General features: G+C 63.1%; 47 protein-coding genes and 2 tRNA genes. 26 read left to right on the forward strand and 23 right to left on the reverse strand.

Features of this window, described 5'->3' with window-relative positions:
* The first annotated feature begins 134 nt into the window (after positions 1-134).
* On the forward strand, positions 135-881 hold the full coding sequence (locus tag ACWGXF_RS20630; protein WP_202789124.1) for a 16S rRNA pseudouridine(516) synthase: 747 nt from the start codon (positions 135-137) through the stop codon (positions 879-881).
* A gap of 65 nt (positions 882-946) precedes the next feature.
* Here the strand turns inward: ACWGXF_RS20630 and ACWGXF_RS20635 are convergent, their stop codons facing one another.
* From ACWGXF_RS20635 to ACWGXF_RS20655, 5 genes are all read right to left on the reverse strand, one after another.
* On the reverse strand, positions 947-1,759 hold the full coding sequence (locus tag ACWGXF_RS20635) for a DNA/RNA non-specific endonuclease (protein WP_256631312.1): 813 nt from the start codon (positions 1,757-1,759) through the stop codon (positions 947-949).
* 287 nt (positions 1,760-2,046) lie between these two features.
* Complete coding sequence (locus ACWGXF_RS20640) at positions 2,047-2,814, reverse strand: hypothetical protein (RefSeq protein WP_256629950.1); 768 nt, start codon at positions 2,812-2,814, stop codon at positions 2,047-2,049.
* Positions 2,815-2,826: 12 nt separating this feature from the next.
* Positions 2,827-3,267: an RNA-binding S4 domain-containing protein gene (locus tag ACWGXF_RS20645; RefSeq protein WP_034362959.1), complete on the reverse strand. Its 441-nt coding sequence runs from the start codon at positions 3,265-3,267 to the stop codon at positions 2,827-2,829.
* A gap of 32 nt (positions 3,268-3,299) precedes the next feature.
* On the reverse strand, positions 3,300-4,775 hold the full coding sequence (locus tag ACWGXF_RS20650) for a sensor histidine kinase (RefSeq protein WP_256629951.1): 1,476 nt from the start codon (positions 4,773-4,775) through the stop codon (positions 3,300-3,302).
* A complete protein-coding gene (locus ACWGXF_RS20655; RefSeq protein WP_003068809.1) occupies positions 4,772-5,473 on the reverse strand; it encodes a response regulator in 702 nt (233 codons plus the stop codon). Before ACWGXF_RS20655 ends, ACWGXF_RS20650 begins: the two co-directional genes overlap by 4 nt.
* 135 nt (positions 5,474-5,608) lie before the next feature.
* Between ACWGXF_RS20655 and ACWGXF_RS20660 the strand changes: the two genes are divergently transcribed.
* The 14 genes from ACWGXF_RS20660 (at position 5,609) to ACWGXF_RS20725 (ending at position 23,356) form a co-directional block, all read left to right on the forward strand.
* Positions 5,609-6,574: a Bug family tripartite tricarboxylate transporter substrate binding protein gene (locus ACWGXF_RS20660; protein ID WP_003068811.1), complete on the forward strand. Its 966-nt coding sequence runs from the start codon at positions 5,609-5,611 to the stop codon at positions 6,572-6,574.
* 225 nt (positions 6,575-6,799) lie between these two features.
* Positions 6,800-7,393: a tripartite tricarboxylate transporter TctB family protein gene (locus ACWGXF_RS20665; RefSeq protein ID WP_003068813.1), complete on the forward strand. Its 594-nt coding sequence runs from the start codon at positions 6,800-6,802 to the stop codon at positions 7,391-7,393.
* Positions 7,393-8,910, forward strand: a complete 1,518-nt coding sequence (locus ACWGXF_RS20670; protein ID WP_012837420.1) for a tripartite tricarboxylate transporter permease — start codon at positions 7,393-7,395, stop codon at positions 8,908-8,910. Before ACWGXF_RS20665 ends, ACWGXF_RS20670 begins: the two co-directional genes overlap by 1 nt.
* A 188-nt stretch (positions 8,911-9,098) precedes the next feature.
* Positions 9,099-10,613: a sigma-54 interaction domain-containing protein gene (locus tag ACWGXF_RS20675; RefSeq protein ID WP_306164050.1), complete on the forward strand. Its 1,515-nt coding sequence runs from the start codon at positions 9,099-9,101 to the stop codon at positions 10,611-10,613.
* An 85-nt stretch (positions 10,614-10,698) separates the two neighbouring features.
* Complete coding sequence (locus tag ACWGXF_RS20680) at positions 10,699-12,687, forward strand: acetoacetate--CoA ligase (RefSeq protein ID WP_256629952.1); 1,989 nt, start codon at positions 10,699-10,701, stop codon at positions 12,685-12,687.
* Between the two features lie 47 nt (positions 12,688-12,734).
* Complete coding sequence (locus ACWGXF_RS20685; protein WP_034357944.1) at positions 12,735-13,616, forward strand: amidohydrolase family protein; 882 nt, start codon at positions 12,735-12,737, stop codon at positions 13,614-13,616.
* A gap of 257 nt (positions 13,617-13,873) precedes the next feature.
* Entirely contained in the window at positions 13,874-15,061 is a 1,188-nt protein-coding gene (locus tag ACWGXF_RS20690) for a substrate-binding domain-containing protein (protein ID WP_012837424.1), read from the forward strand.
* 208 nt (positions 15,062-15,269) lie between these two features.
* On the forward strand, positions 15,270-16,100 hold the full coding sequence (locus tag ACWGXF_RS20695; RefSeq protein WP_256629953.1) for an ABC transporter ATP-binding protein: 831 nt from the start codon (positions 15,270-15,272) through the stop codon (positions 16,098-16,100).
* On the forward strand, positions 16,097-16,822 hold the full coding sequence (locus tag ACWGXF_RS20700) for an ABC transporter ATP-binding protein (RefSeq protein ID WP_256629954.1): 726 nt from the start codon (positions 16,097-16,099) through the stop codon (positions 16,820-16,822). Before ACWGXF_RS20695 ends, ACWGXF_RS20700 begins: the two co-directional genes overlap by 4 nt.
* Positions 16,823-16,898: 76 nt before the next feature.
* Positions 16,899-17,882, forward strand: a complete 984-nt coding sequence (locus ACWGXF_RS20705) for a branched-chain amino acid ABC transporter permease (protein ID WP_256629955.1) — start codon at positions 16,899-16,901, stop codon at positions 17,880-17,882.
* Between the two features lie 157 nt (positions 17,883-18,039).
* Positions 18,040-19,110 (forward strand): branched-chain amino acid ABC transporter permease, encoded by a 1,071-nt coding sequence (locus tag ACWGXF_RS20710; RefSeq protein ID WP_452102436.1) that lies wholly within the window; start codon positions 18,040-18,042, stop codon positions 19,108-19,110.
* A gap of 57 nt (positions 19,111-19,167) precedes the next feature.
* Positions 19,168-21,315, forward strand: a complete 2,148-nt coding sequence (locus ACWGXF_RS20715) for a D-(-)-3-hydroxybutyrate oligomer hydrolase (protein ID WP_452102437.1) — start codon at positions 19,168-19,170, stop codon at positions 21,313-21,315.
* Between the two features lie 92 nt (positions 21,316-21,407).
* Complete coding sequence (locus ACWGXF_RS20720) at positions 21,408-22,322, forward strand: alpha/beta fold hydrolase (protein ID WP_452102438.1); 915 nt, start codon at positions 21,408-21,410, stop codon at positions 22,320-22,322.
* 83 nt (positions 22,323-22,405) lie between these two features.
* Positions 22,406-23,356 (forward strand): VTT domain-containing protein, encoded by a 951-nt coding sequence (locus ACWGXF_RS20725; RefSeq protein ID WP_003068843.1) that lies wholly within the window; start codon positions 22,406-22,408, stop codon positions 23,354-23,356.
* 61 nt (positions 23,357-23,417) lie between these two features.
* Here the strand turns inward: ACWGXF_RS20725 and ACWGXF_RS20730 are convergent, their stop codons facing one another.
* The 14 genes from ACWGXF_RS20730 to hemH all read right to left on the reverse strand — a co-directional run bounded on the left by ACWGXF_RS20730 (position 23,418) and on the right by hemH (position 36,965).
* Positions 23,418-23,591: a hypothetical protein gene (locus ACWGXF_RS20730; protein WP_012837430.1), complete on the reverse strand. Its 174-nt coding sequence runs from the start codon at positions 23,589-23,591 to the stop codon at positions 23,418-23,420.
* 13 nt (positions 23,592-23,604) lie between these two features.
* Positions 23,605-24,702, reverse strand: a complete 1,098-nt coding sequence (locus ACWGXF_RS20735; protein WP_039050519.1) for a YeeE/YedE thiosulfate transporter family protein — start codon at positions 24,700-24,702, stop codon at positions 23,605-23,607.
* A gap of 155 nt (positions 24,703-24,857) precedes the next feature.
* Entirely contained in the window at positions 24,858-25,814 is a 957-nt protein-coding gene (locus ACWGXF_RS20740; RefSeq protein ID WP_202789113.1) for a sulfurtransferase, read from the reverse strand.
* A gap of 215 nt (positions 25,815-26,029) precedes the next feature.
* A complete protein-coding gene (locus ACWGXF_RS20745) occupies positions 26,030-26,566 on the reverse strand; it encodes a (2Fe-2S)-binding protein (protein ID WP_452102439.1) in 537 nt (178 codons plus the stop codon).
* The gene (locus ACWGXF_RS20750) at positions 26,563-28,845 is read right to left on the reverse strand and encodes a xanthine dehydrogenase family protein molybdopterin-binding subunit (RefSeq protein ID WP_452102440.1); all 2,283 of its coding nucleotides are present in this window, start codon (positions 28,843-28,845) and stop codon (positions 26,563-26,565) included. The genes ACWGXF_RS20745 and ACWGXF_RS20750 overlap by 4 nt, the downstream gene beginning before the upstream one ends.
* Positions 28,846-28,851: 6 nt before the next feature.
* Complete coding sequence (locus ACWGXF_RS20755) at positions 28,852-29,649, reverse strand: FAD binding domain-containing protein (protein WP_054075713.1); 798 nt, start codon at positions 29,647-29,649, stop codon at positions 28,852-28,854.
* Positions 29,650-29,673: 24 nt separating this feature from the next.
* The gene (locus tag ACWGXF_RS20760; protein ID WP_054075714.1) at positions 29,674-30,186 is read right to left on the reverse strand and encodes a nucleoside deaminase; all 513 of its coding nucleotides are present in this window, start codon (positions 30,184-30,186) and stop codon (positions 29,674-29,676) included.
* Between the two features lie 20 nt (positions 30,187-30,206).
* Positions 30,207-30,968: an ABC transporter permease gene (locus tag ACWGXF_RS20765; RefSeq protein ID WP_034357975.1), complete on the reverse strand. Its 762-nt coding sequence runs from the start codon at positions 30,966-30,968 to the stop codon at positions 30,207-30,209.
* Between the two features lie 30 nt (positions 30,969-30,998).
* Positions 30,999-31,778 (reverse strand): ABC transporter ATP-binding protein, encoded by a 780-nt coding sequence (locus ACWGXF_RS20770; RefSeq protein ID WP_003078463.1) that lies wholly within the window; start codon positions 31,776-31,778, stop codon positions 30,999-31,001.
* Positions 31,779-31,846: 68 nt separating this feature from the next.
* Complete coding sequence (locus ACWGXF_RS20775) at positions 31,847-32,845, reverse strand: ABC transporter substrate-binding protein (RefSeq protein WP_012837437.1); 999 nt, start codon at positions 32,843-32,845, stop codon at positions 31,847-31,849.
* Positions 32,846-32,885: 40 nt separating this feature from the next.
* Positions 32,886-33,686 carry an alpha/beta fold hydrolase gene (locus ACWGXF_RS20780; protein WP_452102441.1) on the reverse strand — a complete coding sequence of 267 codons (801 nt, stop codon included), beginning with the start codon at positions 33,684-33,686 and terminating at the stop codon, positions 32,886-32,888.
* 11 nt (positions 33,687-33,697) lie between these two features.
* Complete coding sequence (locus ACWGXF_RS20785; protein WP_452102442.1) at positions 33,698-34,651, reverse strand: isopenicillin N synthase family dioxygenase; 954 nt, start codon at positions 34,649-34,651, stop codon at positions 33,698-33,700.
* A gap of 193 nt (positions 34,652-34,844) precedes the next feature.
* Positions 34,845-35,822, reverse strand: a complete 978-nt coding sequence (locus tag ACWGXF_RS20790; RefSeq protein WP_039050526.1) for a LysR family transcriptional regulator — start codon at positions 35,820-35,822, stop codon at positions 34,845-34,847.
* A 45-nt stretch (positions 35,823-35,867) separates the two neighbouring features.
* Positions 35,868-36,965, reverse strand: a complete 1,098-nt coding sequence (hemH, locus tag ACWGXF_RS20795) for a ferrochelatase (protein WP_427772719.1) — start codon at positions 36,963-36,965, stop codon at positions 35,868-35,870.
* A 73-nt stretch (positions 36,966-37,038) separates the two neighbouring features.
* Here hemH and ACWGXF_RS20800 point away from each other — a divergent pair, with 73 nt between their 5' ends.
* Genes ACWGXF_RS20800 through ACWGXF_RS20810 form a run of 3 tightly spaced genes read left to right on the forward strand, consistent with a single transcriptional unit; the run spans position 37,039 to position 38,942 of the window.
* Positions 37,039-37,788, forward strand: a complete 750-nt coding sequence (locus tag ACWGXF_RS20800; RefSeq protein ID WP_452102443.1) for an HAD family hydrolase — start codon at positions 37,039-37,041, stop codon at positions 37,786-37,788.
* Positions 37,789-37,833: 45 nt separating this feature from the next.
* Complete coding sequence (locus ACWGXF_RS20805; RefSeq protein WP_452102444.1) at positions 37,834-38,679, forward strand: DUF2189 domain-containing protein; 846 nt, start codon at positions 37,834-37,836, stop codon at positions 38,677-38,679.
* Positions 38,680-38,726: 47 nt separating this feature from the next.
* Positions 38,727-38,942, forward strand: a complete 216-nt coding sequence (locus ACWGXF_RS20810) for a DUF2788 domain-containing protein (protein ID WP_003068886.1) — start codon at positions 38,727-38,729, stop codon at positions 38,940-38,942.
* 111 nt (positions 38,943-39,053) lie between these two features.
* On the opposite strand, the gene ACWGXF_RS20815 is transcribed toward ACWGXF_RS20810, so the two are convergent.
* From ACWGXF_RS20815 to hpnC, 4 genes are all read right to left on the reverse strand, one after another.
* A complete protein-coding gene (locus ACWGXF_RS20815; protein WP_427772724.1) occupies positions 39,054-40,076 on the reverse strand; it encodes a Bug family tripartite tricarboxylate transporter substrate binding protein in 1,023 nt (340 codons plus the stop codon).
* A gap of 150 nt (positions 40,077-40,226) precedes the next feature.
* Positions 40,227-41,573 (reverse strand): hydroxysqualene dehydroxylase HpnE, encoded by a 1,347-nt coding sequence (gene hpnE, locus ACWGXF_RS20820; protein ID WP_452102445.1) that lies wholly within the window; start codon positions 41,571-41,573, stop codon positions 40,227-40,229.
* Positions 41,574-41,580: 7 nt separating this feature from the next.
* Entirely contained in the window at positions 41,581-42,420 is an 840-nt protein-coding gene (hpnD, locus tag ACWGXF_RS20825; RefSeq protein ID WP_452102446.1) for a presqualene diphosphate synthase HpnD, read from the reverse strand.
* Positions 42,421-42,553: 133 nt separating this feature from the next.
* Positions 42,554-43,435, reverse strand: a complete 882-nt coding sequence (gene hpnC / locus ACWGXF_RS20830) for a squalene synthase HpnC (protein ID WP_256631314.1) — start codon at positions 43,433-43,435, stop codon at positions 42,554-42,556.
* A 191-nt stretch (positions 43,436-43,626) separates the two neighbouring features.
* On the opposite strand from hpnC, the gene ACWGXF_RS20835 reads away from it, so the two are divergent.
* The 8 genes from ACWGXF_RS20835 to ACWGXF_RS20870 all read left to right on the forward strand — a co-directional run bounded on the left by ACWGXF_RS20835 (position 43,627) and on the right by ACWGXF_RS20870 (position 54,816).
* Positions 43,627-44,865, forward strand: coding sequence for an efflux RND transporter periplasmic adaptor subunit (locus tag ACWGXF_RS20835; protein WP_256629968.1), 1,239 nt, complete (start codon positions 43,627-43,629; stop codon positions 44,863-44,865).
* Complete coding sequence (locus ACWGXF_RS20840) at positions 44,862-48,071, forward strand: efflux RND transporter permease subunit (protein ID WP_452102447.1); 3,210 nt, start codon at positions 44,862-44,864, stop codon at positions 48,069-48,071. The genes ACWGXF_RS20835 and ACWGXF_RS20840 overlap by 4 nt, the downstream gene beginning before the upstream one ends.
* Positions 48,072-48,156: 85 nt before the next feature.
* Positions 48,157-48,243, forward strand: a tRNA-Leu gene (locus ACWGXF_RS20845).
* 329 nt (positions 48,244-48,572) lie between these two features.
* On the forward strand, positions 48,573-49,883 hold the full coding sequence (gene tig, locus ACWGXF_RS20850; protein WP_003068908.1) for a trigger factor: 1,311 nt from the start codon (positions 48,573-48,575) through the stop codon (positions 49,881-49,883).
* Between the two features lie 133 nt (positions 49,884-50,016).
* Positions 50,017-50,625 carry an ATP-dependent Clp endopeptidase proteolytic subunit ClpP gene (gene clpP / locus ACWGXF_RS20855; protein ID WP_003068910.1) on the forward strand — a complete coding sequence of 203 codons (609 nt, stop codon included), beginning with the start codon at positions 50,017-50,019 and terminating at the stop codon, positions 50,623-50,625.
* Positions 50,626-50,801: 176 nt separating this feature from the next.
* Positions 50,802-52,064: an ATP-dependent Clp protease ATP-binding subunit ClpX gene (gene clpX / locus ACWGXF_RS20860; RefSeq protein WP_012837449.1), complete on the forward strand. Its 1,263-nt coding sequence runs from the start codon at positions 50,802-50,804 to the stop codon at positions 52,062-52,064.
* 155 nt (positions 52,065-52,219) lie between these two features.
* Entirely contained in the window at positions 52,220-54,634 is a 2,415-nt protein-coding gene (lon, locus tag ACWGXF_RS20865; RefSeq protein WP_034360129.1) for an endopeptidase La, read from the forward strand.
* Positions 54,635-54,743: 109 nt separating this feature from the next.
* Positions 54,744-54,816, forward strand: a tRNA-Gly gene (locus ACWGXF_RS20870).
* Positions 54,817-54,818 lie beyond the last annotated feature (2 nt).

Consider the following 54,818-nt stretch of genomic DNA (forward strand, 5'->3'; position numbering starts at 1 on the left):
TTCCCGTGTGAAAGTAGGTCATCGTCAGGCTCTTACAGTGAAAACCCCGTAGTCGAAAGATTACGGGGTTTTTTATTTGATCAATCGGTATTCTTGATATTGCTTGCGCAGTAGTGGACATGGAAAGGATGAGCATGCAGCTGCAGGACATGTTGTATTCACAGGGCTTTGGCATTCGCCGTGTCTGCTCCGGCTTGGTGCAGCAAGGCTGGGTGGAGCTGTGGAACCCGCAGACTTCTGACTGGGAGAAGGTCCTGGATTCCACCCAGCAGGTGGATCCCGAAGGTCTGCGTTTCAGGGTGCAAGGCGTGGAGTGGGAGTATCACGAGCTGGGTTATGTGCTGCTGAACAAGCCAGCCGGCACCGAATGCTCGCAAAAGCCATCGGCCTATCCCAGCATCTATACCTTGCTACCGGCTCCGCTGCGTCAGCGACCCAACAAAGGGGCGGTGCAAGGTGTTCAGGCGGTGGGTCGTCTGGACCAGGATACGACGGGCATGCTGCTGCTCAGCGATGATGGCCAGTTCATCCATCGCATGTCGTCGCCCAAAAAGCATGTCTCCAAAGTTTATCGAGTGACTTGCAAGCATCCGGTGGATGCCAAGCAGATACAGCGGCTGCTGGATGGTGTCGTACTCGATGATGATCCCAAGCCCGTCAAGGCAGCGGCCTGCGAGCAGGTTGACAGCCATGTGCTGGATCTGACGCTGACCGAGGGCAAGTATCACCAGGTCAAGCGCATGATTGCGGCTGTGAGCAACCGGGTCGAAGGTCTGCATCGCAGAAGAATCGGCGGCATGGAGTTGCCCGCAGAGCTGGAGCCTGGCCAATGGCGCTGGCTTACGGCGGATGAGCTGGAATTGTTCAAGCCGGGCAAGTAAGACAAAGCAAGATAAAAAGCCTGCTGGCTTGCGCCAGCAGGCTTTTTGATTGGCGACACGGGAAATCAGTGCCGCTGCGCAGGGAGCATGGACGCCTGCTGGAGCTGGCCCGAAGTTTGCAGCGCAGCGCCGGGCAGGAATTCGATGCCGGTGCGGCGCACCAGCTCCGCATAGCTGATGGGCTCGGTGACGCGGGCTGCGTCATCATTGGCCTGCCAGTGCGCCCAGGTACGCTGGCTCTGAGCGTCGTAAACCAGCTTGTAGAGAAAGCTGGGCACACGCACCTGGTTGTGGCCGACGGAGGCTGCGCCGGCCTCAAAGACCGGGCCGGTGATGATGTAGACATCGCCCTGAGCCCGCTGCGCATAGCTGCGCGTGTCTTTTTCGATGCGAGCCCAGGGGCCGCCGTTCTGCTTGATGGACTGGGGCACCATATTGGCCAGCGAGAAGCTCTGGGCCATGGCCTGTGCGGTTGGCATGTCGCCAGCGGGAGCCATGTGGCCGCGTGAGTAGCCGGAGCGCTTGTAGTCGTCCAGCTCGGCGCGTTCATCGCGGGGCAGGCGGGCATCGCTGTAGAACTTGTTGGTGCGCTTTTCGTCGGCATCGGCGACCAGGGCCTTGTTCAGACGTTGAGCAACGAAGACGGGCGTCTTGCTCTGGCCGCTGTGCAGCACGGCAAACGCGTCATAGCACAGCGCACGCAGCTTGGGCTGATCGCTGAGCACGGGGGGCTTGCCATTGGCAAAGAACTGCGGGCATTGCTCAAAGCCCTGGGTGCTGCGCGTGGGATTCTTGACCTGGATGAGCGATGCTGGGCCGACCGCTGCCGAGGGTGCAGGCATCCGGGCGGAGCAGGCCACGCTGCCGATGGCCAGCATTGCGATGCCGGCATGGCGCAGCCATAGCGGGACTCGTGAGGAGAAAGAGGAAAGCGGTGCTGAAAAAGCGAAAGACATGCGCGAAAAAGGCCGAGGGAGATGAAAAGAGTGCCAGCAGCCCAGGCGCAAGAGCGAGTCTGGCCGTCATCGAGGATGATTGATTGCTACTTGAATAAGAGCTGCTTGCGCAAGCTTTGAAAGCTTTTCAAGGTAAAAGTTTCCTGAAAAGCTTTCTAATAAAGCGTTGAGTGCTCATATTTTATGAAGGCTGGATGTCCTGTCCCTGCTTACGTCGCCAAGCTTCGGATCCCTGAGGGCGTTCCATGCATGAGCAGGATCTGAAGTGCGGCTCGGGTCTGCAGATGCAGCTGCTTGAGCGCCTCATCTTTCTGGGGCGGCAAAATGTACTGGCCCTGTGCGTTCTTCGCATAGGGCTTGCCCAGAATGTCGGCCATATCGATCTGATAGTAGCTGCGGTCGCCGTACGGGCGCTTGCCGTCGATATAGGGCAAGGGCCAGATCGCCTGGCCGTCCTCCTCCTCGGCCAAGACATAAGGCAGGTCATCGGTACCGACTTCACGCCACAGGGCGGCATGCAGCAGCGTCAGGTGTTCGGGGCGAAAGTCGAAGCTGCTGTCTGGCGCCTGACCCGAGAAGTCGGGCGGCAAGGCATAGCGACCGGGCGCCAAGGTGGCGGTGGCCACAAACTGCGGCAGCCAAAGGCAGACCTCGGCCAGGAGCCGGGTGGCCACAGCAGGATCGTGACTGCGCAGCACTTGCTGGGCCGTGTCGAGGGTGGACAGATCGCCGCCAAAGGGCTGCACGGGATCGAAGCCGGGTGCCCCAGACTCTACGGGCATCCACTGCACCCGCAGCAGGCGCATCAGCTGCAGATGCTGGGCGCTCAGCGGCGGCAGCGCCTGGCTGAAGACCGTCTGGATCACGGCTCGACGTTCGGTACTGCCCTGACGCTTGCGCAGCCACGACCAGCTCAAGGCGCCGGTTGCCGCAACTGCCAGGGTGGAGAGTGTGGAGATCAGCAGCCTGCGCTTCATGGGCGAAGGTTTTCAGTCATCGATGGAAGCGCTCCAGCGGTCGCCCCAGCCGCTGCGGTCCTGACGCACGCGATCGATTTCGCGGCGGTCGCGCTTGGTGGGGCGGCCGGTGTGCTGGGCCGCCAGTGCTTCGGCGGGCTCGGGTGCCAGACGGCGCTGCTCGGCCAGCTGTTCGCGCTGGGCAATGCTTTGTGCTGTTTCCTCGTATAGCTGTTGGGCCACGGGTGCCGGGCCGCGCATGCCGCTCAGCCCGCGCACTATGACTTCCCTGGGAATATTGCCCTGGCGCAGGTGGATGTGGTCGCCCGGGCGGATTTCACGCGAGGCCTTGGCATTGGCGTTGTTGACCGTGACCCGGCCTTTGCCAATCTCCTCCACAGCCAGGCTGCGGGTCTTGTAGAACCGCGCGCACCATAGCCATTTGTCCAGACGCATGGATTCAGTTTCACTCATATCGGTATTTTGCGGCGTGAAGGGATGGCGATTCAAGTCAGAGCAGTATCCATGTCCTGGGCATCGCCATTGTGCAGGGGCAGCTGAATCAGCGCCTGCAGGCCACGCACGCGGCCGAGTCCGTCGTGCAGGTTGCGCAGCTCGATCTGGCCGTCCAGGGTCTGCACGATTTCCTGGCAGATGGCCAGGCCCAGGCCGGAGCCGCTGCGCGTATTGCCCGCCGAAAAGGGCTGGAACAGCCGCTGGGCCAATTCATCGTCGATGCCGCTGCCGCTGTCTTCGATACTCAGCTGCGCCATGCCATCGTGCGCGCGCACATCGACCTGCAGACTCCCGTGCCTGGGGGTGTGGCGTATGGCGTTGTGCAGCAGGTTGCGGGTCAGCTCGCGCAGCATCCATTCATGGGCGGCCACGCAGCAGGCCTGGGTTTCGATGCCGAAATCCATGTCGTGATCGGCAATCAGCGGTGACAGCTCCAGCGCCACGTCGCGCACGATATCGTCGAGCTGGGCGAGCATGGAGCTGTTCTGGTTGCTGTCTTCCTGGCGCAGCTGCTCGACCTTGGCCAGGGCCAGCATCTGATTGGCGACGCGGGTGGCGCGGTCCACCGTGTCGTCAATCTCGGCAAAGGCCTGGGCCGGTGGAATATCGCCGCGCTTGGCAGACTGGACCTGAACCTTGAGCACGGCCAGCGGCGTGCGTAGCTGGTGCGAGGCGTCGCGCACAAAGCGCTTCTGATTGCTCAGCAGGCCTTGCAGGCGCTGCATGGTCTGGTTGGTGGCTTCCAGCAGGGGCTGGACTTCGCGCGGGACCTCGGGCGCAGCCAGCGGACTCAGATCCCCCTGGGCACGGCCCTGCAGGTCCTGGCTGAGCTGGCGTATGGGCTGGGTGGCGCGCTGTACCACGATGATGACGATCAGCGCGACGACCAGCACCAGCAGGGCCTGACGAATCAGAGTGTCACGCAGAATCTGCAAGGCCAGGGATTCGCGCAGCTCCAGGGTTTCGGCCACCTGGATCACGGCCATGCCGCGTCCGTCGGCACTGGCAACCGGCTGCAGCAGCACGGCCACGCGCACGGGGTGGCCGCGAAACTCGTCGTCATAGAAGTCCACCAGCGCCGCATAGGGCGGGCGCTGTGGAATCCTGCCGTTCCAGACAGGCAGTTCCTCGAAGCCGGAGATCAACTGTCCGTCCAGCGTGGAGACGCGGTAGAACATGCGGCTTTGGTTGTCAGCCTCGAAAATTTCCAGTGCCGAATAGGGAACGATGGCACGCAACTGTGCCTGATCGTCGTATCCCGTGACGCCAATTTGCTCGCTGATGCTTTTGGCCGAGGCCAGCAGGGTTCTGTCGTAAGCCGTGTGCAGCGATGCCAGGGTTTGCTGATAGAGGCTCCAGGCGTTGAGGGCAATCAGCGCCAGCACAGGCAGCAAGATGCCGGTGAGCAGCAGGCGCCGCAGCGACCAGGCTGTCTTGGGCTGCGCTTTGGCCGCAGCGGCTGTCATGCCGCGGCCTCGGCCTTGACCAGATAGCCCAGTCCGCGCAGCGTGACCAGTTGCACGCCGGTGCCGCCCAGCTTTTTGCGCAGCCGGTAGGCCACGACTTCCACGGCCTCGTATTGCACATCGACCTCGCCGGGGAAGACCAGACTGAACAGCCGTTCCTTGGTGACCGCATGGCCGGGGCGGGCCAGCAACGCATGCATCATGGACAGCTCGCGCGGGGTCAGCTCCAGAACCTTGTCGTCGAGATAAATGGCGCCGCTTTCCTTTTCATAGCGCAATGCGCCCAGGGTGATAACTTCAGAGGCCGATCTGGGGGTGAAGCTATCCTGGCTGCGGCGCAGCAGGGCGCGCAGGCGTGCTTCCAGTTCGTCGAGGTCAAAGGGCTTGGCCAGATAGTCGTCGGCACCGGCGTTCAGCCCCATGACGCGGTCGCCCACGGTGCCACGTGCCGTCAGTATCAGCACCGGTGTGCGCAGGCCCAGGGCCCGGGCGCGCTCCAGCACCTGCAGGCCGTCGAGGCCGGGCAGACTCAGGTCCAGCACCACGGCATCGGGTTCGCGGGTCTGCCAGTGAGCAAGGGCACTGGGGCCGTCGGCCGCCACATCCACATGCAGCCCGCGGCGCATCAGGGTGCGCTGCAGCGTGGTGCGCATGGCGGAATCATCTTCAACAAGCAGTAATTGCATGCAGCCGAACATAGCACTGTGCTGCGAATGCGAAGACAAGTCGTGAAACTACCGGGCTTGCTTAAGGGATAGCCCTAGGTGATTGGACAGCCGTTTGACAGGCAGGCTGTCCATGATTGCATTCACCAACTACATAAGGAGTACATCATGCGTCGTGATACGTTTCTGAAGTCTCTGGCAGCCCTGGCGGCGGCCGGTGCTTTGCCCCTGTCGGCCCAGGCAGCGGCAGCCATCAAGATGATGCTGCCCGCCAACCCTGGTGGCGGCTGGGACACGACAGGCCGTGCCCTGGGCAAGGCCTTGCAGGACGCAGGTGTGGCTTCTTCCGTCACTTATGACAACAAGGGCGGCGCTGCCGGCGCCATCGGTCTGGCCCAGTTCGTCAACGGCAGCAAGGGCGATCCCAATGCCATGATGGTCATGGGCGCCGTGATGCTGGGCGGCATCATTACCGGCAAGCCTCCTGTCAACCTGAGCCAGGCCACGCCTTTGGCACGCCTGACCAGCGAGTACAACGTGTTTGTGCTGCCCGCCAATTCGCCCTACAAGAACATGGCGGAAGTGGTGGCCCAGCTCAAGAAGGACCCTGGCTCCATCAAGTGGGGCGGTGGCTCGCGCGGCTCCACCGAACACATTGCTGCTGCCATGATCGCCCGTGAAGTGGGTGTGGACCCCGCCAAGATCAACTACGTGGCTTTCCGTGGGGGCGGTGAGGCCATCTCCGCCATTCTGGGCGGCAACGTCACCGTGGGCGGCAGCGGCTTCAGCGAGTTTGCCGAGTACATCGCGACCGGCAAGATGAAGCCCATCGGCGTGACTTCGGCTCAACGCCTCAAGGGTGCGGCGTCCAGCATTCCCACGCTCAAGGAGCAGGGCATCAACGTGGAAATCGGCAACTGGCGCGGTGTGTATGGCGCTCCCGGCATCTCCAAGGCCCAGCGCGACGAGCTGGTCGCCCAGATCGAAAAAGCTACCAAGAGCAAGGCCTGGGCCGAAGCGCTGCAAAAGAATGACTGGACACCTGCCTGGCTGAGCGGCGATGCCTTTGGCAAGTTCGTCGACGACGAGTTCGCCAGCCTGCGCGCCACCATGGCCAAGTCCGGCATGATCTGATGATCTCCAGGCCGCTGCGTTCTGCAGCGGCCTTTTCAGGACATGGCACAGGGCTGGCGACTTCAGCCCTGATCGCGTTGTGTCCTGCAGTTTTCCCCCGCACTGATTGATGGCCTGCCCCTGACGGCGCAAGCCAGGGTTTGTGCAACCCCATGATGCCGTGAGAGCTGCTGGCAAGTTTGCTCTGACGGGTTCCGAAAACCATTGAAATCAAACACATTCATCATGTCTGATTCATTCCAAGATCTGGCCCGGGCAGCGGAGGCCGCACAGGTTTCGGCCTATGCAGACCCCGATGAGCCGCAAAGCCCCAATGTACCGTCCAAAAGAGCACAAACCATTGTCGGTTCGGGCGTGCTGCTGGTCGCTGTCGGCCTGGCTGTCGGCGCACTGCAGATTCCTTCCGATTCGGGCTATGGTGGCGTCGGCCCCAACTTTCTGCCCTGGCTGTGCGCCATCGTGCTGGCCGTTTGCGGTGCGTTGCTGATCTGGGAAGCTCGGAGCGGCGGCTTTCGCCATGCGGCGGATCCTGGCGGCCATGCCAAGGCCGATATATTGTCTTTTGTCTGGGTTTCTGCAGGCCTGCTGATCAATGCGGCTTTGATTGGAACCGTCGGCTTTATCTTCAGCTGCACGATTTGCTATGTCTTGGCCGTGCAAGGCCTGCGCCGCGCCGCGCATCAGCCTCAGGCCTCTGAAATCGGTACCTGGGTGAAGGATGTGATCACTGGCTTGCTGATTTCAGCGCCCGTTTTCTGGATGTTTACTCAGTTCCTGGCAATCAATCTGCCTGGCTTGACTCAGACGGGGTGGCTGTAATGGATATCTTCAATGCTTTGATGGCAGGCTTTGCCACCGCCATCACGCCCGTCAATCTGTTGTGGGCTCTGGTGGGCTGTGCCCTGGGTACGGCTGTGGGCGTGCTGCCCGGTATCGGCCCGGCCGTGGCAGTGGCCATGCTGCTGCCCATCACCGCCAAGGTGGATGTGACGGCTTCCATGATCTTTTTTGCCGGCATCTACTACGGTGCCATGTATGGCGGCTCGACCACCTCGATTCTGCTGAACACGCCCGGCGAAACGGCGTCCATGGTCACGGCCATGGAGGGCAACAAGATGGCCAAGAGCGGCCGAGCGGGCGCGGCGCTGGCAACCGCCGCCATCGGCTCGTTTGTCGCGGGGACCTTTGCCACCGTGGTGGTGACCCTGTTTGCTCCCTATGTCGCCGACTTCGCCGTGAAGCTGGGCCCGCCCGAGTACTTCATGCTGATGGTGCTGGCCTTCACCACCGTGAGCGCCGTGCTGGGCCAAAGCTCGCTGCGCGGCATGACGGCGCTGTTTGTCGGCCTGGCTGCAGGCTGCATCGGCATGGATCAGATCTCCGGTGCCGCGCGCTATACCGGCGGCAAGATGGAACTGCTGGACGGCATCGACATCGTGCTGGTGGCAGTGGGTCTGTTTGCCGTGGCTGAAGTGCTGTATGCCGCCATGTATGAAGGCAAGGTCGAGGAGTCGCAGAACAAGCTGACCCGTGTGCACATGACCAAGCGTGACTGGAAGCGTTCCTGGCCCGCCTGGATGCGCGGCACGCTGCTGGGTACACCGTTTGGCTGCATTCCCGCTGGCGGCACCGAGATCCCGACCTTTCTGAGCTACGCGACAGAGAAGAAGCTGGCCAAGGGCGAAGACAAGGCCGAGTTCGGCGGCAAGGGCGCCATCGAAGGCGTGGCCGGTCCGGAAGCTGCCAACAATGCCACCGTGACCGCAGCCCTGATTCCGCTGCTGACGCTGGGCATTCCTACCAGCAACACCACGGCCGTGCTGCTGGGCGCCTTCCAGAACTACGGCATCAACCCCGGCCCCCAGCTGTTCACCAGCTCGGCGGCCCTGGTCTGGGCGCTGATTGCCTCGCTGTACATCGGCAACGTGATGCTGCTGGTGCTCAACCTGCCCATGGTGGGTCTGTGGGTCAAGCTGCTGAAGATTCCGCGTCCCCAGCTGTATGCCGGCATCTTGATCTTTGCAACGGTCGGTGCCTACGGCATGCGCCAGAGCGCGTTCGATCTGTTCCTGCTCTACGGCATTGGCTTGCTCGGTGTGATCATGCGCCGCTTCGACTTCCCCACCGCCCCCGTGGTGGTAGGCATGATCCTCGGCCCCTTGGCGGAAGCGCAGATGCGCAATGCCGTGTCGATCGGCGAAGGCAGCTGGTGGATCTTCCTGCAGCGCCCCATGTCGCTGACGCTGATCATCATCGTGCTGGCCGTACTGATCATTCCCCGCGTGCTCAAGCGCCTGTCGGAGGCCAAGCATGCCCGGGAGGCAAGCGCCGCCTGAGTCCCGTTTCCTAGCCTGCTGCGGGAGCTGTACGCATGGAGCCCGTTGCATTCATATCCCCTGTTCGGTGAGCTGGACAGGGGATTTTTTTATGGAGGCCGGCTAAAGCATTGCTTTGAATGCGCTAGCTGGAGGTCTGTGCCGATGGTTTTGGGGCAATGTCGCCCTACCATGGCGCAATGATGGAAATGAGCCAACGGCTACCCAACGATTTCGCTTGCGAGCTGCCCGACGATGCCGACGGCATCTATGCATTGGCGGCACGGTCCATGTTTCAGCTGTTCTCGTCAATGAGCCAGGGCATGTTTCTGGTCGACAGAAGCGGGCGCATTGTCTGGGTCAACAAAGGCTACGAGCGTTTTTTGCCACGCCTGGGAGTAGCCGGTGTGGGCGATTTTCTCGGGCATAAGGTGGAGGAGGTCATCCCCAACACGCAGATGCGCAACGTGCTGGAGACCGGCAAGCCGGTCTTGATCGATCTGCTGACCAATAGCGCCGGAACCTTTGTCGTCAGCCGCCTGCCGCTGCATGACGATGAAGGTGGCGTGATCGGTGCCATCGGCATTGTGCTGTTCGATCAGCCCGAGACGACCTTGCAGCCGCTGATCAGCAAGTTTGCGATGCTGCAGCGCGATCTCGATGAAGCGCGGCGCGAGCTGGCTGCCCAGCGCAGCCGCAGCTTGCAGGCGTCCGTACAGGGTTCGCGCCGCAGCAAATACAGCTTTGCCAGCTTTGTGGGCAGCAGCCCGGCTGCGGTCGAGGTCAAGCGCCAGGCGCGACGGGCGGCCCAGTCCATGAGTCCGGTGCTGCTGCTGGGCGAGACCGGTACCGGCAAGGAGGTGCTGGCCCATGCCATCCATGCCGCATCGGCGCGGTCTGCCGGTCCTTTTGTGAGCGTCAATATCGCGGCCATTCCCGAAACGCTGCTGGAGGCCGAATTCTTCGGCGTGGCTCCGGGCGCATTCACCGGAGCCGACCGCAAGACGCGCGATGGCAAGTTCAAGCTCGCCGATGGCGGCACCCTGTTTCTCGACGAAATCGGCGACATGCCCGCCAGTCTGCAGGCCAAGCTGCTGCGGGCCTTGCAGGAGGGAGAGATCGAGCCGCTGGGCTCTAACCAGATCGTGCATTTCGATGTGCGCGTGGTGGCCGCCACCTCTCGGGATCTGCTGCAGATGGTGCGCGACGGGCGCTTCCGGGAAGACCTGTTCTACCGGCTGCATGTGCTGCCCGTGCGCGTGCCGCCGCTGCGCGAGCGCAGCAGCGATATCCCGGCCCTGGTGGAAATGCTCTGCGAGGACCTGGCGCTGCGCAACGACATGGTTCCACCGGAGCTGGGAAAGGGGGCGCTGGAATTGCTGGTCGCACAGGCCTGGCGCGGCAATATTCGCGAGCTGCGCAATGTGCTGGAGCAGGCAGCCATGCGCTGCGATGACTCGCACATTGATGCCGGCCTGCTGGCACAGGTGCTGCGCTCGTCCGGGGTAGAGCTGCAGGTTCCGCATCGGCAGCCCTTGACGCAGGAACCCGTGGCTGCGGCGGGCGATTTGCTCAAGCCGCTTGCCGAGCAAATGGCCGAGCTCGAAGCCCGTGCGATAAGGGCCGCGATGCAGGCCCATGGAGGCAACAAGCTGGCCGTTGCAAGGACGCTCGGCATATCGCGCGCCAAGCTCTACGACCGGCTCGAGAAGCTGAATTTCTGAGCCATGCTAGGGATTGCCCTTGGTGGGTAGGACTTGGTTTGTTTTTATAGTTATAAAAAATATCTAATTTGAGTCCGGAGACAGCATGGCATTGGTACAAGGGCAGGAGTTGTGGAGGCCCACGCAGCAGCAGCAGGAGCAAAGCGGCCTGTGGCATTACATGGACTGGCTGCGCGACAGCCGTGGCCGTGACTTCTCCGACTATGAAGCGCTGTGGCAATGGTCGGCGACGGATATCGAAGGCTTTTGGCGCTCCGTCTGGGACTATTTCGACATTCAGGCCGATGGTGACCCGACGCAGGTGCTGGCCGGCCGCAAGATGCCGGGTGCCGAGTGGTTTCCCGAAACCCGGCTCAACTATGCCGAACACATCTTCCGCCAGGCCAGCGACCAGCGTCCGGCCATCATTGCGCGCTGCGAGGGCCAGACCCCGGTCGAAGTCTCCTGGCAGCAACTGCAGCGCGATGTGGGCGCCCTGGCGGCAAGCCTGCGCGGTCTGGGCATCGTGCGTGGCGATCGCGTGGTGGCCTATCTGCCCAATGTGCCGCAGACCGTGGTGGCGTTTCTGGCCTGTGCCAGCATTGGCGCCATCTGGTCCAGTTGCGCGCCGGAGATGGGCGTATCCGTGGTGCTGGATCGCTTCCAGCAGATTGCGCCCAAGCTGATTTTCGCGACCGACAGCTATAGCTATGCCGGCAGGCAGTTCGATCGCCGTGAAGTGCTGGACGAGGTGCTCCAGGGTCTGCCCGATATTGCCCGGGTGATTCATGTGCCGGGGCCCTTGTTCGGCAGCGATGCCGAACACGCGGCCGTGCCCTGGCGTGACTGCATGAGTTGGGCCGATGCAACGTGCCATGCAGCGCCGCTGCAGTTCGAGCGCCTGCCGTTCTCCCATCCGCTGTGGGTGGTGTACTCGTCGGGAACCACCGGCCTGCCCAAGGCCATGGTGCACAGTCATGGCGGCATCGTGCTCACCCATCTCAAAACCAATCGCCTGCAGCACGACGTGTTGCCCGGCGATCGTTTCATGTTCCTGGGCAGCACGGGCTGGATTGTTTGGAACCTGATGATAGGCAGCCTGCTGGCCGGCGCGACCGTGGTCCTGTCCGACGGCAACCCGACGGCGCCGAGCGACGATGCGCTCTGGGACTTCATCGACCAATACCAGGTCAGCATCTTCGGTTGCGGTGCGGCCTTCCTCACCAAGAGCATGAAGGATGGCGTCTCGCCGAAGAAGGGGCGCCAGTTCGAGAAGCTGCGTGCCATCAACTCCACGGGCTCGCCGCTGCCTCTCGATGCCTATGCCTGGGTCTACGATAACGTCAAAAATGATCTGTGGCTGGCCTCGATCAGCGGCGGCACGGATATCGCCTCGGGCTTTGTGGCCTGCGCGCCCATACTGCCCGTCAACGCGGGCGAGATTCAGTGCCGCGAGCTGGGCGTGGCCGCCTATGCCTTCAATGAACAGGGGCAGAGCGTGGTCGGCGAAGTCGGCGAGCTGGTGATCACCGAGCCCATGCCCTCCATGCCCGTGTTCTTCTGGAACGACAAGAGCGGGGCGCGCTACCACGACAGCTATTTCGACGTGTTTGCCGGCTGCTGGCGCCACGGTGACTGGATCGAGTTCAGCGAGCGCGGCACGGCCGTGATCTACGGACGCTCGGACAGCACCATCAACCGCTTCGGCATACGCATGGGCACGGCGGAGATCTACCGTGTCGTCGAGGAGCTCGACGCCGTCAAGGACAGCCTGGTGGTCGATCTCGAATACCTGGGTCGACCTTCCTTCATGCCGCTGTTCGTGACTCTGGCCGAAGGCCAGGCATTGACAGGCGAGCTGACCGCCCAGATCAAGAACGCCATCAAGACCAAGGCTTCGGCACGCCACGTGCCCAATGTGGTGGTTCAGGTGGCCGAGATTCCGCGCACCCTCACCGGCAAGAAGATGGAGGTGCCGGTGCGCAAGCTGCTGCTGGGAGCGGACGCGGCCAAGGTGGCTAGCCCCGATGCCATGGCCAATCCATCCAGCATTGATTTCTTTATTCAATTTCGAGAGCAGGTACCGCAGGCGTGACAAGCGCTTGAGGCTGATTTGACTCAATACCCAAAGCAGGCCCACCCATGAATCATCAAGATCTGATCGCCATCGACTTCCACACCCATGCGGAAGTCAGCTGCCGCAATCCCTTTGACAGCTACGGCGAGGAGTACGACCGCGCGGCCGACAAATACTTCGGCAGCTCGCTGCGCCCGACGATCGCCGAAACCATTGCCTATTACCGCGAGCGCAAGATCGGTCTGGTGATGTTCACGGTGGACAGCGAGGCGCAACTGGGTCGCCGCCGCATCCCCAACGAAGAGATTGCCGATGCCGCGCGCGAGAACAGCGACATGATGGTGGCGTTCGCCAGCATCGACCCGCACAAGGGCAAGATGGGCGCGCGCGAGGCCGAACGCCTGATCACCGAATGCGGCGTCAAGGGCTTCAAGTTCCATCCCACGGTGCAGGGCTTTCATCCCTACGACCGCATGGCCTGGCCCATCTACGAGGTCATCAACCACTACAAGCTGCCCGCCATCTTCCACACCGGCCACAGCGGCATCGGCAGCGGCATGAAGTGCGGCGGCGGTCTGCGCCTGGCCTACAGCAACCCCATGCTGCTGGACGACGTGGCCGTGGACTTCGGCGATATGCAGATCGTCATGGCCCATCCCAGCTTTCCCTGGCAGGACGAGGCGATCTCGGTGGCGCTGCACAAGCCCAATGTCTGGATCGATCTTTCGGGCTGGAGTCCCAAGTATTTCCCCAAGCAGCTGGTGCAGTACGCCAACACCCTGCTCAAGGACCGTGTGTTGTTCGGCAGCGACTTCCCGCTGATCACGCCCGAGCGCTGGATGAAGGACTTCGAGGTCGCCGGCTTCAAGCCCGAGGTCATGCCCGGCATTCTCAAGGACAACGCCGTGCGGCTGCTGGAGCTGGACAGAAAACGCGATGCCGCATGAAAGCCACAAGGATCACCCCGGTGATCCTTTTTTCATGGTGGATTGAGCAAAGCCTGGGATGGGCCCTAAGGCGGCTGTTGATTTGTATTGAAATCAGTCACTGCATGAATTAAATACATTAATTGTCTGATTTTCAGTCGATATGGAGCTGCGTATGGTGGCTCTTCAGAGGAAAACCAGACTGGCACGAAGACTGCTGTCTGCACACCATAGAAAGACAAGCGGACACACCGCATCCATCCTCAAGGAGACAATACATGCACAAGCGCAGCCTGCTGCAGGCGGCCGTTCTGGCGGCCATGGTGGTTCATGTTCCCGGCGCCCTGGCGCAATCCGAAATCCGCATTGCCCATGTCTACAGCAAGACCGGGCCTCTGGAAGCCTACGGCAAGCAGACCCAGGCAGGCCTGATGATGGGCCTGGAATATGCGACGGGTGGCAGCATGACGGTGGCGGGCAAGAAGCTGGTGGTGATCGAGAAGGACGACCAGGGCAAGCCCGACCTCGGCAAGAGCCAGCTGGCCACCGCGTATTCGGACGACAAGGCCGATCTGGCCGTGGGGCCCAGCGCTTCGGGCGTGGCGCTGGCCATGCTGCCCGTGGCCGAGGAGTACAAGAAGATCCTGCTCGTCGAGCCTGCCGTGGCCGATTCCATTACGGGCGACAAGTGGAACAAGTACATCTTCCGCACGGGCCGCAATTCCAGCCAGGACGCGATCGGCAATGCCGTGGCCATAGACAAGCCCGGCGTGACCATCGCCACGCTGGCCCAGGACAACGCCTTCGGCCGCGACGGCGTCAAGGCCTTCAAGGAGGCTGTCAAAAAAGGCAAGCTGGTGCACGAGGAGTACCTGCCCGCAGCCACGACCGACTTCACGGCCGGCGCCCAGCGCCTGATCGACAAACTCAAGGACCAGCCGGGCAAGAAGATCATCTGGATCGTCTGGGCCGGCGCCGGCAATCCCTTCAAGATCGCCGACATGGACCTCAAGCGCTACGGCATCGAGATCGCCACGGGTGGAAACATCCTGCCCGCCATGGCGGCCTACAAGAACCTGCCGGGCATGGAAGGCGCGACCTATTACTACTACGGCATTCCCAAGAACCCGGTCAACGAGGCGCTGGTGTCCATGAACTACAAGCAGTTCAAGGCGCCGCCGGACTTCTTCACGGCGGGGGGCTTCTCGGCCGCCATGGCCATCGTCACGGCGCTCAAGAAGACCAATGGCGACACCAAGGCGAATACGCTGATCAAGGCCATGGAGGGCATGAGCTTCGATACGCCCAAGGGCCAGATGACCTTCCGAAAGCAGGACCACCAGGCCATGCAGAGCATGTACCACTTCAGGATCAAGAACGACCCGGCCTTTGCCTGGGGCGTGCCCGAGCTGGTGCGCGAGATCAAGCCTGAAGAAATGAACGTTCCCGTCCGGAACGGGCGCTAACTCCCTGAGTTACTTCGCCCAGGCGGCCCCGCGCCTTCCCCTAACCGGACGTCCCCTCTCTCTTTGGGAGGGAGACGACGCCATCGCCGCGAGGCGGCTCTTGCTCGGCGTCTCTGACTTGGTCAGCGCGCGGGCAAGGTTAAGTTCACTTTTTGATAGCTGCATGCGCTTGTGCATAGGGCGCTAGGGGCTGATTTGCCTATTTCTCATGCTGACCACTGACAAGCTCACCATTCGCTTTGGCGGCCATGTGGCGGTCAATAGTGTGACCTGCTCCTTCGAGCCGGGCACGCTGACGGCCATCGTCGGCCCCAATGGCGCGGGCAAGACCACCTACTTCAATCTGATCTCGGGGCAGCTGCGGGCCACGGAGGGCCGGGTGTCGCTGCAGGGGCGCGACCTCACGGGTCTGGCACCCTCGGCGCGCACGCGCGCCGGCCTGGGACGGGCCTTCCAGCTCACGAATCTGTTTCCGGCCCTGTCGGTGCTGGAGAACGTGCGCCTGGCCGTGCAGGCCACGCGCCAGGGCGCGCACCGGCGCGGCATGAACCTCTGGAGCATCTGGAGCGACCACCGCGCATTGCTGGCGCGCGCGCAGCAAATCCTGGAGCAGGTGGCGCTTTGGGCGCGGCGCGATGAGCCGGTTTCGGCCCTGCCGCATGGCGACCAGCGCAAGCTGGAGGTGGCGCTGCTCATGGCGCTGGAGCCGCAGGTCTATATGTTCGACGAGCCCACGGCGGGCATGAGCCATGACGAGGCGCCGGTGATCCTCGACCTGATTCGCGAACTCAAGAAGGACCACAGCAAGACCATTTTGCTGGTGGAGCACAAGATGGACGTGGTGCGCGAACTGGCCGACCGCATCATCGTGCTGACCAACGGCACGCTGGTGGCTGACGGCAAACCGGCCGAAGTCATTGCCTCTCCCGTGGTGCAGCAGGCGTATCTGGGGCTGACGCCCCAGGATGCCGTTGGCGGCACTGACGCTCCCCCCCATCCCAGCCTTCCCCCGTCCGGGGGAAGGGGAGAACAGCCATGAGCGAGCTACTGTTGGAACTCCAGGGCGTGCACACCCATATCGGCGCCTATCACATCCTCCACGGCGTGGACTTGGCTGTGCCGCGCGGAGAGGTCACCATGCTGCTGGGCCGCAATGGCGCGGGCAAGACCACCACGCTGCGCACCATCATGGGCCTGTGGCAGGCCAGCCAGGGCAGCATCCGTTTCGGCCAGCAGGACATCACGCGCCTGGCCACGCCGGCGATTGCCCAGCTCAACATCGCCTATGTGCCCGAGAACATGGGCATTTTTGCCGACCTCACGGTCAAGGAAAACCTGCTGCTGGCTGCACGCTCGGCCTCGCATGCTGCGCGCATGGACCGCTCGCGCCTGGACTGGATCTACGAGCTGTTCCCGGCCGTGCAGAAATTCTGGGACCATCCGGCCGGCAAGCTCAGCGGCGGGCAAAAGCAGATGGTGGCCGTGGCGCGCGCCATCGTCGAGCCGCGCGATCTGCTCATCGTGGATGAACCCAGCAAAGGTCTGGCTCCGGCCATCATCAACAACATGATCGAGGCCTTCGCCCAGCTCAAGGCCAGCGGCGTGAGCATTTTGCTGGTCGAGCAGAACCTTGCCTTCGCCAAGCGCCTGGGCGACGGCGTGGCCGTAATGGACAACGGCCGTGTCGTACACGCGGGCCGCATGGCCGATCTTGCGGCCGACGAGGAACTGCAGCAGTCGCTGCTGGGGCTGGCGCTATGAGGTCACAAAAATCAAAGCCAAAAGCAGCTCAAGCGCTGGCAGCTATGGATATGAAAGTTGGTGCCGAGGTAAAGACATGATGCGCAAGGACCTGGATTACAAGCCGCTGCTGCTGGTGCCGCTGCTGGCGCTGGCTACCTTGCCCCTGGTGGGCTCTCCCAGCACCTGGCTCACGCTGACGGTGGCGGGCCTGGCCATGGGCATGATCATCTTCGTCATCGCCTCGGGCCTGACCCTGGTGTTCGGCCTCATGGACGTGCTCAACTTCGGCCATGGCGTGTTCATCGCGCTGGGCGCCTTCGTCGCCACCAGCGTGCTCGGTGCCATGGGCGATTGGACGGGTTCGGCGCAGCTGTGGCGCAACCTGGTGGCCGTGCTGCCGGCCATGGTCGTGGCCATGCTGGTGGCGGGGGCCCTGGGCCTGGCCTTCGAACGCTTCATCGTGCGGCCTGTCTACGGTCAGCATCTCAAGCAGATTCTCATCACCATGGGCGGCATGATCATCGGGGAGGAGCTGATCAAGGTCATCTGGGGGCCGCAGCAGATTCCGCTGCAGCTGCCCGAAGCCATGAAGGGCGCCTGGCTGCTGGGCGACGCGGCCGTGGAGAAATACCGGGTCTTTGCCGTGCTGGTGGGGGCTGCCGTGTTCGCTGTGCTGGCCTGGACTCTGGCGCGCACCAAGATTGGTCTGCTGATCCGCGCCGGCGTGCAGGACCGCGAGATGGTCGAGTCCCTGGGCTACCGCGTGCGCCGATTGTTCGTGGCCGTGTTCGTCGCGGGCTCGGCCCTGGCCGGCCTGGGCGGCGTGATGTGGGGCCTGTACCAGCAGAACGTGGTGGCCCAGATGGGCGCCCAGGTCAATGTGCTGATCTTTATCGTCATCATCATCGGCGGTCTGGGCAGCACGGGCGGTGCGCTGATCGGTGCGCTGCTCGTCGGGCTGATGGCCAACTACACGGGCTTCCTCGTGCCCAAGGTGGCGCTGTTCTCCAATATTGCGCTCATGGTGGCCGTCCTGCTGTGGCGACCCCAGGGCATCTATCCGGTCGCCAACAGATGAGATACCCCCTGAGTCGCTTCGCGCCTTCCCCCCTGGAAGGGGGACGCCACCCTCGCTGCGGGGCGGCGCGGCCGGCCCAGGCCCTTGCTCGGTGGCAACTGGCTTGGTGCATGCCGGCTGCATACGTGGCGCCATGAAAGTTTGAAAGGCTAGTCTGATGCTCAACCGTTTGCTCTCCGGCGACCTGCCGCGCAGCCGCGTGCTGGCCGTGTTGCTGCTGGCCATCTTCGCGGGCCTGGCCCTGGCGCCGTTTCTCTTCCCCGGCGTCAAGGCGCTCAATGTGGCGGCCAAGGTGCTGATCTTCGTGGTGCTGGTGGCCAGCTTCGACCTGCTGCTCGGCTATACCGGCATCGTGAGCTTTGCCCACACCATGTTTTTCGGCATAGGCGCCTATGGCGTGGCCATTGCCTCCACGCGCCTGGGCGCGGGCTGGGGCGCGCTGGCCGCGGGGCTGGGCGGTGCGCTCGTGGTCTCGCTGCTGCTGTCGCTGGCCATAGGCCTGTTTTCGTTGCGCGTGCGGGCCATCTTCTTCGCCATGATCACGCTGGCCGTGGCGGCGGCCTTCCAGACTCTGGCATCTCAGCTGTCGGACTGGACCGGGGGCGAGGACGGCCTGACCTTCAAGATGCCCGAATGGCTGTCACCCAGCTTCGAGCCTTTCGAGAACGATATCTTCGGCGTGACCATCGACGGCAAGATCCTCAGCTACTACCTGCTGTTTGCCGTGGCCGTGGCCCTGGTGCTGATGCTGCTGCGCATCGTCAATTCGCCGTTCGGCCGCGTGCTGCAAGCTATCCGCGAGAACGAATTCCGTGCCGAAGCCATTGGCTACCGCGTGGTGGTCTACCGCACCACCTCCAGCGTGCTATCGGCCCTGTTTGCCTGCGTGGCGGGTGCCATGCTGGCTGTCTGGTTGCGCTACAACGGGCCCGATACCTCGCTCTCGTTCGAAATCATGATGGACTGCCTGCTCATCGTGGTGATCGGCGGCATGGGCACCATCTACGGCGCGGTGATAGGCGCGGTGGTGTTCCTGATCGCCCAGAGCTATCTGCAGGATCTGCTGCGCATGGCCAGCGAGGCCAGTGCCGGTCTGCCTTGGCTGGCCGCACTGCTGTCGCCCGACCGCTGGCTGCTGTGGCTGGGCCTGCTGTTCGTGCTTTCGGTCTATTACTTCCCCACGGGTGTCGTGGGGAGGCTGCGCGCGGCTGCGGCGCGCAAGCCCTGACATCTTTTACTGGCATCCCTTCTCTGACTGCTTTCACTACGACAGGAGACAAAGCCCATGCAGAAGACCTATGCGATTGCCTTGCCGCCTCTTTCCCTTGGCGCCCTTGCGGTGCTGGCGGCTGCCGTGCTGACCGCCTGCGGGGGCGGCGATGGAGGCGAGCTCAATGCCAAACCCGGTTACCTGGGCACGGTGCGGCAGCAGAGCTATGACGGCAGCAGCGATGACCTGCTGACCGCGGGCCTGGGCAAGAGCGGCCTGGCCGTGGCCACGGCGCCGGGCTTTGCCAGCGCGCTCCAACCCACGGCGGCCGAGCTGCGCCGCCTGGCCATCTACACCAATTACCGCGCCATGCTGGACATGACGGCAGCGGGCGGCTACGGCACGCTCTACGGCCCCAATGTGGATGCGCAGGGCCGGGTGACGGCCGGCGAAGGCAGGATTGCCGGCACCGAGTACATCGCGTTCTCGGACGACGGCACGGGCCGCAAGAACGTCACGCTCATGGTGCAGGTGCCGGACAGCTTCGATCCCAGGAAGGCCTGCATCATCACCGCCACGGCTTCGGGCTCGCGCGGCGTGTACGGCGCCATCACCACGGGCGAATGGGGGCTCAAGCGCGGCTGCGCGGTGGCTTATTCCGACAAGGGCACGGGCGCCGCGCCATATGACCTCATGAACGACACCGTGCCGCTGATCGACGGCACGCGCAGCACGGCTGCCGCAGCGGGCAAGCAGGCTGCATTCAATGCGGGGCTCACGGCTGGCGAACTGGCCGCCTTCAACACTGCCACGCCCAACCGCTTTGCCTTCAAGCATGCGCACTCGGGCCAGAACCCCGAGAAGGACTGGGGCCGCACCACGCTGCAGGCCGTGGAGTTCGCCTACTACGTGCTCAACGAGCGCCATGGGGAGCGCAATATTCTGGGCGAACGCCTGCGGACGCTCAAGCCGAGCAACACCATCGTCATCGCGTCCAGCATCTCCAACGGCGGCGGCGCGGCGATTGCCGCCGCCGAGCAGGACTCGCAGGGGCTGATCAACGGCGTGGCCGTGTCCGAGCCTGCGGTGGAGTTGCCTGCCAGCCCCGGCGTGACCGTGCAGCGCGGCGGCACGGCACTGCCTGTGGTGGGCAAGACGCTGGTGGACTTCACGAGCTATGCCAACCTCTATCAATCCTGCGCCTCGCTGGCGGCATCGGTCAGCGGATCTCCCTATGCGGCTGCGTTTGCTGCGGGGTTTGCCAGCACGGCTCTGCCGATTGCGCCCAACCGCTGCGCGGCACTCAGGACTGCCGGCTTGCTGAATGCCACGACCACGGCGGCCCAGGCCGAGGAAGCTTTGCAGAAGCTGCGCGACTATGGCTGGGAGCCGGAGTCCAGCGAGCTGCACGCCTCGCTGGCCGCCTTTGAGGTGGCGCCCGCCGTGTCGGTCACTTTTGCCAACTCGCTCTCGCGCGCCAGCGTGAAGGACAACCTCTGCGGCTACAGCTATGCCGGTGCGACGGCTGCGGGCGCAGTGACGCCGCTGGCCCCAGAGGCGCTGGCCAGCATGTTCTCCACGGGCAACGGCGTGCCGCCATCGAGCGGCGTGCAGCTCATCAACAACAAGGGCAAGTTCGGTGCCGCGCGCGACTTCCTCTCCGTCTCGGTGAACTCGGGCCTGGCCGACTGGAACACGCCGGGTGCGCTATGCCTGCGCAATCTCGTCACGGGCAATGATGGCGCCGCCAGGGCGCTGCAGGCCGGTGTCGACGAGACAAGGCGCAACGGCAATCTGCAGGGCAAGCCGGCCATCATCGTCCATGGCCGCGCGGATGCGCTGCTGCCCGTGAACCACACGACGCGGCCCTATGTGGCGCTCAACCGGAAAGTGGAAGGCGCTGCCAGCAAGCTCAGCTATGTGGAGGTCACGAATGCCCAGCACTTCGACAGCTTCATCGGCCTGCCCACCGTGCTGCCGGGGTACGACACGCGTTACATCCCGCTGCATGTCTATCTGAACCGCGCGCTCGATGCCATGTATGACCACCTTGCCAACGGCAAGGCGCTGCCCCCGAGCCAGGTGGTGCGCACCGTGCCGCGTGGTGGCAACCCGGGCCAGGCACCGGCCATACAGCCAGCCAATCTGCCGCTGATTGCCGGCACGCCGGCAGCGGCCGACAGGATAGAGGTCAGTGCCGGAGCCATCCGCGTGCCGGACTGATACGCATGACCGGCCGGTGGCTACGGCTGCCGGCTGACTACCGAAGTTGATAGCTGATAGCGCTTATCACATATGCGCTGGAGGCCTTTTTGATGCTGAAACCTGCCATGCCCAACCACTGCGCTTCTGCGGCCATCGTGCCGGCATCCTGCTATGCGAACTGCGCTGGCTACGAGATTCATTACCTTGACTGGAAGCCGCAAGGCCCGACCAAGGCTACGGTGATCGCCTGGCATGGCCTGGCACGCACGGGGCGCGACATGGATGCACTGGCGCAGTTTCTTGCAGTGCAAGGCTATCGCGTCATCTGCCCGGATACGCTGGGCCGCGGCCTGAGCCAATGGAGCCGCAACCCGCGCGAGGAGTATCAGCTGCGCTTCTATGCCCGGCTGGCACGCGAGCTGATGGATGCGCTGGAGCTGCAGCAGGTGCACTGGGTGGGCACCAGCATGGGCGGAGCGATAGGCACGGTCTGTGCATCCGGCCTGTTCGAGCCGGATCTCAGGCAGCGCATTCTCACGCTCACGCTCAACGACAATGCGCCCGAACTGGCCGAGGCTGCGCTGGCCCGCATCAAGAGCTACGCGGGCCGGCCGCCGGTGTTCGACACCGTCGCCGAGCTGGAAGGTTTTTTCCGCGCGGCCTACAAGCCCTATGGCTGGCTCAGCGATTTCGAGTGGCGCAAGCTGACCGAGACCAGCACGCGTCGTTGCGATGACGGCCGCGTCACCCCGCATTACGATCCGCGCATGATCGAGCAGTTCACCGAGCATGACAACGACTATCTGCTCTGGGATCACTATGACGCGCTGCAACTGCCCGTGCTGTTGCTGCGCGGCGAGGAGTCCGATCTGGTGCTCAAGCCGGTGGCCGAGCAGATGCAGCAGCGTGGCCCCGGTGCCCGAGGTCTGCTGACCTGGCTGGAAGTGCCGGACTGCGGCCATGCGCCGGCGCTCAATGTGAGCGCGCATTTCGAGGCCGTTCTGTCCCATCTGCACCAGGCTTGACGCGCAAAACCTCGCAGGCCCGGGGATGTTCGCGTCTCGCTAGCATCGGTGGCTAACCCTGGTCGGGGTAAGGAGCGTGGGTCATGGGTTTTGTCGTGGATCTGATTCGGGAATACGGCTTCGGCATTGTCTTTCTCAATGTGCTGATAGAGCAGCTGGGCGCGCCCATCCCTGCCTATCCGGTGCTGGTGGTGACCGGAGCGCTGGAGGGGGGCAGCCTGGCACGTCTGGGCTGGCTCACCGTGATTGCAGTGGCCGCAGCGCTGATAGCCGATGTGCTCTGGTACCACGCTGGCAGGGCCTATGGGCACAGGGTGCTGGGACGTATCTGCCGCATTTCGCTCTCGCCCGATGCCTGCATACGCCAGACCGAGTCGGTTTATGGGCGTTGGGGGGCCAAGTCCCTGCTGGTGGCCAAGTTCGTGCCGGGCTTTGCCTCCATTGCCAGTGCGTTGGCCGGTGTGGTGGGCACGCCGCTGCGCACCTTTGTGTTGTTCGATACGCTGGGGGCCCTGATCTGGGTGGGCTCGGCGGTGTTTCTGGGCTCGCTGTTCAGCTCCACGGTGCAGGATCTGCTCGATGTGCTGACGGCGCTGGGCAAATGGGGGCTGCTGCTGCTGTGCGTGGCGTTCGCGGTCTTCGTGGCGCGCAAATGGTGGCAGAGGCAGCGCGTCGTGCGTTCGCTGAAGATGCCGCGCATGTCGGTCGAGGAACTGGCGGGGCTCAACGCCCAGGGCATCACGCCGACGGTGATCGATGTGCGCGAACCCCTGCTCTTCGGTCAGGGTCATATTCCCGGAGCCAGCTCCTGGCTGGAGCATCAGGGCAAGGGCAAGGCGGCCTACGAACATTTGCTGCCGCGCGAGCGGCATGAGCATGGCCTGGTTGTGTACTGCGACTGTCCCGACGAGATCTCCGCCGCGCGCGTGGCCCGGCAATTGCAGCGTGCGGGATTTCACAACGTCCGGCCATTGTCCGGTGGCCTGACGGCCTGGGAGGCAGCGGGCTTCGAGCTGGAAAAGCCCCGGGCCTGAGCAGGCGCCAAAGAAAACGCCCTGACCGTAGGGCAGGGCGTCGGAGCAGGGACTGTGGCGCTTATTTTCCGGCAGGCATGGAGCAATGTCCGCCCTGTGCAGCCTGGCCGGAGCCGGCTGCGATCAGCGGCGCTTCAAAGCGCAGGTCGATGGCCGGCGATGTATGAAAGTCCCAGGCCAGAAAGACGAGCAGCAGAGCCCAGAATACGGTGCGCAAGGTGCTTGGTGAGGTCATGGTTGTTCCTTGCTCAGAAGCCGAAATGGCGGCGGATGCGCAGGCCGAAGATGGTGCCTGCAAATGCCAGCGGCACCCAGATCCAGCCGTGGATGGAGCCGGTGGAGATGCCCGAGAGCATGGCGCCCACATTGCAGCCGAAAGCCAGGCGCGAGCTATAGCCGAGCACCAGTCCCGCCACCAGGGCCACGACCCATTGCGCGCCTGTCAGTGCCTTGGCAGCCGCGGGCTTGCCGGCGGCAATCCACAGTGCGCCGCCCAGAATGCCGATATTGGTGATGCTGGTCACGTCCAGCAGCACGGTTTCGTGCAGGCGCGCCGCATTGCCGGGCTGGCTCCAGAACCAGTTGCTGGCCAGATCGACGGCGCCCGTGGCGTTGACGATCTTGGCGGCCCACAGACCAAAGCCGTAGACCACGCCCCAGGGCTGGCCCGCAATGATCAGATTGAGCGTGGCCAGGATGGCCAGCAGCACGGCGCCGACCAGCCATTTGCGCACCAGCAGCGGCTTGGCCGGGCGGTTCAGGGCGGCATTGGCCTTTTTCACATACAGGGCCACGCCTGCCGCTATCACGGCCAGTGCGACCAGCGTGGCGATCAGCGCTGGAGCCCAGCCCCATTGCGTGACCAGACCCACGGGTGCCGTATTGCCCAGGTCCAGCCACCAGCCCAGGTGCAGGCTGCCCAGAAAGCTGCCGATCGCAAACAGGGGCAGTATGGCCGTGTTCATGGGAATGCCCATGCCGGCTTTGTACAGCGTGCCGCTACCGCAACCGTCGGCGATCTGCATGCACAGGCCGAAGACAAAGGCTCCTACCAGCAGGCTGATGCTGGGGGGGCCGAGAGCTGCCGTCAGCTCGGGGAAATGGCCCAGCAAAGGCATGGCCAGGGCTGCAGCCAGCGCCAGCAGCAGCAACTGGCCAAAGATGCCGCTGCCGTCCTTTTCCTCGACCAGCATGCGCCAGCCCGTGGTGAAACCAAAGCGCTTGCCGGCCAGCACTGCGCCAAGGCCTATGCCCACAGCGAACAGCGCCGCTTGACGCACCGAGACCGACCACAGCAGCCAGCCAAAGAAAACGGCCAGCAAGGCCGTTATGGGAAGTCGTTTCATGTGTTTTTATGGAATTGATGGGTAAGGACTGCGACGCACTTTCCGCAAAGGGCATGCACCCAGATCAGAGACAACGAGCAAAGGCCGCCCTGCAGCGAAGTTGTTGTCCCCTTGGGGGCGCCCGGCTTGGGGAAGGCGCGAAGCGACTCAGGGGCTTACTTGAATGTTTTTTCCCACCATTTTTGGGCGTCATAGGCCAATGACTGGGCGCGGCCTGGCTGGTTGGCCATGCGCGGCGCGTCCTTGGATTGCGTCCAGTCCACCATGGAGCCCGCATACAGCTTCACATTGGGCAGGCCGGCCATTTCGGAGAGGCCGAACCAGTCGGTGGCCGCCCAGTGACCGGTGTTGCAGAAGGCCACCATGTCCTGGCCTTGCGGGCGCTGGACCTTGGCGGCGATCTCCCTGGCCTTGGCGGTATCCACGAACTGCGAAGTACCTGGCACAAACCACTGGTTGAAATCCAGCTGCTGGGCGCCGGGCAGGGTGCCCGAGAGCTTGGCGGCGGGCGCACGGGTCTTGCCCAGATAGAAGGCGTCGGGGCGCGAGTCCACCAGAGCCGCGTTGGACAGGTCGAGATGCCTGCCCACGTCCTGCTGGGTGGCCAGCCAACTGGCGTCAAAGGTCGGTGCGTAGCTGCTGGGTGCGATCTGCGTGCGGGTCTTGGCCAGGGGCTTGCCTGCGCTTTCCCAGGCCTTCATGCCGCCGTTGACGATGGACAGCTCCTGGAGACCCAGGCTTTTGAGCGTCCAGTAGACGCGGGCCGCGGCGCCGAAGTCCGTGGCATCGGCTCCGCTGGAGATCACGATGGCATGCGTGGCTGGCGTCAGGCCCAGGGACTGCACCAGTGCCACCAGCTTGGCCTGGTCGGGCAGCTCGCCGGGATTGGTGGCGGGGCCGCGCCATTTGCCGTAGGGGGCGTTGGCAGCCTGGGCGATATGGCCGGCCTCGAAGGCTTTGGGGTCGCGGATATCGATGAGGCGGACATCGGCCTGCTGCAGCAGTGGCTGCAGTTGCTCGGGGTTGAGCAGGGGTTGGGCTGCGAGCGCCCAGGCGCTGGTGCTCAGGCCCAAGCCCAGAACCAGCGCATAGCTTGTCAGAGAGTTTTTCATGGCAGGAGTCGGCAAAGCCGATTCGTCAGGGGCATGGCTATGCCCAGAGCCTCTATTGTCCGGCCTTGCCGCGACAGGGCCAACCAAGAAAAACTTGTCTGCTTATTGCCTGGGGTCATGAACCGGAGAGCAAACGGTGTGACTTCTGATGATGATAGCTAAAAGTGGTTGAGTCTCTTTGTAGGTAAGCGATTGCAGCTATTAATTTTGAATAATCATGCGCTTTGCCCGGCCGGAAACAGCTCCTGCACGGCCCGCCGGATGCCGCCATAGCCCGTACAGCGACAAAGGTTTCCGCACATCTGAGCCTCGGCCTCGGCAGCCGTGGGGCGGGGCTGCTGCTGGTGCAGCCAGCTCATGCTCATGACCATGCCGGAGCTGCAATAGCCGCATTGCACGCCGCCGCAGCGCGCCAGCGCCTCACGCACGGGTTCGCTGGCGCTGTCCTGTGCCACGGACTCGATGGTGCGCACGGTCTGGCCCTGGATCTGATAGGCCATCAGCAGGCAGGCATTCACGGGCTCGCCGTTGAGCCAGACCATGCAGGCGCCGCAGCGTCCCACTTCGCAGCCGGGCTTGGCCCCGGTGAGGTGCCAGTGCTCGCGCAGCAAGGTCAGCAGCCGGGTATCGGGGCTGCAACTGGCGCTGACCAGCTGGCCGTTCAGATTCAGCTGCAGCACCAAAGTCGGGGCCTCCTTTGCGCTGGCTGCGGGTGGCTTGCCGCCATGCTCCGGGATCTGGGTCGTCGTCATGGTGTGGAGGACTCCGCGCCCGCCTCCAACAGCGCGATCACGCGCTCCGGGGTCATGGGCAGTTGCGTGATGGGGTGCAGCAGTGCGGTGGCCAGTGCATTGGCGACTGCGGGCAGGGCCAGGTTGACGCTGATCTCGCCGGCTCCGCGCGGGCCTATGGGATCGCCCTCGGGAAGGTTCTCGATCGCCAGCACCTGCATGTCAGGGGCATCGGCCAGCGTGGGGATCAGGTAGCCGTCGAGATTGCGCGCCTGGTAGTGGCCGTCCAGGCAAGTCAGCTCCTCCTGGGTGCCCATGGCCAGGCCCATGAGGGCGCCGCCCTCCATCTGGCCGAGATAGCCCTGAGCCGACGCCACTGGGCCCAGCGCCGTGCACATCACCAGCCGCTGCACCTGGACCATGCCGCTCCAGGTGTCGACGCGTACCTGGGCAATGGCGGCGCAGGCTCCGAAGACGAAGTGGGTGTCATGCGCGTTGCCCTCCGGGTCCTCTGCGCGCAGGTCTAGGGAGATACAGGGCGCTTGTTCGCCCGATGCCCTTGCCAGATCGGCGTAGTTCAGGCACAGGCCCGCAGCGCTTTCCAGGCCCCGTGCGCCGCAGCGCAGAGGGATATCGGGCAGCAGTCTTGCTGCGGCCAGGAGCAAGGCTTGCTGCCAGGGCCGGGCCGCCTCCTGCAAGGCGCGCCATACCAGCGTGGTGGCGCGCGAAGCGGCCACTGGGCCCGAGTCGGGCGTCAGCCGGGTATCGCCCAGCACCGGCCGGATGGCATCGGCAGCACAGCCCAGATGCTGCGCGCCCAGGCTCTGTATGGCTCCGACCAGGTTCTGTCCCAGCTCGGTAAAGCCGCAGCGCAGCTCGATCGCACCGTCGGCGGCCAGGGCCAGCTCCATGCGGCAGTCACTGGGGCCACCCTTGCCAAAGCCGTCGCTGCGGTGGATCAGCGTGAGGCCCACGCCGTGTAGATGGCGGCCGTCCGCGCTGGCCCAGCGATGCGGCCCGCGCCACAGCGCCTGCTGGCGGGCGACATTGAGTGCGCGCTGGGCACCGTCAAACGGTACGACATGCTGGCCCAGCGGGCCGGGCGCTTCGGGAGCGGCGAGATTGAGGGCGCGAAACGCGTCAGCTGTCATGCCGACCAGCGCAGCCAGTCTGTCCATCTGCTGCTCGAGTGCAAATTGCACCTGCACGGCGCCGAAGCCGCGAAACGCACCCGCGATGCCGTTGTTTGTATAAGCCAGCCTGGCGCCGAGGTCCAGCGCCTGATACCGGTAGGGGCCGGGGGCATGCTCGAGCGCGGCATCCAGCACCTCGGGGCCGTGCGTGGCATAGGCCCCGGTGTCGGCCACTATCTGCACCTGGTGGTAGGTAAGCAGCCCCTGTGCATCGCAGCCGGTCTGCATTTCGATCTGCATGGGATGTCGCTTGACACCCAGATCCACCGATTGCGGGCGTGTCAGATGCAGCCGTACGGGGCGCTGCGCCTTCCAGGCCAGCAGGGCCGCAATCGGCTGAATCGTCAGCTCGTCCTTGCCGCCATAGGAGCCGCCCACGGGTGTGCCCACGGCATGCACTCTGTCGTGAGGCAGGCCCAGCATGTCGGCGATGACCTGCTTGTCCCGCGCGGGATTGTGGCCGCCGAAGAACAGCTGCAGGCCGCCCGCGCCATCGGGCTCGGCGACACCGCCTTCGGTCTCGAGAAAGGCATGCATCTGGCGCGGCGTCACATAGCTGTCCTGCACCCGGTGCACTGTGCTTGTCCGGGCCGCAGATATATCGCCCTGGCGGTGGCTGGCGGCATGCAGCAGATTGCCGCCCTGATGTACTGGCTGCTTGGAGGCCACCGTGTCGTCAAGGGCAGCGACCGGGTCGCAGACCGGGGGCAGGGGTTCGTAGTCAACCCGGATGAGCGCCAGAGCCTGGCGCGCCGTCTCCATGTCCACGGCCGCAACGGCGGCGACCGGGTCGCCCACATGGCGCACCTTGTCGATGCAGAGCACGGGCCGGTCCACCTTGCGCAAGCCATAGTGCTTGATGCCGGGAATATCGGCATGGGTCACCACGGCATGGACGCCTGGCAGGGCTTGGGCGGCGCTGGTGTCGATGCTCAGAATGCGCGCATGGGGGTGGGGGCTGCCGAGAATCGCTGCGCGCAGCTGGCCCGGTCGAATGCGGTCGGTCAGAAAGCCCGGGTTGCCGCCGAGCTTGGCCCTGGCATCGGGCCGGACCGGCAAAGTCTCCAGGCCCAGCTCGCGGATGTGATGAGAGGTGAGGAATTCCATGACGGTTCAGGCCAGCAGCCCGCAATGTCCGGCAATCAGGCGGCTGGCAATCCGGGCCAGATCGGGAGGCAGGCTTTGCTCGCAGGTGGTGCGTACATCGCCGAGGGAGGGACGGATCTGCAGCTCCTGCGCATAGCTCAGCAGCTTTTCCGTGGCTTGCAGACGGTGCACGCCTATGCCGGGGGCCGCCACGGCGATTCGGTCCACGCTCAGCAGCTGTTGTGCATCGCTCCAGCGCAAGGCCATGCGCAGGCGCGCGGGGGAGAATGCCGCGCGGTAGCCGACCTTCTCGAACACCAGTGGCCGGGGCTCCATCACATCGCTGCGTGGCAGCAGGAACGACAGCATCAGAGGCCGGTCCATGAGCTTCAATGTCTGCGCCAGCGACTGCAGGTTGCCGTCCGTCAATTCGACCTGTGCATCCATGGCCAGCAATACCGGGCAGCAGTCGCCTTCGCCCCAGCCTATATTGCCGCCCAGGGTTCCCAGACGGCGTATCCCCATGGCTCCGAGCTGAGCCAGGGCCTGGACGAGCACGGGCGCGTGCTGCTGTACCCAGGGGTGACAGCGGACGGCTTCCAGCCGCATGCCTGCACCGATATGCAAATACTGCGGGCCGAGGCTGATCTGCTGCATCTCGGGCCAGTGCATCACATTGATGAAATGCGTGGCCGACGGCGCCAGGCGAGGCTCTGCCCATGACTGCTGCAGCAGCGTGCCCCCGGCGATGAAGCAGGCGGCATTGCCGAGCTTGCGGGCCAGGGCCTGCGCGGCCTGGGGTGACGAGGGGTGGGTGAGCAGCATGGCAGCCTCCTGCTGGCGTGGTCCTCAGCGCTGCGCCCAGAAGGCTTGCTGCTGGGCGGCGATCTCGGCCTCCATCTCGGGTATCGGGCCGATCAGCTCTACGGCCTTCTGGCAATGGTCGAAGACATAGCGCGACGAGACGCTCATGGTCGGGTTCTCGCCATGGCTGCCTGTGCATTCCAGCAGGCGATGCTCGGTCATGCCGAACACGATGCGACCGATATTGGCCCAGTAGGCCGTACCGGCGCACATGCAGCAGGGCTCCACATTGGTGTAGAGCGTGCAGCTCCAGAGAAACTCGGCCGTGTAATTGGTGGCCGCCATGCGCGCTAGGGTCGATTCCGCGTGATTGACGGTGTCGATATTGCACTGCTCCATGAGCACGGTCTCCTGATCGGGGCCCACCAGGACGGCGCCGAAGGGGTGGTGGCCCATTTGCGTGGCGCGCTGGGCCACCGCCTGGGCGCGACGCAGATTGCGCTGGATTTGTTCGGCAGAGGGCGTCAGGCCCTGCGGGGGGAAGTTCTGGTCTGTCATGGTGGCGGTCCTTGTGTTGATCAGGCGGGAGTGCTCTGGCTCCAGGGAAAGAGGCGCTTGTGCAACTGCTGCACGCCACCATAGAGCAGCAGGCTGCACAGCACCAGCAGTGCCAGTGCGGCAAAGGCCACGGGTACCTTGAAGGAGGAGGTGGCAAACAGAATCAGATAGCCCAGGCCTTTTTCCGCAGCCACGAACTCGGCGACCACGGCGCCCACAATGGCCAGCGTGATGGAGACCTTGAGGGCCGAAAACACATAGGGCACGGCAAACGGCATGCGAATCTGCCAGTACTGGCGGCTGGTGGTGGCGCGCAGCGAGCGCGACAGCTCCACCAGCTCTGCCGGCACCGAAGCCAGGCCCAGGGCCGTGGAAACCACCAGCGGGAAAAAGGCAATCAGCGTGGTGATGACCACGCGGGGCAGCAGGCCGGCGCCCAGAGTGACGACGATGATGGGGGCGACGGCCACGATGGGGGTGGACTGGATCACCACCAGCCAGGGCATGATGATTTTCGACAGCAGCTGCGAGCGCGTGATGGCAATGGCCAGTGGGATGGCCAGCGCGATCGCCAGCGCATAGCCTATGAGCGCGACCTGCAAGGTGGCCGTGACATGCTCCAGCCAGCGCTGCAGCCCCATCTCGGCAGCAGCCAGCCAGATCTGGCTGGGAGCAGGAAAAATGTACTCGGGGATATGCGCCAGGCGGCAGGCGCACTCCCAGAACAGCAGGACGGCGAGGAAGACCAGCAGCGAAGCATGGCGTTGTATGAGGGCAGACATAGGGGGCCTCTTGGGGCTGCGGGAGGATCTTCAGGCGTGTGCGGGGTGTTTGCTGAAGACCTGGAGACGAATCTCGTTGGCCATTTCGGTGAACACGGGATCGGCCAGGGTGGCCATGCTGCGCGGGCGTGCCAGCGGCACATCGATGATGTCGGCCACACGGCCCGGGCGGGCGCTCATGACCACGATGCGGTCGGACAGCAGCAAGGCCTCCTGGATGGAGTGGGTCACAAAGACCACGGTCTTGGGGCGCTCGTTCCAGATACGCAGCAGCTCCAGGCTCATTTCGTCGCGTGTGAGTGCGTCCAGCGCCGAAAAGGGCTCGTCCATCAGCAAGATGTCCGGGTCATGCAGCAAGGAGCGTGCAATCGCGACGCGCTGCTGCATGCCGCCCGAGAGTTCGTGGGGCCGCTTGTGGCCGAAGTCCCTGAGGCCGATCATCTCCAGCAGCTGCTGGGCGCGGGCCTCTTCCTTCATTTCCACATGGCCGTATTTGTGGCGCATGGGGAAGGTGATGTTGTCCAGCACCGAGAGCCATGGCAGCAGCGTGGGCTTCTGGAACACCATGCCGATCTCGTCGCGTGGTTCGGTCACGGGCAGATCGAAGATACGTACCTCGCCGCTGCTGGGGCGGATCAGGCCCGCAATCAGGCGCAGTATGGTGGACTTGCCGCAGCCCGAGGGGCCGATCAGCGAGACGAATTCGTGGCGGCGTAGATGGAGGTCCACGCCCTGCAGGGCCGTGACAGGGCTGCCATCGCTGGAGACAAAGGTCTGGGTGACCGCGTTCAGATCGATTACGTATTGCATGGCAGGCGATCAAGGAAAGAACAAGGGCGGGAGCGAGAGGGCGGTGCTGCTCCGCCCTCGCATGGGATTTACTGGCTCAGAAAGCGGCGATCCACCAGCGTTTCCGGGTCGACCTTCTTGAGGTCGTAACTCATGGACTGGGCCACCCAGCCCCAGGTGGCAGCCAGCAGCCGGGGCTCGAATTTGCCCAGGCCGTCGCGCTGGCTGATCTCGTTCCTGAGCAGCGGGATGGAGGCTTCAAATTCGGCCTTGACCACGGCAGTGTCGGCTTCGGGCACCAGGGCCTTCAGCGACTCGGCCGCCTTTTGCGGGTTCTGGATGGAGAACTCCAGCGACTTGCCCAGTGCCCGCACATAGCGCTTGAGCACCTCGGGGCGTTCCTTGATGGTCTTGTCGCTGGCCATGACGGACCAGCCATAGCCGTCCAGACCGAACTGCGTCCAGGGCAGGACCGACAGTTCCCTGCTGGCCTGCTTGAGCACGGCGCCGAAGGCCGGAGCCACGGTCACCCAGTTGATGGTCGCGTCCACGCGGCCCTGAGCCAGCATGGGAGCCAGCGTGGCCGGGTCCGACTTGATGACCTTGATCTTGCTGGCGTCCACGCCGTTCTTCTGCAGCACGATGGGCCACAGCGCATTCGACGAGGAGAAGGTGGGCATGGCCACCGTCTTGCCTTCCATGTCCTTCAGGTTCCTGATCTTGCTGTCGGCGCGCGTGAACAGCGCATCGGGCTGTTTGGAATACAGCGACATCACGGCCTTGACGGGAATCCTGCCTTCGGCAGCGGCCATCATCAGCGCCGAGATGCCGCCAAAACCCACATCGGCAGAGCCCGAGGCCACCTTGGTGACGGCATCGGCCGAACCTCGGCCGGGAACAATCTTCACGTCCAGGCCTTCGTCCTTGAAAAAGCCCTGCTGCACGCCGGCATAGACAAAGGACTTGTCGCCCCCGGGCAGCCAGTCGAGTTGTACCGTGAGCTTGTCGGCCGCCTGGGCCGCTGCGCCACAGGCGACGAGCATGGCGAAAAGGGCGCAGCGTTTGAAGTGGGTGGTGGGACGCGTCATGAATAACTCCTGAAGAATGCGAGTTCGGGGCAATTGTTTGCTATACATTGATGAGCGGAATGCGTAAGCTCATAAAAGGTTTCGATTGGATTTCATCTAAAGCCGGCAGCAAGGCGTCGCTCAGGGCCTGAGGGCAGGCCAGCTGGGGCACATGGCCGCAATCGAGGCTGATGCGCCTGGCGCCCGGCGTGAGCTGCTGCATGCGTTGCTGCAGCGGCAGCGTCACGGAGCGGTCCTGGCGACATTCCACATAGATACGTGGCACCCGGCCAAAACGCTCGGCGCTGAGCCGGTTCACCATGGTCCGGCCCGCTTCGGGCTGGACGCAGAGACGGCTGGCCGCCTTGAGCGCTGCGGTTGGAGGGCAGTCATGCAGGAACAAATCCATGGCGGCTTCCAGCGGCACGCTGCTGGCATTGCGCTGCTCGTTCCAGGCCAGATGCGGGCCTATGCCCTGGTAGTCAAAGCCCGGATCGGCGGCGCGGCATTGTGCGATCACATCGCCATAGCTCATGCCGCTGGGCAGCATCATTCCGGCCAGGTAGACCAGGGCGCTGACCCGCTCGGGGGCGGTCTGGGCGACCTGAGATGCCGTCATGCCGCCACCGCTGTGACCGACCACCACGGCAGGGCCGTCCAACGACTCCAGCACGCGCAGCACATGGGCGGTGTAGCCGTCGAGGTTGGCGCAGCTGTCGTCTTCGGCGGCGGCATCGTTGCCCGGCAGATTGACGGCAAGCACCTTCCAGCCCCGGGCCTGCAGCAGCGGCGTCCAGGCCGCAAAAGCCCAGCTGCCTTGCCAGGCCCCGTGGATCAGCACCATATTGCGTGAGCTTGTCATCGTGGCCTCCGTCAACCGTAGGTGCGGCGATAGCATTCGATCTGGTGCTGTTCCACCGTCACGGTCGGGTATCTGGGCTGCTCGCCCTCGTCCAGGCAGGTGGGAATGCATTCCACCTTGTGCAGCGGGTTGCCCGTGAAGAAAAAGGGCACGGAATAGCGTTCGCGACCCGAGACGTTGATGACCCGGTGCAAGGTGGAGACATAGCGGTCGTTGGTCCAGCGCGCGAACAGATCGCCGATGTTGACGACGAAGGCGCCGGGCACGGGGGGCGCGTCGATCCAGCTGCCAAGGTCCTTGTCCCAGACCTGCAGGCCGCCGGCCTCGTCCTGCAGCAGCAAGGTCACGCCGCCGAAGTCCGTGTGCTCGCCGCAGCCTTTCTCGCCGGGTTCGGGGTTGGCGGGCTGGGGCGGGTAATGCAGCAGGCGCAGGGTCGCGGCGGCCTCCTTGAGATAGCCGTCGAAGTGGCTGACCGGCACGCCCAGCGACAAGGCCAGGCCGCGCACAATGGTCGCGCCCAGGCCGTAGGCGGCCTGGTAATAGTTCTGCATCACGGCGCGGAAGTCGGGCAGGGTTTCGGGCCATTGGTTGGGGCCGGTATTGAAGCGGCCGGCCAGCACGCGCGCATCGTTGGCCGCGACCTCGGCGCCGGCGTAAAAGCTTTCCTTGAGATCGGGCGGTGCGCCGCTCTCCAGCGTCTGGGCACGCAGCGGCTCATAGCCGCGATTGCAGCGGGAGAGCTTTTTGTCCACGGCCAGCTTTTCGGTCATGGGCAGGTCGAAGAAGCGCTGGCTGGCGGCAAACAGGCTGCTGATCAGCGCCGGGTCTATGCCATGGCCGGTGATATAGAAGAAGCCGCGCTGTTCGCAAGCCTGGCGCAGTTGCTCGGCCACCAGATGCTGATCCACAGGGTCATGGCTGCGCAGGCCGCTGATGTCGATGAGGGGGAGGGCAGAGATGCTCACAAATGGCGTCCAGAAACTGAAGAACTGGAGTCAGTTTAGAAAGCGCAGCCCGTGCTGGATAGCGCAGCTTTTGCTGCAGGGTGATCTAAAAATGTGAGCGCCAGTCGCTGATGGGTAAAGCGCTGCACGGCATTGGTGCATTCGCAAAAAGCGATGCGCACAATGCCGGTGCAGGCACAGGCCGGGGGCGGGTTCAGCTTCTGGCGCAAGCCGCTGCAGTGGCGGTCTGCGTGCGGGCCACCCATTCACGCAGGGCGACGCTTTCCTCGTCCTCGCGGCTTTCTATGGCATCGGCCGCGATGCGGTTGAAGGCGTCGAGTGCCGATGGCAGCGTGCGTCCTGCACGCACATAGACGCCGAGTTCGGAGTACAGCGTGGTGGGCGTATCCAGCGGCACATGGACCAGCCTGCCTTCGCGCAGCTCGCGCTCCAGTCCCAGCCTGCTCTGGAAGAAAATGCCCACGCCGCGTTCGGCAAGACTCTTGGCCAGCTCGATGGACGAGGTTTCCAGCAACACCTGCAATGCACGCTTGTGGTGCGCCAGCAAGGGCTGCAGCAAGTCGTGCATGGAGAGTTCGGGCGTTGGCAGAATCAGCGGAAAGGCCGCGCATTGCGCAAAGTCCACGCGCTCCAGCTGGGCAATCGGGTGCTTGGGCGGCACGATGGCACCCAGCGCAAAGCGGCCCATGGTGCATTGGCGCAGATTGTCGTGGCGCTTGACGGAAAAGCCTATGCCAACGTCCGCATCGCCCTGAATCACCGCCTGTGCCGCCTGCTGGGAGCCGCAGGTGCGCACATGAATCTGAATCGTGGGGTAGCGCCTGTGCATCTGCGTGAGCACGGCCGGCATCAGGTCGGCGTTCAGGCCTTCCACGGCGGCCACGCTGACCGAGCCGCGGCGCACGCCACGCAGCAGCTCCAGCTCGGTGCTGAGGCGGTGCTCGTCCTGCAGCACCGTGATCACATGGCGCGAAAAAACTTCGCCGGCGGCCGTGAGCCGCAGGCCCGAGCTCAGGCGCTCGAACAGCGGGCTGCCGATTTCGTCCTCGAGCTGCAGCAACTGGCGGTTGACCGCCGACGAGGCCACATGCAGATGGCGTGCGGCTTCGCGTATGGAGCCGCAACGGCGGATCATGTCGAAATAGCGAATGGAGCGGGCGTGAATATGCATGCTGCCGGAGGCAGCATATGCCGTGCCAGTTCGCTGGATGGCCGCCTACTGCGGCGCGCCGGCCGCCTTGGCGTGCTGGGCGCGGGCCTTGAGATCGACATCGTCCTCGCGCCCGGTGGGCCAGCCTTGCATATGCTGCTGGGCAATATCGCTGAGGGCGGTGATCCAGGGCGCACTGTCGTTGAGGCAGTCTATGTACTCGAACTGCTGGCCGCCCGCATGCAAAAAGGCCTCGCGCGCTTCCTGCTTGATTTCCTCCAGCGTCTCCAGGCAGTCGCTGGTAAAGCCGGGGCAGACCACGTCGACGCGCCGAGTGCCAGCCTGGGCCATGGCAATCAGCGAAGGCTCGGTATAGGGTTCCAGCCATTTGGCCTTGCCAAAACGCGATTGGAAGGTCACCAGATACTGCTCGTTGCCGAGCTTGAGTCGCTCGGCCAGCAGGCGTGCCGTCTTGTGCGATTCGCAGTGATAGGGGTCGCCCAGGTGCAGAGTGCGCTCAGGCACACCATGAAAGCTCATGACCAGCTTGTCCCCGCGACCATGGCCGCGCCAATGGGCTTCTATGCGCTGTGCCAGCGCTTCGATATAGCCGGCATCGTCGTGGTAGCGGTTGACGAAACGCAGCTCGGGAATATGGCGCTGGGTCCTGGCCCAGTCGTAGACGGCGTCGAACACGCTGGCCGTGGTCGTGCCCGAATACTGGGGGTACAGCGGCAGGATCAGGATGCGCGTTGCGCCGTCTTTCTTGAGCGCATCCAACTGGGCCGCAATGGACGGCGTGCCGTAGCGCATGGCTGGCAGCACCAGCACATTGTGGCCCCGCTCGCCCAGCCAGCCGCGCAGCAAGGTGGCCTGGCGTGTGGTCCAGTGCAGCAGCGGGGAGCCGTCTTTTTCATGCCAGACGGTGGCGTACTTGGCGGCCGACTTGGCCGGACGGGTGCGCAGGATGATGCCGTGCAGAATCGGCCACCAGGCGAGCTTGGGAATCTCGACCACACGATCGTCACCGAGAAACTCCGCCAGATACGGGCGCACTGCGGCGGCCGTGGGCGCGGCCGGCGTGCCCAGATTGCACAGCAGGATGCCGGTGCGTGCGGATTGATCGTGACGGAAGCGGGGTTCGGGCGCAAAGCGTGATGGCATGGCGCAATTGTGTCAGCTAATCGGATAGGCGCAGCCGCTCTGCGGCATTGGCCGGGGAGCTATTCTTCGGGACATGCAACCCCAAGACACCACCGCCCCAGCCATTGAAACCCTTCAGCGCCTGCGCCACAGCGGCCGGATTCGTGCCATCAGCCTGGATCTAGACGACACGCTCTGGCCCATCTGGCCCACGATTGCCAAGGCAGAGGCTGTTTTGCTGCAGTGGCTCGCGCAGCATGCTCCCGCTACTGCCGAGCACCTGGGCGATACAGACAAGGTGCGCGCCCTGCGCCATGAAATCGTGGCCTTGCGCCCGGATCTGAAAGCCGACCTCAGCGGCCTGCGCCGCGAGTCCATCCGGCTGGCGCTGAGCCGTGCCGGTGACGATCCTGCCCTGGCCGAACCGGCCTTTGACGAGTTCTTTGCCGCTCGCCAGCGGGTCGAACTGTTTGACGACGCCTTGCCGGCGCTGCAGTTTCTCTCGCAGCGCTGGCCGGTGGTGGCCCTGTCCAATGGCAATGCGAATGTGCATGTGGTGGGGATAGGCGAGCACTTCCATGCCTCGCTGTCTGCCAGCGGAGCCGGCATGGCCAAGCCCGAGACGCGGTTTTTCCAGGCCGCGGCCGATGCGGCTGGCGTGGCCCCCGAGCATGTGCTGCACATCGGCGACGATGCGGAGCTGGATGCCCGAGGCGCCATGGATGCGGGTATGCACGCAGTCTGGCTCAACCGCGGGCAGGTAGCATGGCCTTGCGTGGGAGCTGAACCCCACGTCACAGTCGCCAGCCTTTGGCAGTTGTGTCAGGGGCTGGCAGATCGTTGACCGGGACGAGCGGGAGCTTTGCGGGTCAGCGAACAAGGACCGCCTATGCCTACCTGCCTGTCTGCCTGTCTTCACACGCCTCCACTGGCACCTGTGCGAACCATTGCCTGGAGCCGGCCTCTAGTGTGGTTGTCCAGAGCCTTGCAGGACATTTCTAACGCTCCGTTAATCAGTCTGGCGCATGGTCTTGCCTTGATCCTGATCGGTGCAGCAATCCTGACCCTGGGGCACAATCGCTTCTGGTTGATGGCAGGGGCCTTGTCGGGCTTTCTGGTGGTGGGGCCTCTGGTGGCCACCAGCCTCTATGCCGTCAGCCGGGCCATGGAGCGCGGTGAGGTGGCAGACTGGGGTCTGATCCGTCGCACCTGGACGCAGTGGCAGAGCTGCCATGCCACGGGCCGGGGAGGGTACTGGTGCATGGTTCGGTTCGGCGCCTTGCTGGCGCTGGCCGCCACGGGCTGGGTGCTGATTTCGGCATCGCTGATCACCGTGATGTCGCCCGTGCGCGTGCAGACCCTGCAGGATTTCATTGCGCATGTGGTGCTGGCCAGGGATGGTCAGCTATTTGTGCAATGGATGGCTTTGGGCAGCTTTCTGGCTGCTCCGATTTTTGCGTCCAGCGTGGTGGCCATGCCGCTGATGCTGGACAGGCGAGTGACCGTGCGCCAGGCCGTGTTGACCAGTTGGTCCGTGGTGCTGGCCAACCCTGGCCCTATGGCCTTGTGGGCGGCGCTGATTGTGATGTTGACTTTGCTGGGCCTTGGCAGCTATCTGCTGGGGCTGGTGGTTGTGATGCCCCTGCTGGGCCATGCCAGCTGGCACGCCTATCGAGACCTGGTGGATGCCTCTGCATTCCCGGCCAGGGATGACGCGATAGTGTCTGCCGTCTGAGCGCTGCGCGACCAGGGCCTGGCAAAGGCTGTAAGGACCTGGTTGTCGTGATATTCGGATATACGGAAGAACAGCTTGCCCACTTTTTCCTGACCTGGGGCGTGGGCGCCTTCATCTTGTTCATGGTGTTCATCATCCTGCAGCTGGCGCGTCAATCCAAGGCAGGCAAGTTCGGCACCTTTGTGATCTTTCTGGGCCTGGGTGTGGGCTTTGTAGGCTATCTCGCCAAGATCATCATCCAATGGTGGATAGAGAGCCGCTGAGCCGATACATGGGGCGGCGCTGACCGGCTCACTACTCGAGCAAGGTCCGCCCCGCAGCGAGAACCTAGCCCCCTTCCGTAAAGAAGGGGGAAGAAGCGGTGTCTCAGTGGATTAACCCGGTTTCACCTGTGCGCGTTTGAGCACTTTTTGCCAGCGGTTCTGCTCGGTGGCGATGAACTGGGCAAACTGCTCTGGCGTGCTGCCAATGGGCTCGGCCGCGTCGCCCTGCAAGCGCTTGAGTGCATCGGGCGCCTTGACGGCCTTGGCGCACTCTGCAGCCAGCTTCTCTACATGGGCGCGAGGCAGGCTGGAAGGGGCCAGCATGCCGTACCACTGGGTCATCTCGAAGCCCGAAAAGCCCTGTTCGGCCACCGTGGGCACATCGGGCAATTGCGGCAGGCGCCTGGTCGAGCCGGTAGCGATGCAGCGCACCTTGCCGGCCTTGATGAAGGGCAGCAGCGCGGCGGCGCCGACCGAGGCAGCATCAAGGCGGCCCGAGAGCAGGTCGGTCATCATGGGGCCGGTGCCGCGGTAGGGCACGTGGAGCATGAAGATGTCGGCCGTCATTTTCAGGTATTCGAATGCCAGATGCCCCGCGCTGCCGTTGCCGGCCGAGCCATAGCTGAGCTTGCCGGGGTTCTTCTTGGCATAGGCCACCAGATCGGCAATGTTCTTGACGGGCAGATCGGGGTGCACCACATAGAGGCTGGGCACCTTGGCCAGCAGGCTCACGGGCACAAAGTCCTTTTTAGGGTCCCAGGGCAGCTTGTCGAAAATATAAGGGTTGACGGCCAGGGTGCCGATATGGCCGAGGATGACCGTGCTCTGGTCATCGGCGCGAGCCACCTCCTGCATGGCGATATTGCCCGCGGCGCCGGGCTTGTTGTCCACGAATACGTTCTGGCCTATGGTCTTGGACAGCTCTGCGGCGGTGGAGCGGGCCACGATTTCAGAGCTGCCGCCAGGCGCAAAAGGCACGACAAAGCGAATCGGACGGCTGGGCCAGCCGTCATCGGCAGCGCGGGCCATGCCGGGCAGCAGGCCGCTGCAGGCCAGGGCTCCTGCACTGGTCAGCAGATGGCGGCGCGAGATGCTCAGAACTTCGCGAGTGGACTTGTCGAAGGTGGATGCCATGTTGTCTCCGTTGCTTTTTGGCTTTTGGCGGCTGAGAGATTGCCTCTTCGGCCATGGTTGCAACTGTGGCTGTCAAATCGCTGTCAAACCTGGTGCAGCAGGACTATCCAGGCATCAGGATTGTGCTGATAGGGTTTGCTCTAGAGCTGCTCAGCCCTGGTCCATCCGGACCAGTTCGTCGGCTGCCGTTATCCCGCAACGCACCGCGCCTTCCAGCGTCGCCGGGTAGGGCCCATTCAGATAGTCGCCGCAAGCCCAGAGGCCATGGCCCAGCTCCAAGCCAGGGCGCTTCACGCCGGGTCGGCAGGCAAATGTGGCGCGCTTTTCAACCACGGTCAGCACAGCTTGAATGTCCTGCCAGCCCAGTTGCTGACGGGCTTGTTCCAGCATCTGCTGCTCCAGGGCTTGGCGGTCCGTGCGGCAGTCGCTGACGACAAAGGCCATCAGGCCTTGCTGGGTGCCATCTGATGGCTGTAGGTGCCCGCGGTCAAAAACAAACTGGGCTGGAGCCTGCTCGCCGGGTTGCAGTGCCAGCCAGGGCAGCCCGGCGGCAAGGCGATGGCTGGTGCGCGCATAGACCGTGGCAATGGCCGTGTGCTCCAGCGCCTGCGCGGTCTGTGCCCAGTGCTGGTAAGCCACCGCGTCGCGTGCGGGCAGGCGCTGGTCTTCGGCCGCCAGCAGGGCCAGGCGGACGGCTTCCTGAGGTGGGCAGGCCAGCAGCACGGCATCAAAGCGCGATTGCTCCAGCTCCGCGGCAATGGTTGGGTTGGAGCTGCGCAGCAGCCATTGCCGGCCCTGGGGGCTCAGCTCCTGAATGCGGTTGGCCGTATGCACCGCATGGCCGCGGCCTTGCAGCCATTGCGCAGCCGGGATGGGAAAGAGATCGCCAAGGCCGCAGCGTGGCACCAGAAAGTGCGAGCCGCCCGTGCCCGCGAACAGCGCATCATGCAGCACGCGCAAGAAGATGCTGCCGCTGGCCTGTGCGGCTGGCAGATTGAGGGCCGAAACGCACAGCGGCTCGATGAATTCGTCGAGCAGGCGCATTGGCAGACCGCTGCAGATATCGGCAACGGTTGCAGCCTCTGCGCAGCGAAAGCCCTGAACGCGCCAGCGCAGGGCACGGCCCAGCAGGGCGGCACGTTCGCGCAGCGACCAGCCGTTGGCTGTGGCAATGCCGATCAAGGCGTCCAGCGGCGCCGGCAGGTCGGGGAAGGACAGGCCGTTGCCATCGGCGTAGCGCATGGCCAGTGGCCTGCGCAGCAGGGCTTGCTCCGGCGTCGCACCCACGATGCGCATGAGCCGCAGGCATTCGGCATAAGCGCCAATCAGAATGTGCTGGCCGTTGTCGGCGATGGTGCCGTCCGGCAGTTCCAGATTGCGGGCCCGGCCACCGAGCTGGCGGCCGGCCTCGAAAACCGTGGGCTGATGGCCGTCTAGCGAGAGCTTTACAGCGGCAGCCATGCCGGCCCAGCCGCCACCGATGATGGCAACTTGCATGGCGCGCTTACATGCGGCCCAGTGCCTGCATCTTCCAGACCAGCCAGAACTTGCGCAGTGGCGTGAGGCTGATGCGCTGGTGCAGCACCTGGAAGTTCTCGGACTCGATTTCGCGCAGCAGGGTGCGATAGATGCTTGCCATCATCAGGCCGGGCTTTTGTGCGTGGCGGTCGGCATCGGGCAGCAGGCCAAGCGCCTTGTCATACAGGCTGTGGGCACGCTCGGCCTGAAAGCGCATCATCGCCGTGAAGCGATCCGAATACTCGCGCTTGTTGATCTCGTGGGCCTTGACGTCGAACTGCTGAAGCTCGCTGATAGGCAGGTAGATGCGCCCGCGCATGGCGTCTTCGCCCACGTCGCGGATGATATTGGTCAACTGCAGGGCCTGGCCCAGGGTGTGGGCGTATTCGGTGGTGCGCTCCTCGGTCTGCCCGAAGATGCGGGCGGCAACCTCGCCTACCACGCCGGCGACCAGATGGCAGTAGCGCTGCAGACCGGCAAAGTCCAGGTAGCGGGTCTGATCCAGATCCATCTGGCAGCCTTCGATGACGGCCTGCAGATGGCGCTCTTCGATGCCATAGGTCTTGGCGTGGGGCATCAGTGCCTGCATCACGGGATGAGCGGACTGGCTGGTGAATGCCCTGTGCACCTCGGTCTTCCACCAGGCCAGCTTGGTGGCTGCCACGCCGGGGTCCGTGACCTCGTCCACCACGTCATCCACTTCGCGGCAGAAGGCATAGAAAGCCGTGATGGCGGCGCGGCGCTCCTTGGGCAAGAAGAGAAAGGCGTAATAGAAGCTGCTGCCCGAAGAGGCGGCTTTGTCTTGGACGTACTGATCCGGATTCATAGGGGGAGCATTGTCCCATGACGCGGGTCGTTGGCCGACACAACAGTGAAATGCGCGGCATGCACCTGGTTGGACTTCAAATTCAATAGCGAACTGCTCATATACAGAAAGGGTTCAGGGCTATCTGCTTCGCTTACATGCGCAGGGCTTGCCAGAGCATGGCGGCCATATCGAGCTTGCCCAGCTTGATGCGCTGATAGAGGTTGCGCCCCTGCATGGCGTCCAGTCTGTCCAGAATGCGCAGACCGCCTTGCACGACCAGGCGCAGCTCCCAGCCCGTACGACCGGGTAGTTGATGTACCAGGGGCGCACCATGGTTCATCAGGCTGCGGGCCTGGCGGTTGAGTTCGCCCAGCAAAGATTGAAGCTCGGGCGTCAATGCCGCTGCTTCCGGCTTGATGGCGCTGCGCACCAGGCCGTGGCGGGCCAGATCGGCATCCGGCAGGTAATGGCGCTGGCGCGGCAAGTCCTGGCTCAGGTCCTGCCAGAAGTTGATCAGCTGCAGCGCGGTGCAGATGGCGTCACTCTGAATCAGTGCCTTGGCGTTGACCACGCCATACAGATGCAGCAGCAGGCGGCCGACCGGGTTGGCCGAGCGGCGGCAGTAATCCAGCAACTGGGCCATGTCGGTGTAGCAGGCCTGGGCGGCCGTCATGCGCACATCCTGCTCGAAGGCGCTGAGCAGGTCGGCCAGCAATGGCTTGGGCAGGCCATGGGCCTGGACCTGGACTGCCAGCGGGCCAAAGATATGCGGCCAGGCGGTGCGCATCAGCATCGCTGTTTCCCCAGCGTTGCCTAGCTGCTGCAGATCGGCGGCATATTGCTGCAACTGTGCCAGGCGCTGCTCGGCGCTGTGCTGGCCCTCGTCGGCCAGGTCGTCGGCGGTGCGCGCAAAGTGGTAGATGGCGGCGATGGGTGCACGCAGCCGTGGCGGGCACAGCCAGGAGGCGACGGGAAAATTTTCGTAATGGTTGATGCTGGCCGGCGCATTGGCGACGGGGCTTGCTGGGGGCATATGGTTCACGCCCGTATTGTGGACCGGGCGGGCTTGCCGGCTTGCTCCAGCCCATAAAAAGACGGCGCAAAAGCGCACGTGCGTGCACAATCAGCGCTGACTTTGGTGCAGCGGCCTGCCCGGCGGCTGCGCTTTTCCTATTTTTACAAGCCCAGAACACCATGGCTGTTTCGTCTTCTCGTCGTTTTGCAATGTTGTCTTTGCCGCGCCGGCCTGCCGTGCCCCTGGCTGCGCTGTCCATAGTGGCGGCGGCTGTCATGTTGTCGGCCTGTTCCAAGAAGGAGGCTGCGCCCGAGCCGGTGCGTGCCGTCAAACTGGTGACCGTGGGTGAGGGGCAGATCGAATCTGCACAGGAATATTCGGGCGATGTGCGGGCCCGTGTGGAGTCTCGCCTCGGCTTCCGCGTGGCGGGCAAGATCACCAAGCGCGAGGTGGAGCTGGGCCAGCATGTGAAGGCCGGACAGGTGCTGGCGCGCCTGGATGCACGTGACTATCAGCTCAGTGCCGATGCCGCGCGCGCCCAGTTGGCCTCGGCTACCACGCAGCGTGATCTGGCCGATGCCAATGCCAAGCGTTTTCGTACCCTGCGTGCACAGAACTTCATCAGCGCCGCCGAGATGGAGCGCTACGAGGCCAATCTGAAGGCGGCCCAGGCATCGCTCGACCAGGCGCGGGCTCAGCTCTCCAGTCAGTCCAATCAGGAGAACTACACCCAGTTGCTGGCTGATGCCGATGGCGTGGTCACCAGCGTGGATGCCGAGCCCGGTCAGGTGGTTGCGGCCGGAACACCCGTGGTGCGGATTGCCCAGGATGGTGCGCGCGACGCGGTGTTCAGCGTGCCGGAAGACCGGCGTAGCGCCATCAAGCAGGGGCAGGGCGTCAAGGTCAGGCCCTGGTCGGATGAGTCGCGCGTCATCAGCGCCCTGGTGCGTGAGGTGGCGGCCAGCGCCGATCCGGCCACACGCACCTATGTGGTCAAGGCCGCTCTGCAGGGAGCGGACCTGCCCGCATTGGGAGCCACCGTGCATGTCATGCCGGAGGGCATGGGCGTGAGCCGCGAAGCCGTAGGCAGCCAGGTCATCAAGTTGCCAACCACGGCCTTGCGCCAGGAGGGTGGTAACGGTCAGGGTACGGCCGTCTGGCTCTATGACGCGGCCAGCAGCTCGGTGAAGCTGCAGCCGGTGCAGATTGCCAGCGCCGACGGTAATGAGGCGGTGATTGCCTCGGGTCTGCAGCCTGGCATGCAGGTGGTGGCCACAGGCGCCCATGTGCTGACCCCGGGCCAGAAGGTGACGGTATATCGCGACAAATACGCCAAGCCACCACAAAACTCTGTATCAAATCAGCCCAAAACGCAGGTGGATAAAATGCAGAATGCTCCTGAATCTGGAGCGTCTCAGCCTGCAGTCGCTGCGGAGGCGGGCAAATGAGCGGCACTGGACACAAAAAGACCGGTGGTGCGCATTTCAATCTTTCCCGCTGGGCGCTCGATCATGTGGCGCTGACGCGCTATTTCATCGTCGTGCTGATGCTGCTGGGCTTTGCGGCCTTCTTTCAGCTGGGCCAGGACGAGGATCCTCCGTTCACCTTCCGTGCCATGGTCATTCGCACCTACTGGCCCGGTGCGACTGCCGAGCAGGTGGCTCAGCAGGTGACGGACAAGATCGAGCGCACGCTGCAGGAAGTGCCTTATGCCGACAAGATCAGCAGTTACTCCAAGCCTGGCGAGTCGCAGGTCATCTTCCAGGTCAAGGACTATTCGCCCCCCAAGGAGGTGCCGCAGCTCTGGTATACGGTGCGCAAAAAAGTGGGGGATATGCGCTACACCCTGCCGCAGGGCGTTCAGGGACCGTTTTTCAACGACGATTTCGGCGATGTCTATGGCGTGATCTATGCGCTGCAGGCCAAGGGCTTCAGCTATGCCGAGCTCAAGACCCTGGCCGACGATGTGCGTCAGCAACTGCTGCAGGTGCCCGATGTGGCCAAGGTCGAGCAGTTCGGCGTGCAGGATGAAAAGGTCTATGTGGAGCTGTCGCACCGCGCCACGCAGATGGGGCTGAACCTCAAGCAGGTGCTCGATCAGCTCAACCAGCAAAATGCCGTGGCATCGGCCGGTACCTTGCAGACGCCGGCTGAAACCATTGTGTTGCGTGTGCAGGGTCAGTTCAACGATCTGGAGCAACTGCGTGCCATGCCCATCATCGGCCAGGGCGGAGCGCAGCTCAGGCTGGGCGATATCGCCGAGGTGCGTCGCGGCTATGCCGACCCGGCCAATGTCATGGTGCGCTTTCAGGGCGAGCCTACGGTGGCGCTGGGAGTGTCCATGGTCAAGGGCGGCGACATCATTGCCCTGGGCAAGGCGCTGACGCAGGCCACGGAGCGCATCGCCAAAAGCCTGCCCGTGGGCGTGACGCTGAGCAATATGCAGAACCAGCCCAAGGCGGTGGCAGATTCGGTCAGCGAGTTTCTCCAGGTGCTGATCGAGGCTGTGGTCGTGGTGTTGGCCGTGAGCTTTCTGAGTCTGGGTCTGCACAAGCGCCCGGGGCAGCATCCGCTGTGGAAGCGCTGGTATATCGACCCGCGTCCCGGACTGGTGGTGGGCATCACCATTCCGCTGGTGCTCGCCGCAACCTTCCTGGCCATGTGGTATTGGAATATCGGTCTGCACAAGGTGTCGCTGGGCTCGCTCATCATTGCGCTGGGCCTGCTGGTGGACGACGCCATCATTGCCGTGGAGATGATGGTGCGCAAGATGGAGGAGGGCTACGACAAGTACCGCGCCGCCACCTTTGCCTATGAAATCACCTCCAAGCCCATGCTGACCGGCACGCTGATCACGGCAGCGGGCTTTCTGCCCATCGGCATGGCCAAGTCCATGACGGGTGAATACACCTTTGCCATCTTTGCGGTGACGGTGATTGCGCTGGTGCTCAGCTGGTTTGCATCGGTGTACTTCGTGCCCTATCTGGGCCTGCTGCTGCTCAAGAAGCCGCCGCATGCCGCCAAGCTGCCGCCCGAAGTGGCATCCGGTGAGGTCTCGGCCGAAGAAGCAGGCATCAACACCAATGCAGGTGAACATGAGCTGTTCGATACGCCGTTCTACAACCGTTTTCGCCGCATGGTGAACTGGTGTGTGCAGCACCGCTGGCTGACGATTGGCGCGACGGTGCTGGTGTTTGTGCTGGGTCTGGCGGGCATGGGCAAAGTGCAGCAGCAGTTCTTCCCTGATTCCAGCCGCCCAGAAGTGCTCGTCGATATATGGTTCCCCGAGGGCACGTCCTTGCAGGCCAACAAGGAAGTGACGCTGCGCGTGGAAAAGCGCTTTTTGCAGCTCGACGGAGTGGAGTCCGTCAGCGAGTGGATAGGCTCTGGAGCACCGCGTTTCTATCTGCCGCTGGACCAGGTGTTTCCGCAGAACAACGTCTCCCAGTTCATTCTGGTGGCCAAAGACCTGAAGGCGCGCGAGGAAATCCGCAAGCAGCTGCCGGCGCTGATGGCCGAGGAATTCCCCGAGGTGCGGGCGCGTTCCAAGCTACTGCCCAATGGGCCGCCCGTGCAATATCCGGTGCAGTTCCGTGTCATGGGCTCGGACCCAGCCAAGCTGCGCACCTACGCCGATGAAGTCAAGGCGCTCATGCAGGCCAATGCCGATATGCGTGGCGTGAACGATAACTGGAACGAGTCCGTCAAGGTCATCCGCCTGCAGGTCGATCAGGACAAGGCGCGTGCCCTGGGTGTGACCAGCCAGTCGATCGCCGAAGCCACGGGCATGAACTTCAGCGGCACCACAGTGGGGCAGTTCCGTGAAGGCGACAAGCTGATCGATATCGTGATGCGCCCGCCCAAGCAGGACCGCGATGCAATTACCGATATCGCGGGTGTCTATGTCACCACGGCAAACGGGCAGTCCATTCCGCTCACGCAGATTGCCAAGCCCGTCATGGTCTGGGAGCCGGGCGTGATGTGGCGCGAAAAGCGCAACTTCGCGATTACCGTTCAAGGCGATGTGCGCGAAGGCCTGCAAGGTGCAACGCTGACCAACGAGCTGTTGCCGCAGTTGCGCAAGATGGAGGCTGGCTGGCATGCTGCGGGCGACACCGGCTATCGCATCGAAGTGGCCGGTGCCGTGGAGGAAAGTTCCAAGGGGTCGGGTGCCATCGTGGCAGGAGTCCCGGTGCTGCTTTTCCTGACTTTCACCCTGCTTATGTTGCAGTTGCGCAGCGTCAGCCGTTCGCTGCTGGTCTTTATCACCGGCCCGCTGGGCATCCCTGGTGTGGCTGCGGCCTTGCTGCTGCTGAATCGCCCCTTTGGCTTTGTGGCTCTGCTGGGCGTTGTGGCCTTGATGGGCATGATTCAGCGCAATTCGGTCATCCTGATCGATCAGATCGAGAGCGGACGAGCCCAGGGCGTGCCGGCATGGGATGCGATTGTGGAGGCTGCCGTGCATCGCCTGCGCCCCATCGTGCTGACTGCAGCGGCTGCCGTACTGGCCATGATTCCGCTGTCGCGCAGTGTGTTCTGGGGCCCCATGGCTGTGGCCATCATGGGCGGTCTGATTGTGGCGACCGTGCTGACCCTGCTGGCCTTGCCCGCCATGTATGCGGCGGCTTTCCGCATCAGAAAGGACACGGCCTGAGCCTGTTATGAAAGAAAGACAGCCAATTTTGCGGCTAGAATCTGCGTCTTGACCTCAGCAAGCGTAAATTTGCGCATTGCTGACCGCGCGGGTGGCGAAATTGGTAGACGCACCAGGTTTAGGTCCTGACGGTGGCAACACCGTGCCGGTTCGAGTCCGGCTCCGCGCACCAGACATTGGCGGTCCCTGCTGCCTCAAGCCCGTAACCCCAAGCCGTTACGGGCTTTTTCTTTTCCTGCTTTGCAGGCGCGGCGTCAGCTTTTAAGGCAAACCCCTGTAGGGCGATGGCGGAGCCTGCGCGGCGCCTCGTTATAATGGTCGGCTTCGCCTGTTCCTGATTTGAACAAATGCCTGGCGCCAGACGCTGGGGCAAATGACCGGGGCAGGCTCTGGAAATTTGTGGTGCCGCATGTCGTTGGGTATGCGCGCACTGTGACTTTGCGCAATACGGTGCGGGTTGCTTGGCAATCTGCACGGTCCTCATCCCTCTTAGGAAAAATCATGGCCGTTAACGTTGAAACTCTTGAAAAGCTCGAGCGCAAGATCACGCTGAGCGTGCCCCTGTCTGCGATCCAGTCTGAAGTTGATGCTCGCCTGAAGAAGGTGGCACGCACCGTGAAGATGGACGGCTTCCGTCCTGGCAAGGTGCCCATGAGCGTTGTGGCTCAGCGTTATGGCTACTCCGTGCAATACGAAGTGCTGAACGACAAGGTGGGCGAGGCTTTTGCCGCTGCCGTGAACGAAGCCGATCTGCGTGTTGCCGGTCAGCCCAAGATCACCGAGAAGGAAGGCGCTCCCGAAGGCGAAGCACAATTCGATGCCGTGTTCGAAGTCATGCCCGAAGTCAAGATCGGCGATCTGACTGCAGCCGAAGTGGAAAAGCTGTCCACCAGCGTGGACGACGCAGCCATCGACAAGACCGTGGACATTCTGCGCAAGCAGCGTCGCACCTTCACCGAGCGCGCTGCCGGTGAAGCAGCCGTGGACGGCGACCGCGTGACTGTGGACTTCGAAGGCAAGATTGACGGCGAGACTTTCTCCGGCGGCAAGGCTGAAGACTTCCAGTTCCTGGTCGGCGAAGGCCAGATGCTCAAGGAATTCGAAGACGCAACCCGCGGCATGAAGGCTGGCGAGTCCAAGACTTTCCCCCTGGCCTTCCCTGCTGACTACCACGGCGCCGATGTGGCTGGCAAGACCGCCGACTTCCTGGTGACCGTCAAGAAGGTGGAAGCTCCCAACCTGCCCGAAGTGAACGAAGAGTTCGTCAAGACTCTGGGTGTGGACGGCGGCTCTGTTGAAGCCCTGCGCGACGACATCAAGAAGAACCTGGAGCGCGAAGTGAAGTTCCGCGTTCAAGGCCGCAACAAGCAAGCCGTGATGGACGCCCTGGTGTCCGTGGCCGAGCTGGATCTGCCCAAGGCTTCCGTGCAAGCTGAAGTGGGCCGCCTGCTGGAAGGCGCACGCGCCGAACTGGAACAGCGCGGCATCAAGGACGCAGCCAAGGCTGAAATCCCTGAAGACATCTTCCTGCCCCAAGCCGAGCGTCGCGTGCGTCTGGGCCTGGTGGTGGCCGAGCTGGTCAAGACCAACAACCTGCAAGCCACTGCCGAACAGATCAAGGCTCATGTGGAAGAGCTGGCATCCAGCTACGAGAAGCCCGAAGACGTGGTGCGCTGGTACTTCGGCGACCGCAATCGTCTGGCTGAAGTGGAAGCCGTTGTGATCGAAAACAACGTGACCGAGTTCGTTCTGGGCAAGGCCAAGGTGACCGACAAGGCCGTTTCCTTCGACGAGCTGATGGGTCAAGCCTAAGGGCTGGATCTTTTATCGGTGCTTGCCCTAGGCGAGTTCCGATAACTTGAATTGCGGGGCTTGTGCTTTTGCGCGCAAGCCCCATTTTCTTTTCAGAATGCGGCTACAGTAGGCGCATAGCACTGGAGAAAACATGAGCGCATTGGATACATTGGGTTTGGGCATGGTGCCCATGGTCATTGAACAGTCGGGTCGCGGTGAGCGCTCCTATGACATTTATTCGCGTCTGCTCAAGGAGCGCGTGATTTTCCTGGTGGGCGAGGTTAACGATCAGACCGCCAACCTGGTGGTAGCCCAGTTGTTGTTCCTGGAAAGCGAAAATCCTGACAAGGACATTTCCTTCTATATCAACTCCCCCGGCGGCAGCGTGACGGCAGGCATGGCGATTTTTGACACCATGAACTTCATCAAGCCTGATGTCTCGACGCTGTGCACCGGCATGGCGGCGAGCATGGGCGCTTTCCTGCTGTCGGCCGGAGCCAAGGGCAAGCGCTATGCACTGCCCAATGCCCAGGTCATGATTCACCAGCCTCTGGGCGGTGCACGTGGTCAGGCGACCGAAATCGAAATTCATGCCCGCGAAATCATCAAGACCCGCGAGCGCCTGAACAAAATACTCGCCGAGCGTACTGGTCAGCCCCTGGAAAAGATTCAGAACGACACCGAGCGCGACTATTTCCTTTCCGCCGATGAGGCTAAGGAATACGGCCTGGTCGACCAGGTAATCAGCAAGCGTTCCTGAAATGCATAGCACCGAGTCCCATGTCTGATTGGGATTGCGGGTGCTGGCAATGAAAAACCTGGGAGCTGCTGACTGGCTCCCGGGGCTTGCTCGGCGGCGTTTGTCCCTGATGGCCTACGCCGCCTTGTCTTTGGTTATCATTAATTTTCGTTTTTTCGTAACGAGGCACAGCCCCCATGGCCGATAAAAAAGGCTCTTCCACCGAAAAGAATTTGTATTGCACCTTCTGCGGCAAAAGCCAGCACGAGGTCAAGAAGCTGATCGCCGGCCCGTCCGTGTTCATCTGCGACGAGTGCATCGACTTGTGCAATGAGATCATTCGCGACGAACAGCCTGCCGCCGATGCCAAGGAAGGTCGCGGCGATCTGCCTACGCCCGCCGAAATCAAGGCCAATCTCGACAACTATGTGATCGGTCAGGAGCAGGCCAAGCGCACGCTGGCCGTGGCGGTCTACAACCACTACAAGCGCCTGAACCACAAGGACAAGGCTGGCAAGGACGATGTGGAGCTCAGCAAGAGCAATATCTTGCTGATCGGTCCCACGGGTTCGGGCAAGACCTTGCTGGCCCAGACGCTGGCGCGTCAGCTCAATGTGCCATTCGTGATGGCCGATGCCACCACGCTGACCGAGGCTGGCTATGTGGGCGAGGACGTCGAGAACATCATTCAGAAGCTGCTGCAAAGCTGTGAGTACGACGTCGAGCGTGCTCAGCGTGGCATTGTCTACATCGATGAAATCGACAAGATCTCCCGGAAGTCGGACAACCCCAGCATCACGCGCGACGTATCAGGCGAGGGCGTGCAGCAGGCGCTGCTCAAGCTGATCGAAGGCACGATGGCCAGCATTCCTCCCCAGGGTGGACGCAAGCATCCGAACCAGGACTTTCTGCAGATCGACACCACCAATATCCTGTTCATCTGCAGCGGCGCATTCGCGGGACTGGAGAAAGTCATCGAGAACCGCACCGAGGCTTCGGGCATAGGCTTTGGCGCTACCGTCAAGAGCAAGAAGCAGCGCTCCATCTCGGAGATGTTCCTCGAGATCGAGCCTGAGGACCTGATCAAGTTCGGCATTATCCCCGAGCTGGTGGGGCGTATGCCCGTGGTGACGGCGCTGGCTGAACTCAGCGAAGATGCACTGGTACAGATCCTGACCGAGCCTAAGAATGCGCTGGTCAAGCAGTACAGCAAGCTGCTGGCCATGGAGGGTGTGGAGTTGGAGATCCGCCCCGCGGCCCTGAAGGCGATCGCCCGCAAGGCCCTGGCTCGCAAGACCGGTGCCCGTGGCCTGCGCTCCATTGTCGAGCAGGCACTGATCAGCACCATGTTCGAGTTGCCGACCGCCGAGAATGTGGAAAAGGTAGTGGTGGAAGAAGCCACCATTGAAGACGGCAAGGAGCCGCTGCTGGTTTACCGCGAAGCGGCCAAAAAGGCCTGATACTGTGCTTGCGTGCAAGGCGGGCCCTCCAATGGGCTCGTTTTGTCGCCTGCGGCTGAAAGGCAATGCCCCTGAGGCGGCAAAAACAATTTGCCCCCAGGGGTTGAAATACACCGGTAAGCGGACCATCTTCCGCTGAGAAACCGAGGATACCTATGTCTGGACAAACCCCTTTGCCTTCTACCGAGCTGGACCTGCCACTGCTGCCGCTGCGCGATGTGGTGGTGTTTCCGCATATGGTGATTCCGCTGTTCGTGGGGCGTGCCAAGAGCATCAAGGCTCTGGAGCTGGCCATGGAAGGCGACCGCCGCATCATGCTGGTGGCGCAGAAGACGGCCTCCAAGGACGAGCCTGCAGCGGAAGACATGTTTGATGTGGGCTGTGTCTCCACCATCTTGCAGATGCTCAAGCTGCCCGACGGCACCGTGAAGGTGTTGGTGGAAGGCCAGCAGCGCGCGCTGGTCAAGCAGGTTGCCGACGAAGAGTCTCACTTCACGGCATCTGTGACGCCCGTGGAGCCCGAAGGCGATGCCCATGAGCAAAGCGAAATCGAAGCGTTGCGCCGTGCCGTGACCCAGCAGTTTGACCAGTACGTCAAACTCAACAAGAAAATTCCTCAGGAAATCCTGACTTCGATCGCCAGCATCGACGATGCCGGTCGTCTGACGGACACCATTGCGGCGCACCTGCCTCTCAAGCTCGAGAGCAAGCAGGCGGTGCTGGATCTGGTGGACATCAAGGAGCGTCTGGAAAACCTGTTCGAGCAACTCGAGCGCGAGGTTGACATCCTCAACGTTGACAAGCGCATCCGTGGCCGCGTCAAGCGCCAGATGGAGAAAAATCAGCGCGACTTCTATCTGAATGAGCAGGTCAAGGCCATTCAGAAGGAGCTGGGCGAGGGTGAAGACGGTGCCGACATCGAGGAGATCGAGAAAAAGATCAAGCTCGCCAAGATGCCTGCCGATGCTCGCAAAAAGGCTGAGGCCGAGCTCAAGAAGCTCAAGCTGATGTCGCCCATGTCAGCTGAAGCTTCGGTGGTGCGCAACTACATCGAAGTGCTGACTGGACTGCCCTGGAGCAAGAAGACCAAGATCAAGCACAATCTGGCGAATGCCGAGGAAGTGCTGAACGAAGATCACTTCGGCCTGGAAAAGGTCAAGGACCGCATTCTTGAGTATCTTGCCGTGCAGCAGCGTGTGGACAAGGTCAAGGCGCCCATTCTGTGCCTGGTGGGTCCTCCCGGCGTGGGCAAGACCTCGCTGGGGCAGTCCATTGCCAAGGCCACAGGACGCAAGTACGTGCGCATGGCGCTGGGCGGCATGCGAGACGAGGCGGAAATTCGCGGTCACCGCCGTACCTATATTGGCGCCATGCCCGGCAAGGTGCTGCAGAGCCTGGAGAAGGTCGGTACGCGTAATCCTCTGTTCCTGCTGGACGAAATCGACAAGCTGGGCATGGACTTCCGTGGCGATCCTTCGAGCGCGCTGCTGGAAGTGCTGGACCCCGAGCAGAACAACAAGTTTGGTGACCACTACGTGGAGGTCGACTTCGACCTGTCCGACGTGATGTTTGTGGCGACCTCCAACTCCATGAACATTCCTTCGGCCTTGCTGGATCGCATGGAGGTGATTCGTCTGTCGGGCTATACCGAAGACGAAAAGACCAATATTGCCATCCGCTATCTGCTGCCCAAGCAGATCACCAACAACGGCGTGAAGGACGGCGAGCTGGAAGTGACCGAAGCCGCGATTCGTGACATCGTGCGCTATTACACCCGCGAAGCGGGCGTGCGTTCGCTTGAGCGCGAGCTGTCCAAGATTTGCCGCAAGGTGGTCAAGGGCTTGCAACTTGGCAAGCTTCAGCCCAAGGTGGAGGTGAATGCCGACAACCTCAATGAATATCTGGGCGTGCGCAAGTTCAGCTATGGCCGTGCCGAGCATGCCAATCAGGTGGGGCAGGTTGTGGGTCTGGCCTGGACCGAAGTCGGCGGCGATCTGCTGACCATCGAAGCGGCCACCATGCCAGGCAAGGGCGTCATTACGCGCACAGGTTCTCTGGGCGATGTGATGAAGGAGTCGGTCGAAGCTGCTCGCACCGTGGTGCGTAGCCGCGCTCGTTTGCTTGGTATCAAGGATGAAGCCTTCGAGAAAAAGGACATCCATGTGCACGTGCCTGACGGCGCTACACCCAAGGATGGCCCCAGCGCCGGTGCTGCGATGACGACAGCTTTTGTCTCGGCTCTCACTGGCATTCCCGTGCGAGCTGATGTGGCCATGACCGGTGAAATCACCTTGCGCGGTGAAGTCACGGCGATTGGCGGCCTCAAGGAAAAGCTGCTGGCTGCTCTGCGTGGTGGCATCAAGACCGTGCTCATTCCTGAAGAGAATGCCAAGGATTTGCAGGACATTCCCGATAATGTGAAGAGCGGTCTGGAAATCGTTCCTGTGAAATGGATCGATCAGGTTCTCAAGGTGGCGCTGGAGCGCGTGCCGGATCCCTTGACTGAGGAGGCTGTAGCTGCCGTGGCGTCCACCGATGCCAAGCCGGTAGAGGCGGCCATCAAGCATTGATGCTTGTTTTGTGAAAATTGTGGCGTTTTTTCTGGGAGGGCTCAGAACTGCGCTACAATTCATCCATCGCAGCAAACAACGTTGTACAATGTTGGGCTTCGGTAGATATGCGGGAATAGCTCAGTTGGTAGAGCGATACCTTGCCAAGGTATAGGTCGACGGTTCGAACCCGTTTTCCCGCTCC

It is taken from the genome of Comamonas sp. HJ-2 (assembly GCF_053615495.1).

Bases quoted from the DNA above. Each gene is read 5' to 3' on its own strand.
- ACWGXF_RS20775 (WP_012837437.1), bottom strand. From the start codon at position 32,845: ATGACGCGTCCCACCACCCACTTCAAACGCTGCGCCCTTTTCGCCATG.
- ACWGXF_RS20835 (WP_256629968.1), top strand. From the start codon at position 43,627: ATGTTGTCTTTGCCGCGCCGGCCTGCCGTGCCCCTGGCTGCGCTGTCC.
- ACWGXF_RS20680 (WP_256629952.1), top strand. From the start codon at position 10,699: ATGGCATTGGTACAAGGGCAGGAGTTGTGGAGGCCCACGCAGCAGCAG.
- ACWGXF_RS20705 (WP_256629955.1), top strand. From the start codon at position 16,899: ATGATGCGCAAGGACCTGGATTACAAGCCGCTGCTGCTGGTGCCGCTG.
- hemH (WP_427772719.1), bottom strand. From the start codon at position 36,965: ATGCCATCACGCTTTGCGCCCGAACCCCGCTTCCGTCACGATCAATCC.
- ACWGXF_RS20805 (WP_452102444.1), top strand. From the start codon at position 37,834: ATGCCTACCTGCCTGTCTGCCTGTCTTCACACGCCTCCACTGGCACCT.
- ACWGXF_RS20745 (WP_452102439.1), bottom strand. From the start codon at position 26,566: ATGACGACGACCCAGATCCCGGAGCATGGCGGCAAGCCACCCGCAGCC.
- ACWGXF_RS20635 (WP_256631312.1), bottom strand. From the start codon at position 1,759: ATGCTGGCCATCGGCAGCGTGGCCTGCTCCGCCCGGATGCCTGCACCC.
- ACWGXF_RS20675 (WP_306164050.1), top strand. From the start codon at position 9,099: ATGAGCCAACGGCTACCCAACGATTTCGCTTGCGAGCTGCCCGACGAT.
- ACWGXF_RS20760 (WP_054075714.1), bottom strand. From the start codon at position 30,186: ATGACAGACCAGAACTTCCCCCCGCAGGGCCTGACGCCCTCTGCCGAA.
- ACWGXF_RS20650 (WP_256629951.1), bottom strand. From the start codon at position 4,775: ATGACAGCCGCTGCGGCCAAAGCGCAGCCCAAGACAGCCTGGTCGCTG.
- ACWGXF_RS20765 (WP_034357975.1), bottom strand. From the start codon at position 30,968: ATGTCTGCCCTCATACAACGCCATGCTTCGCTGCTGGTCTTCCTCGCC.
- ACWGXF_RS20740 (WP_202789113.1), bottom strand. From the start codon at position 25,814: ATGAAAAACTCTCTGACAAGCTATGCGCTGGTTCTGGGCTTGGGCCTG.
- ACWGXF_RS20725 (WP_003068843.1), top strand. From the start codon at position 22,406: ATGGGTTTTGTCGTGGATCTGATTCGGGAATACGGCTTCGGCATTGTC.
- ACWGXF_RS20800 (WP_452102443.1), top strand. From the start codon at position 37,039: ATGCAACCCCAAGACACCACCGCCCCAGCCATTGAAACCCTTCAGCGC.
- ACWGXF_RS20720 (WP_452102438.1), top strand. From the start codon at position 21,408: ATGCTGAAACCTGCCATGCCCAACCACTGCGCTTCTGCGGCCATCGTG.
- ACWGXF_RS20645 (WP_034362959.1), bottom strand. From the start codon at position 3,267: ATGAGTGAAACTGAATCCATGCGTCTGGACAAATGGCTATGGTGCGCG.
- ACWGXF_RS20840 (WP_452102447.1), top strand. From the start codon at position 44,862: ATGAGCGGCACTGGACACAAAAAGACCGGTGGTGCGCATTTCAATCTT.
- ACWGXF_RS20710 (WP_452102436.1), top strand. From the start codon at position 18,040: ATGCTCAACCGTTTGCTCTCCGGCGACCTGCCGCGCAGCCGCGTGCTG.
- clpX (WP_012837449.1), top strand. From the start codon at position 50,802: ATGGCCGATAAAAAAGGCTCTTCCACCGAAAAGAATTTGTATTGCACC.
- hpnE (WP_452102445.1), bottom strand. From the start codon at position 41,573: ATGCAAGTTGCCATCATCGGTGGCGGCTGGGCCGGCATGGCTGCCGCT.
- ACWGXF_RS20685 (WP_034357944.1), top strand. From the start codon at position 12,735: ATGAATCATCAAGATCTGATCGCCATCGACTTCCACACCCATGCGGAA.
- ACWGXF_RS20735 (WP_039050519.1), bottom strand. From the start codon at position 24,702: ATGAAACGACTTCCCATAACGGCCTTGCTGGCCGTTTTCTTTGGCTGG.
- ACWGXF_RS20690 (WP_012837424.1), top strand. From the start codon at position 13,874: ATGCACAAGCGCAGCCTGCTGCAGGCGGCCGTTCTGGCGGCCATGGTG.
- hpnD (WP_452102446.1), bottom strand. From the start codon at position 42,420: ATGAATCCGGATCAGTACGTCCAAGACAAAGCCGCCTCTTCGGGCAGC.
- ACWGXF_RS20730 (WP_012837430.1), bottom strand. From the start codon at position 23,591: ATGACCTCACCAAGCACCTTGCGCACCGTATTCTGGGCTCTGCTGCTC.
- ACWGXF_RS20695 (WP_256629953.1), top strand. From the start codon at position 15,270: ATGCTGACCACTGACAAGCTCACCATTCGCTTTGGCGGCCATGTGGCG.
- tig (WP_003068908.1), top strand. From the start codon at position 48,573: ATGGCCGTTAACGTTGAAACTCTTGAAAAGCTCGAGCGCAAGATCACG.
- lon (WP_034360129.1), top strand. From the start codon at position 52,220: ATGTCTGGACAAACCCCTTTGCCTTCTACCGAGCTGGACCTGCCACTG.
- ACWGXF_RS20670 (WP_012837420.1), top strand. From the start codon at position 7,393: ATGGATATCTTCAATGCTTTGATGGCAGGCTTTGCCACCGCCATCACG.
- ACWGXF_RS20640 (WP_256629950.1), bottom strand. From the start codon at position 2,814: ATGAAGCGCAGGCTGCTGATCTCCACACTCTCCACCCTGGCAGTTGCG.
- ACWGXF_RS20665 (WP_003068813.1), top strand. From the start codon at position 6,800: ATGTCTGATTCATTCCAAGATCTGGCCCGGGCAGCGGAGGCCGCACAG.
- ACWGXF_RS20755 (WP_054075713.1), bottom strand. From the start codon at position 29,649: ATGCTGCTCACCCACCCCTCGTCACCCCAGGCCGCGCAGGCCCTGGCC.
- ACWGXF_RS20655 (WP_003068809.1), bottom strand. From the start codon at position 5,473: ATGTTCGGCTGCATGCAATTACTGCTTGTTGAAGATGATTCCGCCATG.
- ACWGXF_RS20790 (WP_039050526.1), bottom strand. From the start codon at position 35,822: ATGCATATTCACGCCCGCTCCATTCGCTATTTCGACATGATCCGCCGT.
- ACWGXF_RS20715 (WP_452102437.1), top strand. From the start codon at position 19,168: ATGCAGAAGACCTATGCGATTGCCTTGCCGCCTCTTTCCCTTGGCGCC.
- ACWGXF_RS20780 (WP_452102441.1), bottom strand. From the start codon at position 33,686: ATGACAAGCTCACGCAATATGGTGCTGATCCACGGGGCCTGGCAAGGC.
- clpP (WP_003068910.1), top strand. From the start codon at position 50,017: ATGAGCGCATTGGATACATTGGGTTTGGGCATGGTGCCCATGGTCATT.
- ACWGXF_RS20660 (WP_003068811.1), top strand. From the start codon at position 5,609: ATGCGTCGTGATACGTTTCTGAAGTCTCTGGCAGCCCTGGCGGCGGCC.
- ACWGXF_RS20750 (WP_452102440.1), bottom strand. From the start codon at position 28,845: ATGGAATTCCTCACCTCTCATCACATCCGCGAGCTGGGCCTGGAGACT.
- ACWGXF_RS20770 (WP_003078463.1), bottom strand. From the start codon at position 31,778: ATGCAATACGTAATCGATCTGAACGCGGTCACCCAGACCTTTGTCTCC.
- ACWGXF_RS20815 (WP_427772724.1), bottom strand. From the start codon at position 40,076: ATGGCATCCACCTTCGACAAGTCCACTCGCGAAGTTCTGAGCATCTCG.
- ACWGXF_RS20700 (WP_256629954.1), top strand. From the start codon at position 16,097: ATGAGCGAGCTACTGTTGGAACTCCAGGGCGTGCACACCCATATCGGC.
- ACWGXF_RS20630 (WP_202789124.1), top strand. From the start codon at position 135: ATGCAGCTGCAGGACATGTTGTATTCACAGGGCTTTGGCATTCGCCGT.
- hpnC (WP_256631314.1), bottom strand. From the start codon at position 43,435: ATGCCCCCAGCAAGCCCCGTCGCCAATGCGCCGGCCAGCATCAACCAT.